This window comes from Eikenella sp. NML070372, assembly GCF_001648415.1.
Lineage (GTDB): Bacteria > Pseudomonadota > Gammaproteobacteria > Burkholderiales > Neisseriaceae > Eikenella > Eikenella exigua.
The window spans coordinates 1-55,230 of record NZ_LXSN01000003.1 but is presented as its reverse complement, the minus strand read 5'-3'; the positions used below and the strand labels follow the sequence as shown (position 1 = coordinate 55,230).

At 57.9% G+C, this 55,230-nt stretch carries 56 protein-coding genes, 1 tRNA gene and 2 pseudogenes (1 of these 59 only partly in view); 41 read left to right on the top strand and 18 right to left on the bottom strand.

Features of this window, described 5'->3' with window-relative positions:
- A protein-coding gene (gene rpoC / locus A7P97_RS00495) for a DNA-directed RNA polymerase subunit beta' (protein ID WP_067529886.1) crosses the window boundary here: on the top strand, positions 1 to 3,818 show its 3' portion. 358 nt of this gene lie to the left of the window's left edge; only the last 3,818 of its 4,176 coding nucleotides appear in the window; its start codon lies beyond the left edge, outside the window; it ends in the stop codon at positions 3,816 to 3,818.
- Between the two features lie 279 nt (positions 3,819 to 4,097).
- Here the strand turns inward: rpoC and A7P97_RS00490 are convergent, their stop codons facing one another.
- Positions 4,098 to 4,892 (bottom strand): DUF5339 domain-containing protein, encoded by a 795-nt coding sequence (locus A7P97_RS00490; protein WP_067529885.1) that lies wholly within the window; start codon positions 4,890 to 4,892, stop codon positions 4,098 to 4,100.
- Between the two features lie 188 nt (positions 4,893 to 5,080).
- Here A7P97_RS00490 and A7P97_RS00485 point away from each other — a divergent pair.
- Positions 5,081 to 5,800 (top strand): annotated as a pseudogene (locus A7P97_RS00485) (DUF4198 domain-containing protein).
- A 225-nt stretch (positions 5,801 to 6,025) separates the two neighbouring features.
- Here A7P97_RS00485 and A7P97_RS10515 read toward each other — a convergent pair.
- Positions 6,026 to 6,226 (bottom strand): annotated as a pseudogene (locus tag A7P97_RS10515) (NnrS family protein); the annotation flags it as partial.
- Between the two features lie 248 nt (positions 6,227 to 6,474).
- A complete protein-coding gene (locus tag A7P97_RS00475; protein ID WP_067529883.1) occupies positions 6,475 to 7,083 on the bottom strand; it encodes a nucleoside triphosphate pyrophosphatase in 609 nt (202 codons plus the stop codon).
- Between the two features lie 224 nt (positions 7,084 to 7,307).
- Here A7P97_RS00475 and dnaJ point away from each other — a divergent pair, with 224 nt between their 5' ends.
- On the top strand, positions 7,308 to 8,432 hold the full coding sequence (dnaJ, locus tag A7P97_RS00470) for a molecular chaperone DnaJ (RefSeq protein ID WP_067529882.1): 1,125 nt from the start codon (positions 7,308 to 7,310) through the stop codon (positions 8,430 to 8,432).
- On the opposite strand, the gene A7P97_RS09915 is transcribed toward dnaJ, so the two are convergent.
- Positions 8,429 to 8,575 carry a hypothetical protein gene (locus tag A7P97_RS09915; RefSeq protein WP_156497457.1) on the bottom strand — a complete coding sequence of 49 codons (147 nt, stop codon included), beginning with the start codon at positions 8,573 to 8,575 and terminating at the stop codon, positions 8,429 to 8,431. The genes dnaJ and A7P97_RS09915 overlap by 4 nt on opposite strands.
- A 185-nt stretch (positions 8,576 to 8,760) precedes the next feature.
- Here A7P97_RS09915 and A7P97_RS00465 point away from each other — a divergent pair, with 185 nt between their 5' ends.
- Positions 8,761 to 9,561 carry a class I SAM-dependent methyltransferase gene (locus tag A7P97_RS00465; RefSeq protein ID WP_067529881.1) on the top strand — a complete coding sequence of 267 codons (801 nt, stop codon included), beginning with the start codon at positions 8,761 to 8,763 and terminating at the stop codon, positions 9,559 to 9,561.
- Between the two features lie 165 nt (positions 9,562 to 9,726).
- Here the strand turns inward: A7P97_RS00465 and A7P97_RS00460 are convergent, their stop codons facing one another.
- Positions 9,727 to 10,530, bottom strand: a complete 804-nt coding sequence (locus A7P97_RS00460; RefSeq protein WP_067529880.1) for a factor H binding protein domain-containing protein — start codon at positions 10,528 to 10,530, stop codon at positions 9,727 to 9,729.
- Between the two features lie 385 nt (positions 10,531 to 10,915).
- On the opposite strand from A7P97_RS00460, the gene A7P97_RS00455 reads away from it, so the two are divergent.
- Positions 10,916 to 12,355, top strand: coding sequence for a porin family protein (locus tag A7P97_RS00455; protein ID WP_067529879.1), 1,440 nt, complete (start codon positions 10,916 to 10,918; stop codon positions 12,353 to 12,355).
- 278 nt (positions 12,356 to 12,633) lie between these two features.
- Here the strand turns inward: A7P97_RS00455 and A7P97_RS00450 are convergent, their stop codons facing one another.
- The 3 genes from A7P97_RS00450 to A7P97_RS00440 are packed head-to-tail and all read right to left on the bottom strand — an operon-like array spanning position 12,634 to position 15,652.
- On the bottom strand, positions 12,634 to 13,425 hold the full coding sequence (locus tag A7P97_RS00450) for an SPOR domain-containing protein (RefSeq protein WP_067529878.1): 792 nt from the start codon (positions 13,423 to 13,425) through the stop codon (positions 12,634 to 12,636).
- Entirely contained in the window at positions 13,422 to 15,152 is a 1,731-nt protein-coding gene (locus A7P97_RS00445; RefSeq protein WP_067529877.1) for a biotin--[acetyl-CoA-carboxylase] ligase, read from the bottom strand. Before A7P97_RS00445 ends, A7P97_RS00450 begins: the two co-directional genes overlap by 4 nt.
- Positions 15,149 to 15,652: an adenylyltransferase/cytidyltransferase family protein gene (locus A7P97_RS00440; protein WP_067529876.1), complete on the bottom strand. Its 504-nt coding sequence runs from the start codon at positions 15,650 to 15,652 to the stop codon at positions 15,149 to 15,151. Before A7P97_RS00440 ends, A7P97_RS00445 begins: the two co-directional genes overlap by 4 nt.
- A 182-nt stretch (positions 15,653 to 15,834) precedes the next feature.
- Between A7P97_RS00440 and A7P97_RS00435 the strand changes: the two genes are divergently transcribed.
- The 3 genes from A7P97_RS00435 (at position 15,835) to A7P97_RS00425 (ending at position 19,649) form a co-directional block, all read left to right on the top strand.
- Complete coding sequence (locus tag A7P97_RS00435; RefSeq protein ID WP_067529875.1) at positions 15,835 to 16,488, top strand: cell division ATP-binding protein FtsE; 654 nt, start codon at positions 15,835 to 15,837, stop codon at positions 16,486 to 16,488.
- Positions 16,485 to 17,402, top strand: coding sequence for a permease-like cell division protein FtsX (gene ftsX / locus A7P97_RS00430; protein ID WP_067529874.1), 918 nt, complete (start codon positions 16,485 to 16,487; stop codon positions 17,400 to 17,402). The genes A7P97_RS00435 and ftsX overlap by 4 nt, the downstream gene beginning before the upstream one ends.
- Positions 17,403 to 17,621: 219 nt before the next feature.
- Positions 17,622 to 19,649: a site-specific recombinase gene (locus A7P97_RS00425; RefSeq protein WP_067529873.1), complete on the top strand. Its 2,028-nt coding sequence runs from the start codon at positions 17,622 to 17,624 to the stop codon at positions 19,647 to 19,649.
- Positions 19,650 to 19,858: 209 nt separating this feature from the next.
- Here A7P97_RS00425 and A7P97_RS00420 read toward each other — a convergent pair whose 3' ends face one another.
- Complete coding sequence (locus A7P97_RS00420) at positions 19,859 to 20,257, bottom strand: VOC family protein (RefSeq protein WP_067529872.1); 399 nt, start codon at positions 20,255 to 20,257, stop codon at positions 19,859 to 19,861.
- Positions 20,258 to 20,495: 238 nt separating this feature from the next.
- Between A7P97_RS00420 and A7P97_RS00415 the strand changes: the two genes are divergently transcribed.
- From A7P97_RS00415 to glnE, 3 genes are all read left to right on the top strand, one after another.
- Entirely contained in the window at positions 20,496 to 20,921 is a 426-nt protein-coding gene (locus A7P97_RS00415) for a hypothetical protein (RefSeq protein ID WP_067596287.1), read from the top strand.
- Between the two features lie 64 nt (positions 20,922 to 20,985).
- Entirely contained in the window at positions 20,986 to 21,435 is a 450-nt protein-coding gene (locus A7P97_RS00410) for an EVE domain-containing protein (protein ID WP_067529870.1), read from the top strand.
- Between the two features lie 121 nt (positions 21,436 to 21,556).
- Positions 21,557 to 24,241: a bifunctional [glutamate--ammonia ligase]-adenylyl-L-tyrosine phosphorylase/[glutamate--ammonia-ligase] adenylyltransferase gene (glnE, locus tag A7P97_RS00405; protein WP_067529869.1), complete on the top strand. Its 2,685-nt coding sequence runs from the start codon at positions 21,557 to 21,559 to the stop codon at positions 24,239 to 24,241.
- A gap of 50 nt (positions 24,242 to 24,291) precedes the next feature.
- Here the strand turns inward: glnE and A7P97_RS00400 are convergent, their stop codons facing one another.
- The 3 genes from A7P97_RS00400 to A7P97_RS00390 all read right to left on the bottom strand — a co-directional run bounded on the left by A7P97_RS00400 (position 24,292) and on the right by A7P97_RS00390 (position 27,341).
- A complete protein-coding gene (locus A7P97_RS00400; RefSeq protein WP_023887636.1) occupies positions 24,292 to 24,585 on the bottom strand; it encodes a chaperone modulator CbpM in 294 nt (97 codons plus the stop codon).
- A 3-nt stretch (positions 24,586 to 24,588) separates the two neighbouring features.
- Entirely contained in the window at positions 24,589 to 25,554 is a 966-nt protein-coding gene (locus tag A7P97_RS00395) for a DnaJ C-terminal domain-containing protein (protein WP_067529868.1), read from the bottom strand.
- Between the two features lie 257 nt (positions 25,555 to 25,811).
- Entirely contained in the window at positions 25,812 to 27,341 is a 1,530-nt protein-coding gene (locus tag A7P97_RS00390) for a polyamine aminopropyltransferase (protein ID WP_067529867.1), read from the bottom strand.
- Between the two features lie 218 nt (positions 27,342 to 27,559).
- On the opposite strand from A7P97_RS00390, the gene A7P97_RS00385 reads away from it, so the two are divergent.
- From A7P97_RS00385 to speD, 5 genes are all read left to right on the top strand, one after another.
- A complete protein-coding gene (locus A7P97_RS00385; protein WP_067529866.1) occupies positions 27,560 to 27,958 on the top strand; it encodes a DUF350 domain-containing protein in 399 nt (132 codons plus the stop codon).
- A gap of 141 nt (positions 27,959 to 28,099) precedes the next feature.
- A complete protein-coding gene (locus A7P97_RS00380) occupies positions 28,100 to 29,134 on the top strand; it encodes an SPFH domain-containing protein (protein ID WP_067530071.1) in 1,035 nt (344 codons plus the stop codon).
- Between the two features lie 114 nt (positions 29,135 to 29,248).
- The gene (locus tag A7P97_RS00375) at positions 29,249 to 29,527 is read left to right on the top strand and encodes a hypothetical protein (protein WP_067529865.1); all 279 of its coding nucleotides are present in this window, start codon (positions 29,249 to 29,251) and stop codon (positions 29,525 to 29,527) included.
- A 9-nt stretch (positions 29,528 to 29,536) separates the two neighbouring features.
- On the top strand, positions 29,537 to 31,096 hold the full coding sequence (locus A7P97_RS00370; protein WP_082887548.1) for a DUF4178 domain-containing protein: 1,560 nt from the start codon (positions 29,537 to 29,539) through the stop codon (positions 31,094 to 31,096).
- A gap of 143 nt (positions 31,097 to 31,239) precedes the next feature.
- Positions 31,240 to 31,593 (top strand): adenosylmethionine decarboxylase, encoded by a 354-nt coding sequence (speD, locus tag A7P97_RS00365; protein ID WP_067529863.1) that lies wholly within the window; start codon positions 31,240 to 31,242, stop codon positions 31,591 to 31,593.
- Positions 31,594 to 31,667: 74 nt separating this feature from the next.
- On the opposite strand, the gene sstT is transcribed toward speD, so the two are convergent.
- Positions 31,668 to 32,909 carry a serine/threonine transporter SstT gene (gene sstT / locus A7P97_RS00360; protein WP_067529862.1) on the bottom strand — a complete coding sequence of 414 codons (1,242 nt, stop codon included), beginning with the start codon at positions 32,907 to 32,909 and terminating at the stop codon, positions 31,668 to 31,670.
- Between the two features lie 404 nt (positions 32,910 to 33,313).
- Between sstT and A7P97_RS00355 the strand changes: the two genes are divergently transcribed.
- Together A7P97_RS00355 and A7P97_RS00350 are read left to right on the top strand one after the other, a co-directional pair.
- Positions 33,314 to 35,155 (top strand): autotransporter assembly complex family protein, encoded by a 1,842-nt coding sequence (locus tag A7P97_RS00355; RefSeq protein ID WP_067529861.1) that lies wholly within the window; start codon positions 33,314 to 33,316, stop codon positions 35,153 to 35,155.
- Complete coding sequence (locus tag A7P97_RS00350) at positions 35,156 to 39,052, top strand: translocation/assembly module TamB domain-containing protein (protein ID WP_067596286.1); 3,897 nt, start codon at positions 35,156 to 35,158, stop codon at positions 39,050 to 39,052.
- 144 nt (positions 39,053 to 39,196) lie between these two features.
- Here A7P97_RS00350 and waaA read toward each other — a convergent pair whose 3' ends face one another.
- Positions 39,197 to 40,465, bottom strand: coding sequence for a lipid IV(A) 3-deoxy-D-manno-octulosonic acid transferase (gene waaA / locus A7P97_RS00345; RefSeq protein ID WP_067529859.1), 1,269 nt, complete (start codon positions 40,463 to 40,465; stop codon positions 39,197 to 39,199).
- On the opposite strand from waaA, the gene A7P97_RS10845 reads away from it, so the two are divergent.
- The 18 genes from A7P97_RS10845 to A7P97_RS00260 all read left to right on the top strand — a co-directional run bounded on the left by A7P97_RS10845 (position 40,464) and on the right by A7P97_RS00260 (position 51,287).
- A complete protein-coding gene (locus tag A7P97_RS10845; RefSeq protein ID WP_255361288.1) occupies positions 40,464 to 40,598 on the top strand; it encodes a hypothetical protein in 135 nt (44 codons plus the stop codon). The two genes, waaA and A7P97_RS10845, sit on opposite strands and share 2 nt — an antisense overlap.
- 139 nt (positions 40,599 to 40,737) lie before the next feature.
- Positions 40,738 to 41,007: a hypothetical protein gene (locus A7P97_RS00340; protein WP_067442397.1), complete on the top strand. Its 270-nt coding sequence runs from the start codon at positions 40,738 to 40,740 to the stop codon at positions 41,005 to 41,007.
- A gap of 178 nt (positions 41,008 to 41,185) precedes the next feature.
- Complete coding sequence (locus tag A7P97_RS00335) at positions 41,186 to 41,542, top strand: RidA family protein (protein WP_067529858.1); 357 nt, start codon at positions 41,186 to 41,188, stop codon at positions 41,540 to 41,542.
- Positions 41,543 to 41,685: 143 nt separating this feature from the next.
- On the top strand, positions 41,686 to 42,798 hold the full coding sequence (lptF, locus tag A7P97_RS00330) for an LPS export ABC transporter permease LptF (RefSeq protein ID WP_067529857.1): 1,113 nt from the start codon (positions 41,686 to 41,688) through the stop codon (positions 42,796 to 42,798).
- Positions 42,795 to 43,865 (top strand): LPS export ABC transporter permease LptG, encoded by a 1,071-nt coding sequence (gene lptG / locus A7P97_RS00325; protein WP_067529856.1) that lies wholly within the window; start codon positions 42,795 to 42,797, stop codon positions 43,863 to 43,865. The genes lptF and lptG overlap by 4 nt, the downstream gene beginning before the upstream one ends.
- 158 nt (positions 43,866 to 44,023) lie before the next feature.
- A complete protein-coding gene (locus A7P97_RS00320; protein WP_067529855.1) occupies positions 44,024 to 44,644 on the top strand; it encodes a riboflavin synthase in 621 nt (206 codons plus the stop codon).
- On the top strand, positions 44,641 to 45,249 hold the full coding sequence (locus tag A7P97_RS00315) for a 1-acyl-sn-glycerol-3-phosphate acyltransferase (protein ID WP_067529854.1): 609 nt from the start codon (positions 44,641 to 44,643) through the stop codon (positions 45,247 to 45,249). The genes A7P97_RS00320 and A7P97_RS00315 overlap by 4 nt, the downstream gene beginning before the upstream one ends.
- Before the next feature lie 87 nt (positions 45,250 to 45,336).
- Positions 45,337 to 46,143, top strand: coding sequence for an RNA methyltransferase (locus tag A7P97_RS00310; protein WP_067529853.1), 807 nt, complete (start codon positions 45,337 to 45,339; stop codon positions 46,141 to 46,143).
- A 304-nt stretch (positions 46,144 to 46,447) separates the two neighbouring features.
- A complete protein-coding gene (sodA, locus tag A7P97_RS00305) occupies positions 46,448 to 47,071 on the top strand; it encodes a superoxide dismutase [Mn] (RefSeq protein ID WP_067529852.1) in 624 nt (207 codons plus the stop codon).
- A gap of 97 nt (positions 47,072 to 47,168) precedes the next feature.
- Positions 47,169 to 47,453: a ribosome assembly RNA-binding protein YhbY gene (gene yhbY, locus A7P97_RS00300; protein WP_067448410.1), complete on the top strand. Its 285-nt coding sequence runs from the start codon at positions 47,169 to 47,171 to the stop codon at positions 47,451 to 47,453.
- A gap of 135 nt (positions 47,454 to 47,588) precedes the next feature.
- A tRNA-Leu gene (locus tag A7P97_RS00295) sits at positions 47,589 to 47,673 on the top strand.
- A gap of 223 nt (positions 47,674 to 47,896) precedes the next feature.
- Positions 47,897 to 48,352, top strand: coding sequence for an Arm DNA-binding domain-containing protein (locus tag A7P97_RS10965; protein ID WP_067529851.1), 456 nt, complete (start codon positions 47,897 to 47,899; stop codon positions 48,350 to 48,352).
- 388 nt (positions 48,353 to 48,740) lie between these two features.
- The gene (locus A7P97_RS10960; protein WP_067529850.1) at positions 48,741 to 49,133 is read left to right on the top strand and encodes a site-specific integrase; all 393 of its coding nucleotides are present in this window, start codon (positions 48,741 to 48,743) and stop codon (positions 49,131 to 49,133) included.
- An 80-nt stretch (positions 49,134 to 49,213) separates the two neighbouring features.
- Complete coding sequence (locus A7P97_RS00280) at positions 49,214 to 49,420, top strand: hypothetical protein (RefSeq protein ID WP_067529849.1); 207 nt, start codon at positions 49,214 to 49,216, stop codon at positions 49,418 to 49,420.
- A 198-nt stretch (positions 49,421 to 49,618) separates the two neighbouring features.
- Complete coding sequence (locus A7P97_RS00275; protein ID WP_067529848.1) at positions 49,619 to 49,960, top strand: type II toxin-antitoxin system RelE/ParE family toxin; 342 nt, start codon at positions 49,619 to 49,621, stop codon at positions 49,958 to 49,960.
- Positions 49,957 to 50,274, top strand: a complete 318-nt coding sequence (locus A7P97_RS00270; protein WP_067529847.1) for a helix-turn-helix domain-containing protein — start codon at positions 49,957 to 49,959, stop codon at positions 50,272 to 50,274. The genes A7P97_RS00275 and A7P97_RS00270 overlap by 4 nt, the downstream gene beginning before the upstream one ends.
- A gap of 415 nt (positions 50,275 to 50,689) precedes the next feature.
- Positions 50,690 to 50,947, top strand: a complete 258-nt coding sequence (locus A7P97_RS00265) for a type II toxin-antitoxin system HicA family toxin (protein WP_067529846.1) — start codon at positions 50,690 to 50,692, stop codon at positions 50,945 to 50,947.
- Entirely contained in the window at positions 50,937 to 51,287 is a 351-nt protein-coding gene (locus tag A7P97_RS00260) for a type II toxin-antitoxin system HicB family antitoxin (protein WP_197474149.1), read from the top strand. The genes A7P97_RS00265 and A7P97_RS00260 overlap by 11 nt, the downstream gene beginning before the upstream one ends.
- Before the next feature lie 82 nt (positions 51,288 to 51,369).
- Here A7P97_RS00260 and A7P97_RS00255 read toward each other — a convergent pair whose 3' ends face one another.
- From A7P97_RS00255 to A7P97_RS00245, 3 genes are all read right to left on the bottom strand, one after another.
- Positions 51,370 to 52,143, bottom strand: coding sequence for a DUF1828 domain-containing protein (locus A7P97_RS00255; protein WP_067529845.1), 774 nt, complete (start codon positions 52,141 to 52,143; stop codon positions 51,370 to 51,372).
- Positions 52,144 to 52,146: 3 nt separating this feature from the next.
- On the bottom strand, positions 52,147 to 52,575 hold the full coding sequence (locus tag A7P97_RS00250; protein ID WP_156497456.1) for a hypothetical protein: 429 nt from the start codon (positions 52,573 to 52,575) through the stop codon (positions 52,147 to 52,149).
- A gap of 106 nt (positions 52,576 to 52,681) precedes the next feature.
- Positions 52,682 to 53,305 (bottom strand): LexA family transcriptional regulator, encoded by a 624-nt coding sequence (locus A7P97_RS00245; RefSeq protein WP_067529843.1) that lies wholly within the window; start codon positions 53,303 to 53,305, stop codon positions 52,682 to 52,684.
- A gap of 107 nt (positions 53,306 to 53,412) precedes the next feature.
- Between A7P97_RS00245 and A7P97_RS00240 the strand changes: the two genes are divergently transcribed.
- From A7P97_RS00240 to A7P97_RS00230, 3 genes are read left to right on the top strand one after another with little or no spacing between them, the layout of a single operon-like run.
- On the top strand, positions 53,413 to 53,601 hold the full coding sequence (locus tag A7P97_RS00240) for a helix-turn-helix transcriptional regulator (RefSeq protein WP_067438194.1): 189 nt from the start codon (positions 53,413 to 53,415) through the stop codon (positions 53,599 to 53,601).
- Positions 53,598 to 53,792: a ribbon-helix-helix protein, CopG family gene (locus A7P97_RS00235; RefSeq protein ID WP_067529842.1), complete on the top strand. Its 195-nt coding sequence runs from the start codon at positions 53,598 to 53,600 to the stop codon at positions 53,790 to 53,792. Before A7P97_RS00240 ends, A7P97_RS00235 begins: the two co-directional genes overlap by 4 nt.
- A 32-nt stretch (positions 53,793 to 53,824) precedes the next feature.
- Positions 53,825 to 54,130, top strand: a complete 306-nt coding sequence (locus A7P97_RS00230) for a hypothetical protein (protein ID WP_067529841.1) — start codon at positions 53,825 to 53,827, stop codon at positions 54,128 to 54,130.
- 330 nt (positions 54,131 to 54,460) lie between these two features.
- Here the strand turns inward: A7P97_RS00230 and A7P97_RS09515 are convergent, their stop codons facing one another.
- Entirely contained in the window at positions 54,461 to 54,634 is a 174-nt protein-coding gene (locus A7P97_RS09515; protein WP_082887547.1) for a DUF1508 domain-containing protein, read from the bottom strand.
- Between the two features lie 12 nt (positions 54,635 to 54,646).
- On the opposite strand from A7P97_RS09515, the gene A7P97_RS00225 reads away from it, so the two are divergent.
- Positions 54,647 to 54,853 carry a hypothetical protein gene (locus A7P97_RS00225; RefSeq protein ID WP_067529840.1) on the top strand — a complete coding sequence of 69 codons (207 nt, stop codon included), beginning with the start codon at positions 54,647 to 54,649 and terminating at the stop codon, positions 54,851 to 54,853.
- A gap of 36 nt (positions 54,854 to 54,889) precedes the next feature.
- Positions 54,890 to 55,230 (top strand): helix-turn-helix domain-containing protein (locus A7P97_RS09910; RefSeq protein WP_231865613.1); only part of this gene is annotated, 341 nt, incomplete at its 3' end.

The following is a 55,230-nucleotide window of genomic DNA, read 5'->3' as shown; positions in this document are numbered from 1 at the left end:
AATCACTGCCTTCCCGCCTCGGCATGGTATTGGACATGACCCTGCGCGATATTGAGCGTGTGCTGTATTTCGAAGCCTTTGTGGTAACCGACCCCGGCATGACCTCGCTGCAACGCCGCCAGCTGCTGACTGAAGAAGACTACTACGTCAAGCTGGATGAATACGGCGAAGACTTCGATGCCAAAATGGGTGCCGAAGGCATTCGTGAACTGTTGCGCTCATTGGATGTGCCGGCCGAAATCGAAATCCTGCGGCAGGAATTGGAAAGCACCAGCTCCGAAACTAAAATCAAGAAGCTGGCTAAACGACTGAAAGTGCTGGAAGTCTTTCAGCGCAATGGTATGAAGCTGGAGTGGATGATTATGGACGTGTTGCCCGTGCTGCCGCCTGATTTGCGTCCGTTGGTGCCATTGGATGGCGGGCGTTTTGCCACTTCCGATTTGAATGACCTCTATCGCCGCGTCATCAACCGCAACAACCGCCTCAAACGCCTGCTGGAGCTGCATGCGCCCGACATCATCGTGCGCAACGAAAAACGCATGCTGCAGGAAGCGGTGGACAGCCTGTTGGATAATGGCCGTCGCGGCAAGGCCATGACCGGCGCCAACAAACGCCCGCTCAAATCGCTGGCTGACATGATTAAAGGCAAAGGCGGCCGCTTCCGCCAAAACCTGTTGGGCAAACGCGTAGACTACTCCGGCCGTTCTGTGATTACCGTCGGCCCCTACCTGCGCCTGCACCAGTGCGGCCTGCCCAAACGCATGGCCTTGGAGCTATTCAAACCGTTCATCTTCCACAAACTGGAAGTGCGCGGCGAGGCGGCTACCGTGAAAGCTGCCAAAAAACTGGTGGAGCAGGAAGTGCCGGTGGTGTGGGATATTTTGGACGAAGTCATCCGTGAGCACCCGATTATGCTCAACCGTGCCCCGACTCTGCACCGCTTGGGAATTCAGGCTTTTGAGCCAATTTTGATTGAAGGCAAGGCTATCCAGCTGCATCCCTTGGTGTGCGCCGCGTTCAACGCTGACTTCGATGGCGACCAAATGGCCGTACACGTTCCCTTGAGCCTGGAAGCACAAATGGAAGCCCGCACTCTGATGCTGGCCTCCAACAACGTGCTCTCGCCCGCTAATGGTGAGCCGATTATCGTGCCGTCTCAAGATATTGTGTTGGGTCTATACTACATGACTCGCGACAAAATCAATGGTAAAGGCGAAGGTAGCCTGTTTTCCGACGTGAAAGAAGTGCACCGCGCTTACTACACCAAGCAGGTGGAATTGGGCACCAAAATCACCGTGCGCCTGCAGGAATGGGTGAAAGACGACCAAGACGAGTTCGAGCCGATTACCAAGCGCTATGAAACCACAGTCGGCCGTGCCCTGCTTTCCGAAATTCTGCCCAAAGGCCTGCCGTTTGAATACATCAACAAGGCGTTGAAGAAAAAAGAAATCTCGCGCCTGATTAATGCCTCGTTCCGCCTGTGTGGCCTACGCGATACGGTGATTTTTGCCGACCACCTGATGTATACCGGTTTCAGCTTTGCAGCCAAAGGTGGCATCTCCATCTGCGTGGATGATATGGAGGTACCGAAAGAGAAAGTCAAACTCTTGGCCGAAGCCAACGCCGAAGTGAAGGAAATCGAAGATCAATACCGCCAAGGTTTGGTTACCAATGGCGAGCGCTACAACAAAGTGGTGGATATTTGGGGCCGTGCCGGCGATAAAATTGCCAAGGCGATGATGGATAATCTTTCCAAACAGAAAGTGATCGACCGCAAAGGCAAAGAAGTGGACCAGGAGTCGTTCAACTCCATCTACATGATGGCCGACTCTGGTGCACGTGGTTCTGCCGCCCAGATTAAACAGCTTTCCGGTATGCGTGGTCTGATGGCCAAGCCTGACGGTTCGATTATCGAAACCCCGATTACCTCAAACTTCCGCGAAGGCCTCACCGTATTGCAATACTTTATTGCTACTCACGGTGCACGCAAAGGTTTGGCCGATACTGCGCTGAAAACCGCCAACTCAGGTTACCTAACCCGCCGCTTGGTGGACGTGACCCAAGACTTGGTGGTAGTGGAAGACGATTGTGGTACCAACGACGGCTTCGTGATGAAAGCTGTGGTACAGGGCGGCGATGTGATTGAAGCCCTGCGCGACCGCATTTTGGGCCGCGTAACTGCACAAGACGTGGTGGATCCCTCCAGTAGCGCCACCTTGGTGGAGGCCGGAACCCTACTCAACGAGCAGCTGGTAGATTTAATCGACCGTTCCGGCGTGGACGAAGTGAAAGTCCGCACCCCGATTACTTGTAAGACCCGCTATGGTTTGTGTGCCAAGTGCTACGGCCGAGACTTGGCGCGCGGCAAGCTGGTGAACACCGGCGAAGCCGTGGGCGTGATTGCCGCCCAATCCATCGGTGAGCCCGGCACACAGTTGACTATGCGTACCTTCCACATTGGTGGTGCCGCCTCCCGTGCTGCCGCCGCCAGCCAGGTGGAAGCTAAATCCAACGGCACTGCCCGCTTCAGCAGCCAGATGCGCTATGTAGCCAACAACAAAGGCGAGTTGGTGGTCATCGGCCGCTCGTGTGAGTTAGTGATTCACGACGAAGTAGGTCGCGAGCGCGAACGCCACAAAGTGCCCTACGGCGCCACTTTGCTGGTGCAGGACGGCTCTGCGGTTAAAGCCGGCCAAACCCTAGCCACTTGGGATCCGCACACTCGCCCGATGATTACCGAATACGCCGGCCGTGTACGCTTTGAAAACGTGGAAGAAGGCGTAACCGTTACCCGTCAAACTGACGAAATCACCGGCCTCTCCACTTTGGTGGTGATCGATGGTAAACGCCGCACCAGCACCAGCAAGCTGCTGCGCCCCACCGTGAAACTGTTGGATGGGAACGGCGAAGAGGTAACTATGCCCGGCACTGAAACTCCTGTTTCCATGGCCTTTCCCGTGGGTGCGGTGATTACCGTGCGCGAAGATCAGGAAGTGGGCAAGGGCGACGTACTGGCGCGTATCCCGCAGGCCTCTTCCAAAACCCGCGACATTACTGGTGGCCTGCCACGTGTGGCCGAGCTGTTTGAAGCCCGCGTGCCCAAAGATGCCGGCATGCTGGCCGAAGTAACCGGCACGGTGTCTTTCGGTAAAGAAACCAAAGGCAAACAGCGCCTGGTGATTACTGATTTGGAGGGTGCGGCACACGAAACTCTGATTTCCAAAGAGAAACAGATTCTGGTGCACGACGGCCAAGTGGTGAATCGCGGCGAGATTATCGTGGACGGCTCGGTTGACCCGCACGACATTCTGCGCCTGCAAGGCATCGAAGCGCTGGCACGCTACATCGTGCAGGAAGTGCAAGAAGTATACCGCCTGCAAGGTGTGCGCATTTCCGATAAGCACATCGAAGTGATCATCCGCCAGATGCTGCGCCGCGTGAACATTGCCGACGCCGGCGAAACCGGTTTCATCACCGGCGAGCAGGTGGAGCGCGGCGATGTGATGCAGGCCAACGAACGCGCCGTTGCCGAAGGCAAAGAACCGGCACGCTTCGACAATATCCTGCTGGGTATCACCAAGGCTTCGCTCTCTACCGACAGCTTCATTTCCGCGGCTTCCTTCCAGGAAACCACCCGCGTGCTCACCGAAGCCGCCATCATGGGCAAAAAAGACGACCTGCGCGGTCTGAAGGAAAACGTTATTGTCGGCCGCCTGATTCCGGCCGGTACCGGCCTCACTTACCACCGCAGCCGCCGTGCGCAGTGGCAGGCGCATCACGAGGCGCAAGTGAACGAGCAGGTGGATGAAGCCGAATAAGGCTACCTGAAAAGCAAAAGGCTGAAACCGTAATAAGCGGTTTCAGCCTTTTTCGTGGTCGGATGGCTTGGCTGGCTGATGGGGGTTAGGTTTTCAGGTAGCCTGTTATAGCTGGGGCAATTATTGATTCATACCAGGCAGCGAGCCGCAGACAGCGCAGCCAGTACGGTAAAGTGAGCCAGCGCAGTATGCAGTGAATTACCCTAGCTATACGAACTGTGTAAAAGGCTACCTGAAAAGCCAATCAAGCATTTCAGGTAGCCTTTTGAGCATTTTGCTTCAACGCTTATGCGTTGCCGAAGCGGCTTGAGGTTTGGTTTCGGCGGGCTTGGCTGGCGGCGGGTTGGTATTAGCCGGTTTGCTGTCTGCGGCTTTTTGTTCGCAATCCATCTGCTGCACCATTTCTTCAAACTGCCGGCTCACCACTTCACAGCCTTCGGCATCTAATTGCGAGAGGTCGCCGCGTGTGGCTTCTAGCGATTGCAACAGTACATCGGCCTGGCCGTCGGGGGCTTGGCGGAAGCAGGCGCGGGCGCGTTGGAAATAGGTTTCGCACACGGGGTTCATGTGGTCGGCAGTGGTGGGCGGCAGGGCGTGCTCCGGTTCGGGGTTGGCTTCAGCAGCAGTGAGCGGGTCGTCTTCGGTATTGCCGTCCGACACTTCGGGAGTAACCAGCTCAACCGACACAGTAGCTGTTTCGATGCCGGATGCACTGCCTGCGGCCGATGCCGAGGCCTGTGAAGCCGCAGTCTCAGCGGCGGGTGTGGGATGTTTGCGGCTGCCGCCTGCCAAGAGCCCGAAGGCGAGCAGCAGGCAGCCGGCCACTACGGCGGCTACGGCCAACAGCTGCGGTTTTTCACGCACTTGCTGCGGCAGGGTACGCAGTTTTCCCCGCAGTTTCTGCCACTGAGCGCGCAAGTTTCCCCGCCATTTGGATGGCCGGGCGTTCGGCTTAGCTTGCTGTTTTTGCCGCAGGGCTTGCAGTTTTTCCTGCAGCTGCTGCCGGTATCGTTTCCAGTCTGGTTTGCCTTGCATGGTAATGAATGTCGATATGGTAAGGAGGCTGTTGCGCATCTTACACGTAAGCTGTGCTGCTCGGGAAGGGCGGCGACAGGGCTGGGCGATTTTTCCCGAATAGGCGAGCTAATGCCATAGGAAGAGATAAGTGCTTTGGTTATATATATTTTCTAGATGAAATAGTTATGATATAACATCCAATTTGTGCAAACAATCTACAAAGGAGTTTTTATTTTCGCCGTTTATTGTCTACCGTGCTGTTGGCCGGCTTATCAGTGGCCGCGCACGGTCATGAGGTGTGGGTGAATGCTGCGCACACGCATGGCGGCGGGGTGTTGAAGGCCGAACTGAGCTATGGGCACTATCCCGAGTTGGGGCCGATTACTGCCGACCGTTTGTTGCTGTTTCCCAAGCCACTGCAATTGCTCACGCCACAGGGCAAAATCGATTTGATGCGGCGCGGGCAGTATAATTATCAGTTTGAAATGCCGCGTGCGGTGGCAGAACCTGACGCAGATGAAAGATGCCACTTATTGCGAGCAAACCAGTATGTTTGGCAAAGCGGTGGTGAACATGGGGCACGAGAGCGCGAGTAAGGAGCTGATCAGCCGGCTGGTGGGTGATTTGCTGGAGATTGTGCCGCTGCAAAACCCGGCCAACGTGCGCGTGGATAAAGTGTTGCCGGTGCGGGTGTTGTTCCGTGGCGAGCCGCTACCGGATGCTACGGTGGTGGCCACGTTTGATGGCTTCTCCCACCGCGATCCGGTCGATAAATCACACCGCCTCGAACCACAGGCGTTCTCCGCCACCACCCGCGCCGACGGCACGGTGGGCACATCCCGCTGTGCCAAGGCAGCTGGAAAGTGCGTGTGGTGCACAAAACCGATTTCTCCGACCGAACTGTGTGCGATCAGCTGACTGCCTATGCCACGCTAACCTTCGAGATCGGCAGCAGCCATCATTGAGTTGGCGGTTTCAGGTAGCCTGCAACTTAACTTTTTTGCCGTCTACCATCGGTGCGGTCAGCCAATGCAGGAGTACTAAGTGTAGGGCAGCAGCGAGGAGGTAAAAGAGCTACAAGCCGGGCTGGTGGGCTTGCCGGGTGCAGATACATCAGCATCGCCGTGGTGGCCCGCGGCAATGCGGCTGCTGCCATCAGCCAAAACGCCAGCAGCATGGAGGCGTACCCAGGTGCGTGGCTGTTTCGTCCAAGTGGCCACTGCTGTGAGCAGGAAGGCCACCATGATGGCGCTGGTATAGCCCCAAATCATTTCGTGGACGTGCCAGAAATAATTAGGCAGCGCGGCCGTGCTCTGATAGCCGAAGCTTCACAGCAGGATGGAAAGTGTGCCGTAGAGGGCGCCCAGTGGGCAGAAGGGGCGGAAGTCCATGTCCCAACGGGATAGTTTTTGGAAAGCAGATTTATGATCTGTCGATTTTGATTTTGAGGGTAAGGGGCAAACAGGGAAGGCTACTTGAAAAACAGCGGCAGGCTTTCAGGTACAGCTAAAACACTTATTTCTTCCTACTGCGTTGGCTCATCTTGCCGTATTACTCATACTGTCTGCGGCTTACCGCCGCCTTGTATGAAAAAATAATTGTTTCAGCTAATGCTTTAATTATGCTTGTAATGGTTTTTTCAGCTAGCCTCGGCAAACGGCGGCACGGGCTCGCCCAATTGGCGCAGCAGCTGCACGGTTTCAAACACGGGCAGCCCCATCACGCCGCTGAAGCTGCCGGAAAGGTGCGCCACAAACACGCCGCCAATGCCTTGGATGCCGTATGCACCCGCTTTATCCAGCGGTTCGCCGCCGGCAATATAGGCCGCGATTTCCTGCGCGCTCAGTTCTTTAAACCTCACATCGCTGCGTTGTGCCGTTTCCAGCGTTTGGCCGCCGAGCGATACGCATACCGCCGTCCACACTTGGTGTTCGCGCCCGGAAAGGCTTCCCAGCAGCTCGCGGGCGTGCGCCGCATCGCGCGGTTTGCCCAAAATGGCATTGTCCAGCGCCACCACCGTGTCGGCGCTTAACAGCGGTTGCGCCAGGGCAAGGCCGCGTTGCGCCGCCAGCCGGCGTGCTGCTGCGTTTTTCTGCCGAGCCATCCGCGCCACATAATCCGCCACCGCTTCGCCCGGCTGCGCCGTTTCGTCGATTTCCGCCGTCAGCAGCACGGGCCGGAAACCTAATGAAACCAAAATTTCGCGGCGGCGGGGGCTGGCCGAGGCCAGATAGATAGTGTTGGACATGGCGTTTCTTTTCTTTACATAGCTGCGGAAGCCGCTAAGGCTACCTGAAAATTCCGTTTCCCGCGATAGCTAAAACGGGTGAATTTGTGCGGGCGGGGTGGTGCAGCGGATTCACACGCTGCAACGCCGGCGGGTGGAAGCAAAGTTAATCTGCCATAGAGCTTGTTTTTCCCGCTCCTGCCCTAATCTTGCGCGGCAAACCGTTTATTTACCCATTAGCAACCATGAGCGATCAAGACTATTATCAAACCCTCGGCGTCTCCCGCGATGCCTCTGACGACGAAATCAAAAAGGCCTACCGCAAGCTGGCGATGAAATACCATCCCGACCGCAACCCCGATAATAAGGAAGCGGAAGAGAAATTCAAAATCATCCAAAAAGCCTACGAAATCCTTTCCGACCGCGAAAAACGCAGCCGCTACGACCAATTCGGCCAGGCCGGCGTAGACGGCAATGCCGGCGGCTTCGGTGGTTTCGGCGGTGCGGCCGGCTTCGATTTCGGCGATATTTTCAGCCAGATGTTCGGCAGCGGGGGCGGTGCGCGCCAGCAGAACTTCCAAGGCAAAGACCTGCGTTACGATATTGAAATCACGCTGGAAGAAGCCGCAGCCGGCAGCAAAAAACGCATCACCATCCCCTCGCACGAAGAGTGCGACATCTGCCACGGCTCCGGCGCCAAACCCGGCACCTCCGCCACCACCTGTTCCACCTGCCACGGCTCCGGCGTGGTGCACGTGCGCCAGGCCATTTTCCAGTTGCAGCAAACCTGCCCAACCTGCGGCGGCTCCGGCCGCGAAATCAAAGAGCCGTGCGTTAAATGCCATGGTGCAGGCCGCGTGAAGAGCCGCAAAACGCTGGATGTGAACATTCCTGCCGGCATCGAAAACGAGCAGCCCATCCGCCTCGCCGGCGAGGGCGAGCCCGGCTCGCACGGTGCGCCGGCCGGCGATTTGTATGTGGTGGTGCATATCCGCCGCCACGAAATCTTCGAGCGCAACGGCTTGGATCTGCACTGCGAATTGCCCGTGAGCTTCACCATCGCCGCGCTGGGAGGCGAAGTGGAAGTACCCACGCTCAACGGCCGCGTGAAGCTGAATATCCCGAAAGAAACACAAACCGGCCGGCGCATGCGCGTGAAAGGCAAAGGCATGAAGTCGCTGCGCTCTTCCTCTATTGGCGATCTGTATTGCCACATCGTGGTGGAAACTCCGGTCAACCTCACCGAGCGCCAGCGCGAATTGCTGGAAGAGTTTGAAAAAATCTCCACCGGCCTCGACCGCGCCCAAACCCCGCGCCAGAAATCGTTTATGGACAAACTGCGCGATTTGAAAAACGATTTGTTCGACTAAGGCGGCAGCCCGCCGCACAAAAGGCTACCTGAAACCCGATAGGGCGTTTCAGGTAGCCTTTCTTTATTCAGGTAGCCAGCCGCTTGCCGCGAGCACGTTTTTGCAGTATAACCACCCCGCGCCACATAAAACAACACCATCATTCATCGGCGCTTCAAGCCACTTTTCCGTTTTCCCAAACTGCCGCCAGCCGCACCGCATCAGCGCGTGTGGCTGAAACCGCCGCCTGTTTTTCAGGTAGCCTTTCGGAAATCATTTGCGTGGTCATGACACACGCAAGCCCTTTGGCGCGGCAGCCCCGCTCACCGCATCCGCATAGGAGAATCTTATGAAGAAAGACCAAACCGGCCACCATTTCCTTGCCCGCCTCGGCAAAACCCGCCTGCGCCCCGGCGGCCGTTTCGCCACCGAATGGCTGATCAACCAAACCCGCTTCGCCCCCGATACGCAGGTGCTCGAAGTGGCCTGCAATATGGGTACCACTGCTGTGGGGTTGGCGCAGCGCTTCGGCTGCCACATTACCGGCGTGGATTTGGATGAAAACGCATTGAATAAAGCCCGGCAAAATATCCGCGCCGCCGGGCTGGAACACCTGGTGCAGGTGCAGCATGCCAACGCCACCGAGCTGCCCTTCCCCGACAACAGCTTCGATGTCGTCATCAACGAAGCCATGCTCACCATGCTGCCGCTGGCCAACAAAGAAATGGCCGTGGCCGAATACTTCCGCGTGCTCAAGCCCGGCGGCGTGTTGCTCACGCACGATGTGGTGGTGAGCGAGCACAACACCGAAGAGGCCGTGGAACGCCTGCGCGACACTATCCAAGTGAAAGTTACCCCGCTCACCGAAAGCGCCTGGACCGATCTTTTCCGCCGCAGCGGTTTCAGCAGCATCACCACCATCAGCGGCGGCATGACCCTGCTTTCGCCCAAAGGACTGATTTACGACGAAGGCTGGCGGCGCGCCTTCCAAATCGTGAAAAACGCACTCAAGGCCGAAAACCGCGAAACTTTCAAACGCATGTACCGCACCTTCAACGATCCGGCCAAACCCATGGGCTATATTGCTGTGCACAGCTGCAAAGCTGTCGATGCCGTCAGTCCGGGTGCTGTAGGAGTGCAAAACGGTTGAATGCCTTGTGCTATGTCAGATGTAGGAAAGGCTACCGGAAAGTTTTCAGGTAGCCTTTTGCAATTTGCGATGGCTATGTTTTGCCGTTATGGGTTGGCGCGTTTCAGTTGGGAATTTGAGCAAAAAAGCATGAGCAAAACTTGCCAGCTATCGCTTTAAGCAGGGTTAATTCACACGGCTGCCGGAGAAGCCGACTTCCCGATTAACACTGCCGGGAGGGGTGGTAAAGTTATGTGCTTTACCAGCGATTTCGTCGGCATTCGGGCCGAAGATATTGAGATGGTAATTGCCGTTTCCTCGGCGTTGGGATTCGGCAACGCCGGCAATGTTGGAATTATGGCGGTCTAAATTACCGGTGCGCAGGGTGATGTCGCCGAAATCCGGCAGGCCGGTAATTCGGCCGGAGCCCGTACGACCGCCGTAATTGATGCTGTAATCCAACCTGCCGTTGCGTTCATCCGAGCCGGCGAAAGCATGGCCTTGATAACGAACGGTACCGGTGGTTGGCAGTTGGTTTTCTTGAGTAAGCGTGCCTTGGATGCTTCTGATCTGGAATTCGTTTGCTCCTGTCGCCGTGCCATCTGGAGCATAGCGGTTTCTAACGTGCGCACCAACGATAGCGCTATAAGAACGTTTGTACATCTCTAATTGGCCGTCTTCCAAACTACGACCGTTATCTTTCAGTACATAGTGAAAACCGGTTAGCCTGTTTTGCCAGTTATGGCCGATATCCAACGTGCTGTTATTCCTATAATCCCGACCGTCAATATTGATTGTGTCTGCCACCATATTATTACCAGTTCGCAACAATCCGTTACCGTTCTGGTCGTTAATCGCAAGAGAAGTTTTACCATGCGGCTTTGGTGTAAACGGGTCGGTAATCGCATTGGCCAGCGAGTTGCCGGCGCTGCCGCAGCCTCCCAAAGCGAGGGCTGTAATCATGATGTAAAGAGTGTGATGTTTTTTCATGGCGAAATCCTTTCATTTTTCAGGGAACACTGCTTAAAGCAGAGACAGTATAGCACGCCTCTTGGTAGGAAATATGGGTGAATATTAAAATATTTGGAATTTATAGCATGATAGCGACAAGCTTGTTGGTTAATTTTGGCAATTAAGAGTTATGTTCTTTTTTTGGATATAAAGTGCATTAAAGAGGACGTGAATGGTTGAGATAAAGCAGCTAACCTGCTTGAAAACAGAATGGAAATTCGCCATTTTTTCTACAAAACCTACTGTGGAAGAGTGTAATCGTTATAGTTTTCTGTGCTTTACGAATGTTGGTTTAGGTTTGGCGGGCATACTGAATCCGCTATAATCCGCCCGTTTTATGGATTTGCCTCAAGGAAAGCGTTTAATGAGCATACAGAGAAAGCCTTGGCTGGTGGTTGCCTGCCTGCTGCTGTTGCCTTTTCAGGTGGCCTTGGCCGCGCCGCCGGAAGATAGGCTGGCAACCGAGCCAGATACCGGTTTCGACATCACACCTGCTGCCGCGCCGCAGGCAGAAACCCCGCCCACACCCGCCGCGCCGCCCGACAGGCGCCTGCAAATGAGCCGCGAAGAGCTGCTGCAACGCCCCGAGATGCTGCAACAGGCGCTCAGCTATGCCGTGCTCACCCACAATGCCGAAGGCGCGGCGCTGTTGCTGCCGATTTATCTTGAACTGCCCGGGCCGCACGATGCGCTGCTGGTGGCTTTGGCACAGGCGCTGATTGCCCGCGCTGAGGGCGACTACCAACACGCCATCGGCCTCTACCGCGCCGTATTAGCAGCCGACCCCGACATCCCACCCGTGCGCCTTTCGCTGGCGAAGAGCCTGTTTGAAAACCGTGCCGACAAAGATGCGCGGCAAGAGTTCGAACATTTCCGCCAAACCCCCAATCTCGCGCCCGAGCTGCAACAGATTGCCGGGCAATACCTCGAAGCCCTGCGCAAACGCGACCGCTGGAGCTTCGGCGGCAGCGTAAACTTCATCAGCGACAGCAATGTGAACAACGCCAGCCGCGAGCGCGAAATCCGCACCCCGCGCGGTGTGTGGACACTGCCCGAGCCTGAATCCGCTCAAGGCGTCGCCTACCGCCTCAACGCCGATCGCGACTGGAACGTACACGGCAACCTCTACTGGCGGCTCAGTCTCGATGACTACGGCAAATTCTATTGGAACAACCACAAATACGACGACCAAATCGCCCGCTTCAGCAGCGGCCCCGCCTATAAAACCGCCCGTGCCGAAGCCGCCGTTACCCCCTATTACGAACGCCGCTGGTATGGCACACACAAATACTCGCGCGAAGTCGGCGTACGCGCCGAATGGCAATATTGGCTCACCCCGCGCCATAAAATATTGAGCGCGCTTGAAATAGGCGAGCAGCGCCACGACCGCCGCCGCTGGCTCGACGGTGACAGCTACACCGCTTCCGGCACCTGGCTTTTCGTGCGAAGCCCCACCCAATATTTCAGCTTCGGCCTCGACTGGCTGCGCAAAACCGCCGCCGACAACAGTGAATCCTACACCCGCAAAGGCCTGCGCCTGGGCTGGACTCAGCAATGGGGCTGGGGGCTCACCACCTCCGCCCAAATCAGCGCCGGCCACCGCAGCTACGACGCCCCCGACCTATTCCGCATCACCCGCCGTGACCACGAGCTCACCGCCAGCCTAGCGCTCTCTCACCGCAAGCTCCAATTTGCCAGCATTACCCCGCAGCTGGTGGCCACCTGGCAGCGCGTAAACAGCAGCCACTTCTTCTACCCCTACCGCAAAGGCAACGTGTTTATCCAGTTTGGACGTTCGTTTTAGCAGGGCAGGGCGGTGATGGGAAAGGCTACCTGAAAAATTTCAGGTAGCCTCAAAACGGCGGCGCGGGGCAATGTTGCTTTACCGCGCAGCTATTGCAGCTCAGCATTGTTAGGCCAATATTTTAAGTTTCTCGCCTTTTGAATTTAGCTTCGCAGCAACTCGCATTGTTCGTTTGAGCTTTATGGGTCTGATTTGCGTATCTATGCCGCCCTGGTTGCCAATATGCTTAAAGGCTACCTGAAATTTCAGGTAGCCTTTTGCTTATTCGCTCAAATCGTTTATCTACGACAAGGGGCACGGCGTAAGTGGGAGTAGCGGCTGATAACGCTGCTGATACCGGCGGCGGCGTTATCGTCTACGTTCATAAACGTTATCTGCATTTTGGATTCGCCCAATTCGGCAGATTGTTCGCCGCCGCTTGAACCGGTACGGATGATTTGCGGATTGAGGCCGGCTTGGCGGGCTCTGGCAGCGGTTTGCTCGGCCTGCTGTTCGCTGCTAAACGAGCCGAGGCTCATGCGGCCGCCGGCGACGCTGGCGTTGCGGAACCCCTGCGAACGCACTTTGGCGGTGAATTCCTGCACGTCGCCTTCAATGGTTACGCTCACTTGGTAGCGTTCGCTGCCGCGCTGGGGTCGGCCGGAATCGCGGCGGCGCTCCACCACGCGGGTGGCAGCGTGCGGCCAGCGGGCGAGCAGACCTTTGATGCGGTGGTAGTCGTCTTCCGGCAACACGGCCACGGCGGTACAGGCGGTGTTGGGCGCGCGGATACCGCTTTCGGGGGTGGGCTTGGGCTGGGCTTCGCCGGCGGGTTTGGCCGGGGTGTTGGGGCGTCCGGGGGCAGCAGGTGCAGTACGGGGGCGGCCTGCGTCCACCGGCAGCACGGGTGTGGCCGTCTGCGGCGGTGCAGCGTGCTGGGCGGGCGCGGCGTGCACCACTACGGTGGTGGGCTGCGGCTGTTGTGGCTGCACAACGGGCGCGGGCTGCTGTTGTTGCGCCATGCGCGTTACCAGCATCCCGCCGAAGACGATGATGTTTAATGCCACCAAAACAGCAAACAGCCACTTCATGTTTGTGCAGCCCAGTTGAGTAATCCGTGAAGCACAAGATTATCCACAATTTGAATGGGGTTGTCCAAAGCAAATTGTTCAGGTAGCCCTTGTTTTACTTTGGCAGCGCCGCCGCCGGTGATGATCACGGCCACGGTTTGGCCGGGATGTTTCTGCTGCAGGCGGGTGTGCATCAGCAAAACCGCGCCACAAATGGCATCGAGCATGCCGCCGGCCATGGCGTTGGCGGTGGTGGTGCCGAAGGGGTAGGCGCGGCCGGCGGGGCGGTTGAGGTTGGCGGTGTGTTGCGCCATCGCCTCTTTCATCAGGTTGAAGCCGGGCATGATGCTGCCGCCCAAGTAATGATTGTCGGCGGTGAGGGCGTCGATGGTTACGGCGGTGCCGCAGCTCACCACCACGCAGGCGTGTTCGGTGAAGAGGCGGCTGCCGAGGATGTTGAACCAGCGGTCGGCACCGTGCTCGCTCACTCGGCGGTAGTGGTTGCGGATACCCAAAGCCTGCGGCATGGAGCTGAGCCATTCCGGCTCGCGGCCAAGTTGTTCGGCCACGGCTTGCTGTTTGGCTTCACCGCACACTGCCGAGCCGATGATGCGCACGTGTTCGCCGCCGTGCTGCTGCCAGCTGTGGGCAAGCGGCTCGAGATTCCAATAGGCAGCTTTGTCTGCCGCCGTGATGCGTCCGTTTTCCGCCCATGCCCATTTGAGCTTGCTGTTGCCGGCATCGAGCAGCAGCATTTTGCCCTGTTTATCATCGGACGCTGCGGCGTTTTGGTTGTGCAGCGGGCGCAGGCTGATTTCGCCGCTCACCACATGGTGCTCCGTGCCTTCGGAGTCGAGAATCCGCAGCGCACCGCCCTCATCCACGCCCAAGGCCGTGCCTTGCAGCAGGTTTTGCCCATCGCGCAGCAGGCGCACGGGCTGGTTTTGGTCGCGGTGGCAGGCATGGTAACCCGAGAGGAAGGGGGTGAGGCCTTCGCGGTCGAACTGCTCGAAAGTGCTCGCCAGCTCGGGCAGCAGGCGTTCGGTGAGACGGCTCACGGCGATGTGGGGCGCGCTGCCCTGCACGGCTTCTGCATCGGCCACGGCTTTGGGCTGCACGAAATTGATGCCGATGCCGATCACGACAGCGGTTTGGCCGTTGCAGCGCACGGTTTCGGTGAGGATACCGCCGAGCTTTTCGCCACCGATTACCAAATCGTTCGGCCATTTAATCTGCGCGGGCACACCCAAATCGCGCAGCACGCGGCAGCAGGCCAGCACAGCGGCGAGCGTGAGGCCGCCCAATTCGGCGGGCGGGCGGGAAAAGCACCAGCCGGCGCTGAACATCAGGCATTCGCCGATGCGGCTCTGCCAACTGCGCCCCTGGCGGCCGCGGCCTTGGGTTTGATCGTGCACAAACGCGATGCGGCGGTGGATCGGGCTGCCTGCTTTGGCTTGAGCGATGAGGTAGCTGTTGCTGGAGGGGTGTTCGTGCAACAGTTCGGCCTGCCAGCCGGCGGTTGCGGCCTGCTGTTGCAAAAAGGCATTGTCCAAAATCGCCAGGGGGCGCACCAACCGCCAGCGGCCGTCTTGCTGGCGCAGTAAGCCGCGGATGTGCGGCGGCACTTGCTGCCAGAGCGCGTTGAGCTGCGGCGGCTTGCGGCCGATGAGGTGCGCCAGTTCGGTAACGTGGTGCGGCAGGCCGTCTGCCAAGGCGGCCAGCAGCTGCCAGTGCACGGCCTGCATCATGAGCCTTGCTCCGCGGCACGGATTTTGGCCAGGGTTTGGGTGGTGGAAGTTTGGTGCAGGAAGGGGATGGAATACACTTGGCCGCCGCGCGCCAGGGTTTCGGCGGCGCCAACGATGTTTTCAGGTAGCCAGTCGCCGCCTTTCACCAAGATATCGGGGCGTACCAATTCGATGAGTTCGGCCGGGGTGTCGCTGTCGAACCAGGTAACCAAATCCACGCTCGCCAGCGAGGCGGCCACGGCGGCACGGTTGGCCAGCGGGTTGATGGGGCGGTCGCTGCCTTTGCCCAGCCGGCGCACGGAAGCGTCGGTATTGAGTGCGAGCACCATCGCTGCGCCAAGCGCTCGGGCTTGGGCGAGGTAGGTAACGTGGCCGCGATGCAGGATGTCGAAGCAGCCGTTGGTGAACACCAATGGGCGCGGCAGCTCGGCCAATTTCCCGGCCAGCGCCTCGGGCGGGCAGATTTTGCGTTCGAAATCGGGGGTGGACCAGGCAGTCATGGCAGCTCTTCCAAAGTAATAAAGCGCGGATGATACCATTTCTGCGCCGCCGCTTGGTGTTGGGCGGGCGGGAATTGCCGTATAATCCGCAGACTGTTTTCAGGTAGCCTCCCGTTTCAGGTAACCTCAAACGGCGTTTCCTAAAAGGCTACCTGAAACCCATTCACTCCAAACCTCACATCATGATCCGTTTCGAACAAGTTTCCAAAACCTATCCCGGCGGCTTTCACGCCCTGCAAAATGTCAGCTTCAAAATCAGCAAGGGCGAGATGATTTTCGTGGCCGGGCATTCCGGCGCGGGCAAATCCACCGTACTCAAGCTGATTGCCGGCATCACTAAGCCCACCTCCGGCAAAGTGTGGATGAACAACCAAGACCTCGGCACGCTCAACGACAGCCGCCTGGGCTATCTGCGCCAGCACATCGGCCTGGTGTTTCAAGACCACAAAATCCTATTCGACCGCAACGTGCTGCAAAACGTATTGATGCCGCTGCGCATCATCGGCTACGACCGCGCAACCGCCGAAAAACGCGCCCGCATCGCCATTGAAAAAGTAGGCTTGGGCGGGCGCGAAACGGCCGATCCGATTACCCTGTCCGGCGGCGAGCAGCAGCGCCTGTGCATTGCCCGCGCCGTGGTGCACCAGCCCGGCCTCCTGATTGCCGACGAGCCCTCCGCCAACCTCGACCGCGCCTACGCGCTCGACATCATGGAACTCTTCAAAACCTTCCACGAAGCCGGCACCACCATCATCGTGGCCGCCCACGACGAAACCCTGATGGCCGACTACGGCCACCGCATTTTGCGTTTGCAGGAAGGCAGGTTTGCCGCATGAAACACTATCTCTCACTGCATCTGGAAGCCGCGGGGCAGGCCTTTGCCCGCCTCGTGCGCCAGCCCTTGGGCACATTGATGGTGCTGCTGATGCTGGCCGCCGCCATGACCTTGCCGCTGATGCTCTATTTGGGCGTGCAAAGCAGCACCGAAGTGCTCGGCCGGCTCAACCAAGCCCCGCAGATGACGATCTACCTCACGCCCGAAGCCGCCGAGGCCGACATCGCCGCCATCCGCGCCAAGCTGGCGGAAGACAGCCGCATCGAAAAAGCCGAATACGTGAGCAAACAACAGGGCATGGCCGAGCTGCAGCAGGCGTTTCAGGGGCAGGATTTGGTGTCGATGCTCGATGCCAACCCGCTGCCCGATGCCTTCGTGATCACGCCCAAAGACGGCGCCACCCCCGAAGAGCAAACCGCCCTGCGGGCCGATTTGGCCGCATTGCCCAAGGCCGAGAGCGTGCAGATGGATGCCGAATGGATGCAAACCCTGTTCCAAATCAACGAATTCGTGCATCAGGTGTTCCGCTTCTTGGTGATCACGCTGGGCGCGGCGCTGGTGTTGGTGGCGTATAACACCAGCCGCCTGCAAATCCTCAGCCGGCGCGAAGAAATCGAAATCACCAAGCTGTTGGGCGCGCCCGCTTCCTTCATCCGCCGACCCTTTCTCTATCAGGCGTTGTGGCAGGGCGTATTGTCTTCCGCCTTGAGCCTGGTACTGTGCGGCTGGCTGATGCGCAGCACCCGCCCGCTGGTGGACCGCATTTTCAGCCCCTACGGCCTGAACTTGGACTGGCGCTTCTTCCACGGCTGGGAAATGGCTGTGATTATCGCCGTGGTGTGCGGCCTGGGCATGGCTGGTGCCTGGCTGGCCGGCAGCCGGCATTTGCAGGAATTCAAAGCCAAGAGCCATTAATAGCCACAGGCTACCTGAAAGCGCTAAAACCATTTTCAGGTAGCCTGATGCCATACCGATAAAGGCTACCTGAAAAACCAAAGGCTCCGGCAAACCGCAACCCCTTTGGCATAAAGTTTCAGGTAGCCTTTAATCACGCCATGAGGCTATCTGAAAAGGTGGCCGCAGTTTTTCGCACATCCGCTGCCGGCTCTGGCCGGAGCAACAAAAAGGAAACCCATGTTCACACGCAAACCCCGACACACGCTACCTGAAACCATCAGCCGATCCGCCGCCGAAGGCAATGCGCTGGGCGTGTTGCAGGCAGTGGCGACTTGGCTGCGGCAGGGCGGCGCGGCAGGCGCGCCGGTGCGCTTCGGCATCTTGTGCCGCCACTTGCGGCAAGAGGGCGGCGAAGGCAAAACCATCGCCACCCTGTTGTGCCGCTGGCTCTCCAGCGTGCGCGTGTATCCCACCCTGATCACCATCGGCATCTTCTCCCGCTCCGGCTTCGGCCACGAATTCCGCCACCGCCTCTACGAGCGCCTCAACCCCGCCTACAAAGACTGCAACGACCTGCGCGATGTGCTCTCGCTACTGTTTTGCAGCAGCAACGACGGCGCATGGCTCGCCGCCATCCCTCTTTCCGCCTGGCTGCGTCTCCTGAGCACCATCCAGCGGCAAACCGAGCCCGCCGTGCGCGAAATGTGCGGCCGCCACCTGCGCAATGAGAGCCTGTATGCAGTGGAAATGCTCTCCATCTGGGTGGCCGCCGAAGACCTCGATCACGACCTCATCCGCCTCGAGCCCAAACTGCTGGACGTGGATTCGCCATTCGTCGGGCTCATGCGCGAAGTGTCCGACTGGCTCGACTTCCAACGCAGCCGCCAGCCCGGCTCCCGCACCACCTACGATGCCGGCCATTTAGACGTGATGCTGGCGCAATGCCGCACCCTCATCGAACGCCTGCAACGCAAAGGCACCGGCGCCGGTGCCGGCTCTTCCATGGCCGTGGCGCACCTGTTGCAACGCCTCCAGCAAACCCTCACCCGCATGGAGCGGCTCATGGCGCTGTTTGCCGCGCGCACCCGCACCCAAAGCCTGCTTCGCACCCTGCTGTTGGCCAACGAAATCGCCGTGGCCGTGGTGGCGCAGCGGCGCATCCTGCCCCTGTGGCGCAGCAACGTGAAAATGCTCGCCCGCAGCATCAGCCAAAACTCCAGCCGCCACGGCGAACACTACATCACCCGCAACCGCAGCGAATACTGGGGTATGCTGCGCTCCGCAGCCGGCGGCGGCGTGCTCATCGCCCTGATGGCGCTGCTCAAAATCCACATCGGCAGCCTGCCCGGCGGCCACCTCTACCACGCCGTGCTCGCCAGCCTCAACTACGGCATCGGCTTCGTGCTCATCCACATGCTGCACTTCACCGTGGCCACCAAACAGCCCGCCATGACCGCCGCCCGCTTCGCCCAAGCCGTGGAACGCAGCAGCAGCGGCCGCGCCGTAAACCAAAAGCTCGCCCAGCTATTGATTGACGTAATCCGCTCGCAGGGCGTGGCCGTATTCGGCAACGTAGTCATCGCCGTACTGCTCGCCACCTTCATCAGCCACGCCTTCGCCCACCATTTCGGCAGCCCCCTGCTGGATACGGCCACCACCGCCTACCAGCTCAAATCCCTCGCCGTATTCAGCACCCCCGCGCTCTTGTTTGCCGCCATCGCCGGCGTGTGGCTGTTTTGCTCCGGCATCATCGCCGGCTTCTTCGACAACCGTGCCGACTACCTCAACCTCAAACTGCGCCTGCGCGAGCATCCCCTGCTCAAACGCATCCTGCCCGCCGCCTGGCGGCAGCGTTTGGCCGACTACATCCACCACCACTACGGCGCCATCATGGGCAACTTCTGCTTCGGCTGGCTCCTCGGCATGACCGGCTACCTCGGCCACCTCACCGGCCTGCCGCTCGACATCCGCCACGTTGCCTTCTCCTCCGCCAACCTGGGCTACGCCGCCGTGAGCGGCGACATCGGCTTCTTCTCCTTCGCCGCCAATTTATTGATGGTGCTGCTCATCGGCGCAGTGAACCTGCTGGTGAGCTTCTCCATCACCCTATGGGTGGCCCTGCGCTCCCGCGACGCCGTGCTGGACAACCCGCTGCAAATCATCGGCAGTACCATCTCGCTGGTGAAACAAAAACCCAAAAGCCTGTTCTTCCCGCCAATCGACACGCCCGAAGCCGAGAAAAAACCCGCCACGCCGAGCAAATAGCGGCATAGCGGGTAGGGAAGGCTACCTGAAAAAGGTTTGGACCAAGCAGCCGCAGCTCGGATTCTTGAATCCGACATTTCAGGCATGGCGGCAACGAGTAATAATGGCAGCGTTGCAGGTTTGTCGGATACCAGTATCCGACCTATGCTTCCTGCCGAGGGAAAAAAGGCTACCTGAAAACTTCAGGTAGCCTCTCTTCTCAGCCGAATCTATTCGTTCCAAGCCATTGCTTCGATTTTGTGCCCGTCCAAATCGCGCACGAAGCAGCCATAGTAGGCGTCGCCGTAGTGCGGGCGTTTGCCGGGCGCGCCGTCGGGCTTCGCGCCATGTGCGAGGGCGGCGGCGTAGAAGGCATCCACTTGTGCGTTGTTTTCTGCCAAAAAGGCGATGTGCACGCCGTTGGCGGTTTGCGCGGGCTGCCCGTCGTGCGGCGCCTGAATCCAGAGTTCAGGGAAGGCGCGACCATAGGCGATGGCACGATGTTCGCTCAAATCCAGCACGCGGCGGATGCCCAACGGGGCGAGCACGGCATCATAAAAGGCGACGGCCTGCTCAAATTGATTCGTGCCGAGGGAAACATGCGATAGGGCGCTTTGCAGTTGGGTCATGGTAAACTCCTTTTGCGATGAGGAAGCTATTCAATAATTTTAATTGATTAGGAAGGGTGGATTCAAGAATCCGGCCTGCGCCCAAGTAAGGGCTGCCACCTGAAAAATGCACGACGCTTATTGGCTGCACCCAAACATCATTTCAGCAAGCGTAGCCCGCATAGATAGGGTGTATGCGGAATGCACGCGGTTTTAACCGCATTAAAACTGTGCTTTCAGGTAGCCTGCCGAGGAAATCATGTTAGAAGAGCCCAAACAAGATCATCTCAATAATTCCGCCTCCAAACCGCCATATTCGTGGCGGGTGCTGATTGTTTGCAGCCTGTTTGGCCCGCCCTTGGGCGCGGTGTTATTGCTGATCGGCTTCGGCTTGTCCGACCCCAATCCGGAACAGGCTTTCCGGCTAATTCCTATTGCCATTCTGTTCAGCTACCTGGTAGGCAGCCTTCCCGCCTTCCTCACCGGCTTCTTGGCAGTGTTGCTGCGCCTGAAACGCAACCTGCCCGGCATCGCCGCTATGACGGCGGCGGGAGCTCTGCTGTCGGTCATTTGGTGGCTGGTGATAGAGCTGGTGATAGATATATTCAGCGGATTAGCCTTTACTGCCTGCGGCGCGGCGGCGGCTTTGATATTGTCGGTATGCCTGCCCGAGCCGTCAAAATAAAATTTCAGGTAGCCTTCTGCCAGCCACATGAGGCTACCTGAAACCCATCTGAAAAAGGATACCCATGAAATACTGGATAGGCAAGGTTTCCAAAGAGCACGTCCTACGCGGCGTGGCAGGCGGCTTTTGCCAAGTGTGGCACGGCAAAGCCGCGCCGCTCAACCGTATGCAACGCGGCGATTGGCTGCTCTACTACAGCCCGAAAATCCACTTAGACGGCCACGACAAACTGCAAGCCTTCACCGCACTCGGGCAGATTACCGACAACCAAGCCTACCCGTTTCAGATGAGCGCAAGCTTTATCCCCTTCCGCCGCAACGTGGCCTATGCTGGAATCCGGCGCGAATGCCCGATTGCCGTTATCCGCACGCATCCGGAATGGAAAAAATATGCCGCCCGGCTGCGCTACGGCCATTTTGAAATCGGCGAAGACTTCTTCAACTTCGTGCGCGCCTATATGCTGGCAGAATCCGAAACACCCGCACCCGGCGTCTGCCAGGAAAGTTTGTTTTAGCGGGCAGCATGCCGAATCCGCCCCTCCGTTTTTAATGCGCCAAATCTAAGGCTACCTGAAATTTTCAGGTAGCCTATAATCTGCCCGTTTGATTTACCCTCCGCACACAAGGAACCCTCCCATGCCTGCCGATATGATTGCCCACGCCCGCCGTTTTTCCCTTTGGCTGTCGCGCCAGCTGGATGGCGGGCAAATCGATGTTGCACGTTTGCAGCCCATGCTCGCACAGCCCTTGCAGCCGCAGGATTTGGCCGCCTTCGCGCCGTGGGCAGACATCGCGGCAGCGGCGGATGAGGCCGGGCTGGCGCGGCAGTTGCGGCTGTTGCGCCGTTATGTACTCTCGCAGATTATGGTGCGCGATTTGTGCGGCACGGCCGAACTGGCGGAAGTAACGGCTTCCATCACGCATCTGGCCGATTTTGCGGTGAACACCGCGCTTGCTTTTGCCGAAGCGCACTACACCGCGCTCTACGGCACGCCCATCGGCCGCTACAGCGGCGCGGCGCAGCATTTGAGCGTGGTGGCCATGGGCAAGGCGGGCGGGTTTGAATTAAATGTGTCGTCTGATTTGGATTTGATTTTCGTCTATCCCGAATCGGGCGAAACCGACGGGCGGCGCAGCCGCAGCAATCAGGAATTTTTCACCAAGGTGGGACAGAAGCTGATTGCGCTGTTGAACGACATCACCGCCGACGGCCAAGTGTTCCGTATCGATATGCGCCTGCGCCCCGACGGCGACAGCGGCGCGCTGGTGTTGAGCGAAACCGCGCTGGAGCAATATTTGGTGGCGCAGGGGCGCGAATGGGAGCGTTATGCCTGGTGCAAAGGCCGCGTGGTTACGCCGTATGCCAACGGCATCCGCAGCGTGGTGCAGCCTTTCGTGTTCCGCAAATATCTGGACTACGGCGCCTACGAAGCCCTGCGCGGGCTGCACCACCAAATCCGCAGCGAAGTGAGCAAAAAAGGCATGGCCGGCAACATCAAGCTCGGCGCGGGCGGCATCCGCGAAGTGGAGTTTATCGCGCAGGTATTCCAGATGATTCGCGGCGGGCAAAACCGCAGCCTCCAGCTCAAAGGCACGCAGGAAACGCTGGCCGCGCTGGCCGAAGAGGGCATTCTCGCGCCCGAACCTGCCGCCCGGCTGCTCGAAGCCTACCGCTTCCTGCGCCGCCTCGAACACCGCCTGCAATACTGGGACGACCAGCAAACCCAAACGCTACCTGAAAACCCCGAACAGCAGCAGCTGTTGGCCGAAAGCATGGGCTTTGCCAACTACGAAGAATTTTCAGGTAGCCTCAACGCACAGCGTGCCCAGATAAGCGCCCAGTTCAACCAAACCTTGAGCAGCCCAGAAGAGAACGAAAGCGAGGCCGAACAGCCGCTGGCCGGCCTGTGGCAATACGATGCCGAGGCCGCCGAATGGGCGGCGCAGCTGGCCGGTTTGGGCTTTGCCAACGCGCCCGAAGCCGCCGAGCGGCTGGCGCACATCCGCAGCAGCAGCCGCTACCGGCATTTGTCTGCCCGCGCCCAGCAGCGTTTCGACGCCGTGCTGCCGCGCGTGGTGGCCGCCGCCGCCGAAAGCAGCCGCCCCGAAGCCGCCCTGCCGCGCCTGCTCGACTTTCTCGACAGCATCAGCCGCCGCTCCGCCTACCTCTCCTTTTTGCAGGAATACCCCGCCGCACTCGCCCAAGTGGCCGAACTCATGGCGCAAAGCCCCTGGCTGGCCGAATATTTGCAGCAACACCCCGTGCTGCTGGACGAATTATTGTCGGCACAATTAATGGAACACCCCAACTGGCCGCAATTCATCGGCGCACTTTCAGGTAGCCTCCAAGCCGCCGGCGACCCCGAAGCCAAAATGGACGTGCTGCGCCGCTTCAAACACGCCCAAACCTTCCGCCTGGCCGTGCAGGATTTGGCCGGCCGCTGGCCGCTCGAAGCCCTGAGCGACCAGCTCTCCTACCTGGCCGACATCCTGCTCGAACACACCATGTGGCAGGTGTGGCAGGCCATGCCCAAAACCCACCGCCCCATCCCCCGCTTCGCCATCATCGGCTACGGCAAGCTCGGCGGCAAAGAGCTGGCCTACGGCTCCGATTTGGATTTGGTGTATCTGTATGACGACGGCGCGCCCGAAGCCGCCGACATCTACAGCAAATACGCCCGCCGCCTCACCACCTGGCTCTCCGGCAGCACCGGCGCGGGCAGCCTCTACCAAACCGACCTGCGCCTGCGCCCCAACGGCGACAGCGGCTTCCAAGCCCACAGCCTCGAAGCCTTCGCCAAATACCAGCACGAAAACGCTTGGATTTGGGAGCACCAAGCCCTCAGCCGCGCCCGGTTCGTGGCCGGCAGCCCCGAAGTGGGGCGCAAGTTTGAAACCGTCCGCCGCCAAATCCTCAGCCTGCCGCGCGAAGAAAACCCGCTGCGGCAGGAAATCGCCCAGATGCGCAGCAAAATGCTGCCCACTCACCCCGCCCGCGAAGACAACGTGAAATACGCCCGCGGCGGCGTGGTGGACGTGGAATTTATCGTGCAATTCTTCGTGCTGCTCCATGCCCGGCAGTATCCCGAGCTCCTGGAAAACTACGGCAACATCGCCCTGCTCAATATGGCCGCCCGCCGCGGCCTGCTCAGCCAAGATGCCGCCGCGCGCACCGCCGCCGCCTACCGCCACTACCGCCAAGTGCAACACCGCCAGCAGCTGCACGGCGCCGGCGCGGTACAAGTGGACGACACCCTGCGCGAACACTACGAACAAGTGGCCGCACTGTGGCGCGAAGTGTTCGGCGAAGAAATCCGCTAAAACGAAAAAGGCTACCTGAAACTTTCAGGTAGCCTTTTTACTTAGCGACATTACAGCGGCAAAGCTCGGTTTGAATCCTCCAAACGGCCTTTGCGCAGGGTTTCCAACTCATCCAGCAGTTGCAGGATTAGCGCAGTGGCGGGCACGCTGGCTTCGAAATCGCGGCTGATGCGGCGGGCGCGGCGGATGCGGGCGAGCTGCCAGCCGCTGAAACCGGCCTCGCGCGGGCTGCCCTGCACAGAAATGATTTCTTCCTCGATTACATTAACCACCCAATCGGCATCGCCGTCGCAGGCGCGCACGATTTCGTTGAAGGTGAGCTGAATATCTTGTTCGCGGTTCATGGTTTATCCTTTCACGCCGTAATGCTCGGCCAGCTGCTGCCAGGCTGCGCGGTCGGCTTCGCTCATGGTTTCGGGCAGGGTGATGTTGATGATGAGGTAGAGGTAGCCGGCTTCTTTGGCGGGAATGCCTTTGCCTTTCAGGCGCAGGTTTTGGCCGCTGCGGCTGTTGGCGGGAATGTTGATGTTGAGTTTGCCGGCGGGTGTGTCGATGGCGGTTTTGCCGCCGAGCGCGGCCACCCAGGGCATCACATCGATGCGCTGGTACACGTCTTTGCGGTTTTTCACATACAGCGTGTCGCTTTCGCGGAAGCGGATTTTTAAATAGAGGTCGCCGTTTGCGCCGCCGTTGAAGCCGGGCAGTCCTTGGCCGCGCAGGCGGATTTGCTGGCCTTCGCTGATACCTTTGGGGATTTTCACCTGCAGGGTTTTGCGCTCGTAGGCCATTTGGCCGCCCGCGCCGAGGGTGGGCATATCGAGGCTGAGCGAACGTTCGCCGCCGGTGTAGGCCGCAGCGAGGTCGATAGTCAGCTCGGCGTGCTGGTCTTCGCCGGGGATGGGGCCGGTTTGGCGCTGGCGGCCAGCGCCGGCGTGACCGAAGGCGGAGAAAATGTCGTCGAAGCGGAAATCGCCGCTACCGAAGGGCTGGCCTTCACCGAAGCGGCTGCTGTCGAAGTGGTAGTATTGCCCGAAGTCTTGGCCGGGGTCGAAACCGCCCGCGCCACCGTGGGCGCTGCCGGCGCGGCCGAAGGGGTTGGCCAGCATTTCATCGTATTCGGCGCGTTTGGCCTCGTCTTTCAGGGTGTTGTAGGCGAGGTTGATTTCGCTGGTTTTTTGGTCGGCATCGGAGTCTTTGCTGATGTCGGGATGGTATTGGCGCACCAGCTTGCGGTAGGCCTTTTTGATGTCGGCCAGGCTGGCATCTTTGGCTACGCCGAGGATGTCGTAGTAGGTTTTCTGGTTGGTACTCATATGTTGGATATTCTGTGGAATGGATAAAAATTAGGAGGCACCTCTTGCTTGGGATGAACGCGGGGCTTGGGCTTGCTGAAAGCCGTAGGGCGGAGGTGCGCGGCTGCAAATACAAGTGGGAGATGGGGCTGGACATGGGGAAATCAATACGCGGTTTGCGGGGGTAAACCCTTTGTCCGCGCGAAAAGGCATACTTATCAGGCCGTTTTGTTTGAGCGGTTGGGAAAGGCTACCTGAAAGTTTCAGGTAGCCTTTTCTCAGCGCATCACATTGCGCCAATCCTGCTCGAAATAATGCACCAGAATCTGTGTGTTCAGATAGTTTGGCTGCACATCCCGGCGTGCCATGTCGGGCGGGAAGCGGAACATTTCGGCGGCGGCGGTGGCGTTTAAAAAGCGGGTAGGCACGTTGAATTGAGTGGGCACGGGGAAATCGGGCTCGTGGGCGGCCAGTACGAAGCCCCATTCGCCGAAGGAAGGCACATACACATGATAGGGCGCGGTGGCGAGCCTGGCGGCCTCCAGCGTGGCCACCACCGACCAATAGGCGTTCGGGGCGAAATAGGGCGAGGTGGATTGCACCACGATTTTGCCGCCGGGCGCGAGATGCCTCGCCACCAGCCGATACATGGGCACGGAATAGAGTTTGCCCAGCGAGAAGTTGGAGGGGTCGGGTAGGTCGATGATGATGACGTTGAACTTTTCCTGCGCCTGTTCCAGCCATTTGGCGGCGTCGTCGTTCACCACGCGCACTTTGGGGTTGGCGAGCGAGCCGGCGTTGAGGCGGCTTAATTCGGCGGAGGTGCGGAAGGTGCTGGTCATTTGCGGGTCGAGGTCGACCAGGGTGATGCCCTTCACCTGCGGGTATTTCAGCACTTCGCGTGCGGCCAGGCCGTCGCCGCCGCCCAGAATCAGCACGTTTTGCGCCTGCCCGCCCACCATCTGCATGGCGGGCAGCACGAGGGCTTCGTGGTAGCGGGCTTCGTCGCGCGAGGAAAATTGCAGGTTGCCGTTGATGTAGAGGCGCAGGTCGTCGTGCCATTTGGTGATTACCAGGCGCTGGTAGGGCGAATGGCTTTCGTACACCACTGGGTCGCCGAAATAGCTTTGCTCGGCCAGAAAGGTGATGCGGTTGGCGGCGGCGAAGGCGGCCAGCAGGCAGGCCAGCACGATGCCGCCGCGCAGCTGGATGGCGCGGTAGCGCGGCAGCTCTGCTTTGAAGGCGCGGGCGGTGAGCACGGCCACGGCGGCGTTGAGCAGGCCGAACAGCAGGGCGGAACGCGCCATGCCCAGCCGGGGCGCGAGCACCAGCGGGAACAGCAGCGACACGGCCAGCGCGCCCAAGTAGTCGAAAGTGAGCACTTTGGCCACCAGGTCTTTAAAATCGGCCTGCCGCCGGTTCAGCACGCGCATCACCAGCGGGATTTCCATGCCCACCACGATGCCCACCACCAGCACCAGCGCATACAGCAGCGTGCGGAACGGCGCGGCAGCCAGCCCGAAAACCACAAACAATACCAAGGCCGACACCCCGCCGATGATGCCCACCAGCAATTCGATTTCGATAAAGCGCGAAAGTGCGTCTTCATCGCGGATGTATTTGGTGAGATGTGCGCCAATACCCATAGCGAAGAGGTAGAGGCCGATGATGGAGGAAAACTGCAAAATGCTGTCGCCCAGCAAATAGCTGGCCAGCGCGGCAATGATGAGCTCGTAGGCCAGCCCGCAGCTGGCCACGATGAAGATAGAGATGATTAGGATGCGGTCGGGTTTAATTTTTAACTTCATTGAAGCTGACGCTTTCAGGTAGCTTTATTATGTGCCGAATTATATAGCAGGCAGTAGATGCTGGATGAACAACGGGCTTTTGTGTGGCATAATCAGTCGCATCATATATATAGCTGAAACACTTAATTTCTTCTTACTGCGCCGGCCTGCCTGGTAAAAAATAATTGTTTCAGCTACCGCCGCGGCTTCTCTTTCCACCCTGATTACAAAGGTAACCCATGAGTATTTCCCTGCAACAATATCTGTCGTACCTTCAATACCTGGCCGTGGGCTTGGGCATGACCGCACTGTTCGCCGCCGTGTATCTGCGCATCACTCCGGTCGACGAATTGAAGCTGATTAAAAACGGCAACTTGGCCTGCGCCCTTTCCTTCGGCGGCGCGCTCATCGGCTTCTGCCTGCCTTTGGCCTCCAGCATCGCCCACAGCGTCGGGCTTTTGGATTTCGTGCTTTGGGGTTGGGCTGCTGCGGCGATTCAGATTGTGGTGTATTTCGCCGCCACCCGCCTCGTGCCTGATTCCGCTGCCGAGCTGGCCGGCAATAACGTGGCCGTGGGCACGCTCTGTGCCGTGATTTCCGTGGCGGTGGGGCTGCTCAACGCCGCCTGTTTGGCGTAATAACGCATGCACAACAGGCTACCTGAAATTTCGTTTCACAGAAATTTGTCCCATTTTAGCTTCGCAGAAACTTAGCTTCCTGCGGAAACCTCGTTTTCAGGTAGCCTTCCCCTTATCCTAATCAAGAAAGGAATCCCCATGCTGGGCAATTTCATCAAGAAGCAGTTTATCGACGTTATCGAATGGCCGAATCCCGAAGAAGGGCTGCTGATGTGGCGCTTCCCCGTGGCCGACCAGGAAATCCAAAACGGCGCCAGCCTCACCGTGCGCGAAGCGCAGGCCGCCCTGTTTGTGGACGAAGGCAAAGCCGCCGACGTGTTCCAGCCCGGCCGCTACACGCTCACCACCCAAACCCTGCCCGTCCTCACCAACCTGAAAAACTGGGATAAATTATTCCAGTCGCCCTTCAAATCCGACGTTTACTTCTTCAACACCCGCCAGCAACTCGCCCGCCGCTGGGGCACTTCCCAGCCGGTTACCGTGCGCGATGCCGATTTCGGCGTGATCCAGCTGCGCTCCTTCGGCATGTATGCCTACCGCATCAGCGATCCCGCCGCCTTCTTCCGCGAAGTTACAGGCGTGGGCGCCTCCTACAGCGGCGAGCAGCTCGAACAGCAGCTGCGCAACCTCGCCATGACCCAGCTGGCTGCTGCATTCGGCACTTCCGGCATCCCCTTCCTCGATATGGCCGCCAACCAAGTGCTGCTGTCTCAGAAAATGAACGAGCTGCTGCTGCCCGAGTTTGCCAAACTCGGCCTCACGCTGGAAAACTTCACCGTGGAAAGCGTGAGCCTGCCCGAAAACGTGCAAAAAGCACTGGACAGCAAAATGTCGATGGGCATCATCGGTGATATGGGCAAATTCACCCAATACCAAACCGCTACCGCCATTCCGATGGCCGCGCAAAACGAAGGCGGCATCGCCGGTATCGGTGCCGGCCTCGGCGTGGGTGCCGGTATTGGTCAGGCCATGGCCGGTGCCATGAGCGGCATGACGCAAGCCCAACAGCCTGCTCAAGCCGCTCCAGCCACCCAGTCTGCCGCTCCGGCTGCGCCCGCCGCCGAAGACCCGCAAGCCAAACTGGCCAAACTCAAAACCCTGCTCGACGGCAACCTGATTTCCGCCGAAGACTACGAAAAAGCTAAAGCCGAAGTGCTCAAGCAGCTGATTGGTTGATCACCTGAAGGCTACCTGAAAGCCAAATCCTACTATCATGCCAACCATAAACCCCGTCAAGTCATCGCCGAACATCTGCAAAGCCGACCCACCATTCTCGATTTTGCAGAGGAATTGCAAACCATTGCCGACTTGCAGGCTGGGGCGCCGGAGCAGGCTGCCGCCGATTGGGATGCGTTCAGCGCTGTGGTGAAGCGCCTCCGCGATTCGCACCAAATCAACGGCATTTTCTGCCTTACGCCGCAAAACCAGTCTGTCTTTATGGAGTTTGCAGGCTACCTGAAAGCCGTTGCCCAATTAGCCAGCCGTGATTATGCCCGTTTGTGCGACGGCTTCGATTTAACAGCCGCCGAGATTGCCGCTAAATTTGCCGCCAAACCGCCCGCCCTTTAGGAACCCATCATGAGCGAACCCTTCTTCAAAGCCGACTGCCCCAGCTGCGGCGCGCCCGTGCACGCGCATTCGGCCACAGCGGTTACGCTGGTGTGCGGCTTCTGCCACAGCCTCTTGGTGTGCCAGGGCGAAGACATTATCAACAGCGGCCGCGATTCTGCCCTTTTGGAAGACTTTAGCCCGCTGCAAATCGGCACGACCGGCACATTCGCCAACCGCCCGTTTTCCATCATCGGCCGCCTGCAGGCCAAATACGATGCCGGCATGTGGAATGAGTGGTATGTGCAGTTTGACGACGGCAGCAACGGTTGGCTCTCCGAATCGGATGACCAATACGTATTCACCCTGCCCGCTGCCGAGCCCTTGCAGGAAATCCCCGATTTTTCCAGCTTAGTGGCCGGCCGCAGCAACTTGGTGTACCGCAACAAACGCTTCTGGGCTGCCGACGTGCGTGATATTGTGCTGGAGCAGGCTGCCGCACAGGGCGAGCTGCCTTTTGCCGTGCCGCCGCAGATGAAGAACCAAGTGGCCGACTGGCGCTGCGAGCAAGCCTTCCTCACACTGGATTATGCCGAATCGCCGCCCGAAATCTTTATCGGGCAGGGAGTGAGGCTGGCCGACTTACAACTCTCCAACGTCCGTAGCAGCGAGCAGGTGGCCGATAGCGCCGGCCGGCTAAAAGGCACACGCCAGGCCGAAAGTTGCCCGAACTGCGGCTCGCCCGTCCAATGGATTACCGGCCTCACGCCTTCCATCCTCTGCCCCAGCTGTGGCAGTGGTCTGGATGCGGCAGAAGGCAAGCTGGAATTGCTGGAAGCCAATAATAGGCGCGATGCGCAAACCTATGCGTTCACCCTGAAAATCGGCTCGGAAGCCCGCATTAACAACCGCACCTACACCCTCATCGGCGCGGTGCGTAAAGACGAACTGGAGCCGGAAGATGCGTTCAACCTGATGTTCGGCCAAAAGCCGCTCGGCATCGTGCCCGTCGGGCGTTGGACGGAATACCTGCTCTTCGAGCCGCAGGCCGGCTTTATGTGGCTGGTGGAAAGCGGTGACGGTGAATGGAGCGTGTCGGAAACGCTCAATGTGTGGCCACGCCTGTATGGCGATTTGTTCCAGCCGCAAGGCCTCCCCAAACTCTACGATTACGGCGGCCGCGTGGTTTTCGCCGCCGGCGCGTTTTACTGGCACATCCGCCAAGGTGATGTGGATTTCTACAGCGACTACCGCCTCAACAGCAACGGCAAACTCTGCGCCGAATGCAACCGGCACGAAGCCGCCTGGAGCCAAAGCACCACCGTTCCCTACCGTACCGTGTTTAGCTGGTTCTGGATCGAGAACGATACTCCGCAATACAGCGCCAATATGCATGCGGACCGTCCGTCGAACGGGCTGATGCTGCTGCTTATAATAGTGTTTGTCATCATCAACGTGCCGGCGTGGTTGAATATGCTGGCTTCAGAAGAAGATGTATCCCTTGCCGCCATGCTGTCGGTGATGGTGCTGTATTTCCTGGGGAAACGCGGCAATGTGTTCAGTGGCGATGACGACGATGAAGATGAGTGAAACAAAATGTCGAAAAATACTTATTTGATTTTCAGCATCATAGCTATGCTGGTCAGCACCTTTTACAACTACAGCTTCATGGGCAGCAGCCGTTCCTACAACGGCTCGCGCGTGGGTGGTGGCTATTCTTCTGGATGGCATAAATGAGCCATAGCCCCGGCAGCCATGGCCTGCTTGATTTATACGGTTGCCCGCCCGAATTGCTGCGCAACGAAGGCTACCTGAAAACTGCATTGGAGCATACTGCCCGCCACATCGGCGCCACCGTGCTCGAGAGCCGTTTCCACACCTTCGGCGGCGAAGGCGGTGTAACCGGCGTACTGCTCTTGGCCGAATCCCACCTCAGCATCCACACCTGGCCCGAACACGGCTTCGCCGCCATCGACATTTTCCTCTGCGGCCGCCTACGGCCTGAAGCAGCAAAAGAAACACTGCAACACGCCCTGGAAGCTGAACACAGCGTTTGGCAAACCCATCCGCGCGGTAGTGAGTTATAGGTTTGCGGTAGATAGATGGGGAAGGCTACCTGAAAACTTCAGGTAGCCTTTCTTTTAGCTCTTAATCCAAACAATCAGCGTTTGTTTGACTGATCCACGGCAGCGGTAAAAAGCACGTCGGTGGAGGAATTAAGGGCGGTTTCGGCAGAGTCTTGAATCACGCCGATGATGAAGCCCACCCCCACCACCTGCATGGCGATGTCGTTGGGGATGTTGAACAGGCTGCAGGCCATGGGAATCAGCAGCAGCGAGCCGCCGGCCACGCCAGATGCACCGCAGGCGCCGATGGCGGCAATCGCGCTTAAGAGCAGAGCCGTCAAGAAATCCACGGCGATGCCCAAGGTGTGCACCGCGGCCAAGGTGAGCACAGTAATAGTGATGGCGGCACCAGCCATGTTGATGGAAGCACCCAGCGGGATGGATACGGAATAGGTGTCCTCATGCAAACCGAGTTTTTTCGCCAAAGCCATATTCACGGGAATGTTGGCAGCGGAAGAACGGGTAAAGAAGGCGGTTACGCCGCTTTCGCGCAGGCAGGTAAACACCAGTGGGAAAGGGTTGCGGCGGGTTTGGGCGAACACGATGATGGGGTTCACCACCAGTGCCACAAACAGCATCGTGCCCAGCAATACGGCCAACAGGTGCAGGTAGAAGCCCAGTTTGTCGAAACCTTCTTTCACGATGGTGACCAACACCAGCCCGAAAATGCCCAAGGGGGCAAAGCGGATGATGCCGCGCACCACTTTGGAAATGGCTTCGGCCACGTCGTTGATCAGTGTGCGGGTTTGCTCGCTGGCTTGGCGGAAAGCCGTGCCGAGCACCAACGCCCAGGCGAGGATGCCGATGTAGTTGGCATTGGCCAGTGCCTGAATCGGATTGGAAACCAGGTTCATCAGCAGGTAGCGCATCACTTCGCCAATGCTGGTGGGCGCTTCATTGCTGGCCGCTTCCACGCCGCTGAGCAGCAGCTGCGAGGGGAACAGGAAGCTCGCACCCACGGCCACTACCGAGGCAGCAAACGTGCTCACCAGATACAGCACCAAAATCGGGCGGATATTGGTGGGGTTGCCGCTACGGTGCTGCGAGATGGCGGAAGTGACCAAGGCAAACACCAAAATCGGTGCCACAGCTTTGAGCGCGCCCACAAACAGGCTGCCCAAAATCACGCCTACTTCCACCACCGCCCCGGCGGCAGTGGTGTTGCGCGCCAGTATGCCCACCAAAATGCCGAGCACGAGGCCGATGGCAATCTGCGTTACCAGCCCCAGGCTGCTGAAAAGGCCGAACGGGCTTTCCCTTTGAGTGTTGTTTTGCATACGAATCCCTAGATTGTGTGATTGTTATAGCTAAAGCCCATTGTTTTCTAGCGTATCGGCTTGCTTCAGCTATCTTCAGCTATGGTTCTGGGTGAAAAAAAGGAGTCCAGTTTAACAGAAACGAACGTATCAGCACAAATATTTACCAACAGCAACTGCCTGCACAAGCTGCCTGTGGCGGGGAGAGTGAGTTTTTCAGGTAGCCTTTGAGCAGATAGAGGCTACCTGAAACACACAATAACAGACCGTTTGGATAATTAAACTCAACCATCCCTTTCAGGTAGCCTTAGCCGGCTGGCTTTCTTTTGCCTGCCTTTACTATAAAACGTAAGGCAAAAATGCTAATATGCGGCAGTTTGCCGCCCACACACACCGGCTTGATGTTTACCGATTGCAGATTGCCCATGAAAACCCCTCTGTTTCCCTTTGCCGTAATTGCCGCCTTGCTGCTGAGCCTGCCCGCCCGTGCCGACGGCAAGGCAGGAGAGGCGGCTGCTAATTCGGTGCAAAAAAATAAAGAAAAAGAATCAATCGAGCAGCCCACCACGGTTAATCCAAACAAACTGCCTTTCCCCATTTCCATCAATGCGCCTGCCGATTTGGCCGCACTTTTGCGCGAGCATCTTTCTATTATCAACCGCCAAACCGAGCCGGACGCGGATATTGATTATGAACAAATGCAGTTTCTGGCCGAGGAAGCTCCAGACGAAATCAAACAGATTGTGCGTTCGCAAGGCTATTTCCGCGCCGATATTCAGGTAGCCCCGCATGGCCGCGGTTGGCGCATCACGATAAAACCCGGGCCGCGCACGCGGGTGAGTAATGTGGAAGTGTCGATTGTGGGTAAAGTGTTGGAAGACGCCGAGCTGGCCAACTACTACAAACGCGCCATAGCCAACTGGGCCTTGCCGGTGGGCCAGCCGTTTGTGAACAGCGAATGGAGCAGCAGCAAAGATGCGGTTCTCTCCGCCGTGCGCCGCTATAAATACCCGCTGGCCTCGCTCACTGAAAGCCGCGCCACCATCAATCCGCAAACCAGCCAAGCCGTGCTCGCCGTGAGCGTGGACAGCAAACAGCCGGTGTATTTCGGCGATATTCAAGTGAGCGGCAACGAACGTTACCCCGCCTCGGTGATTACCGGCATGGCACAGTTCAAGCCCGGCGAACCCTACGATTTCGACAAAATCCTGGATTACCAGCAGGCGCTGGAACAAGACAGCCACTACAGCCGCGCGCAGGTGGAGGCTGATTTTTCCAAAATGGTGAACGACCGCGTACCGCTGTTGGTGTCGGTGAGCGAAGTGCCGCGCCAGAAGTTCGACATCGGCCTGCGCTACGATTCCAAAGACGGCCCCGGCATCCGCCTGGGCTACGAACACTACAATATGTTCAACCGAGGCTATGTGTTTGCCGGCGCCACCGACGTAAACCGCTACGAAAAAAGCGCCAGCGTCGGCCTGAGCCAGCCGCGCAACAGCAACGGCTGGTATTGGACAGGCAACATCGCTTACGACAGCTCCACCACGCAGAAACTGGATAAAAACACCCTCCAATCCGGCATCTGGCGCGTGCGCGACCGCGACGGCATCGAAGCACGTTTCGGGCTGGAATACATCACCGAATCACGCCGCGTTGTGGGCGGCCCCGACTTCGGCCGCAGCAATGTGCTGATGCTCACTGCCGCCTGGCGCCGCCAAAACATCGAAACCCTGCTGCGCCCGGCCAACGGCTATTATTTGGAAGGCAAGGTAGGCGCCACCCTCGGCTCGCTCGGTTCTTCCACCGCCGTGCAGCGTGTGCACGGCCGCGCAGGCTACTATTTCACCCCCGAAGAACACAAAAACATCGGCACGTTTATCGTGCGCGGCGAGTTGGGCTACACCCATTCCAACCAAGATTCGGAAGTGCCCTCCGTATTGCTGTTCCGCAGCGGCGGCGCCAACAGCGTGCGCGGCTACGAGCAAGACAGCATCGGCCGCAAAGGCCCGAACAACTCCGTGCTGCCCGACCGCGCCCTGGCCGTGGCCAGCTTCGAATATCAAAAACCGATCGGCAAGAACTTCGCGCTGGCGCTGTTTCACGACATGGGCTCGGTGAGCCGCAACTTCACCAATATGAATTGGCATCACGGCAGCGGCGTCGGCCTGCGCTGGTTTAGCCCGATTGCCCCCTTCTCCTTCGATTTGGCCTATGGCCACCAAGACCGCAAACTGCGCTGGCACATCAGCCTGGGAACCCGATTCTAAATGACCGACACCGCCCTCCCCGTTGATTCCGACACCCTGCCGCCCGAAGCCGAAAATGAAGCCGCTGCCGGCAACACCCCGCCGAAAAAGCCTCGCCGCCGCTGGCTGCGCCGCCTGCTTTCCGCCTTTTTGCTGCTGCTCACGCTTTTGGTGGCCGCCGTGGTGTGGCTGGTGGGCACCGAATCCGGCCTGCGCTTCGGTATCACCAAAATCCCCGCCTGGTTCGGCGTGAACATCAGTGTGAAGGAATTGAACGGCAGCCTGTGGCGCGGCTTTCAAGGCAGCGGCATTCAGGTAGCCACCGAGGGCACCGATTTAGACATCAGCAGCGTGGCGCTGCAATGGCAGCCTAATGAATTGTGGCAGCGTCAGCTGCACGTCAAGCGCTTGGCCGCCGGCGACATCCGCATCATCAGCAAACCCACCCCGCCCAAAGAAGACCGCCCGCCGATGAGGCTACCTGAAAGCGTGGATTTGCCCTTGGGCGTACAGATCGAGAAAATCGAAGTCGGCCGCATCCTGCTGGGCAAAAGCAACAACCCGGTGGTGGAATCCGGCGCGGTCAGCTACCAGTTCGACCACCAAAACCACAAGCTCAACATCGTTTCCCTGCGCCTGCCCTGGCATAATTTCAGCGGTAGTACCACACTCAACACCGCCACCCCCTTCAAGCTCGACGGCCAAATCGTGGGCAGCGGCGAGCTGGACGGCAAACAGGCCGACAGCGCCGTGGCCATGAACGGCAGCCTGCAAAACCCCGAGTTGCTCGTCCAGCTGGACAACGGTGATTCCCATTTTGCCGTAAACGGTAAACTGCGTCCCTTCGAGCCGCTGCTCAACCGCAAAATCGTCAACCTCAACATCGACGGCCGTCAAATCAACCCCGCATGGTTCGATCCCTCCCTGCCCACCGCCGATTTGGTGTTCAACCTCGCGCTCAATCCCGCCGAAGAAGCCGATACCCTCGCCGGCCTGCTCGAAGTGCGCAACCAAGCCCCCGCGCCCATCAACGGCAACGGCATCCCCGTAGCCGGCATCAACGGCAAACTCAAAGTAGACACCAGCGGTAAACTGCATCTGGACAATGTCGATACCGAGCTGGCCGCCGGCGGCCGCATCACATTCAACGGCAACATCGACAGTGCCAACCAGAACATGGCCGTGGATGCCGCCGTGCAGCAATTCAAACTGCAAGACATCCTCAAACAAAAGCTCGACCTCAGCCTAGACGGCGACATCAAGCTTTCAGGTAGCCTCGGCAGCCCGCAGGCCGATTGGCAGCTTAAAGCCGGCCAAACCGCCACCAGCGGTACCTTCCAGCTGCTCACCGACAAAACCAACCGCCAGCGCAGCATCAGTCTGCAACAAGTAAAAATCACCCCCGCCAACGGCGGCGAAATGCACGGCGAAGCCCTGCTCGAGCTCTTCCAAGGCCGCAAAATCACCGCCCGCGTCGACAGCACCCGCTTCAATCCCGCCGCCGTGCTGGCCGATTTGCCGCAAGGCAGCGTGAACGGCAGCGTGAAGCTCGACGGCAGCCTGGCCGACCAGCCCAACCTGCACCTCCTGCTCGATTGGCAAAACAGCCAGCTCTCCGGCGCCCCCCTCGCCGGCAAGGCCGACCTGCGCTATCAAAACGACCACCTGCCCAAAGCCGACCTCCACCTCCTGCTCGGGAACAACCGCATCCACGCCGACGGCAGCTTCGGCAAGGCAGGCGACCGCCTCAACCTCGATATCGACGCGCCCAACCTCAACCTCTTCGGCTTCGGCCTCACCGGCTACCTGAAAGCCCAAGGCTTCCTCTCCGGCGACCCCGCCAAGCTCACCGCCGACCTGCACGGCCACGCCGACAGCCTCGCCGTGCAAAACGCCGTGCGCATAGCCCGCCTCGATTTCGGCCTCAAAGGCTCGCCCGACCTCAACCAGCCGCTCAACATCAAGCTCGACGGCCGGCAAATCCACATCGGCAGCACCCAAATCGACAACATCAGCCTCAACGCCAACGGCAGCGGCAAAAGCCACAGCATCACTGGCAGCAGCAGCCTCAGCCTCAGCGGCAAGCCCTTCCGCCTCAATCTGGCCGCCAACGGCGGGCTGAACAACGAACAGCAATGGAACGGCCGCATCGGCCAGCTCGACATCGGCGGCGCCTTCAACCTCAAGCTGATCAACCCCATCCAAATCGAAGCCGGCGCCAAACGCGTGCGCCTCGACAACGCCCGCTGGGCCGCCATGGGCGGCAGCCTCAACCTGCACAATTTCGTGTGGGAAAAACAAAGCGGCATCAGCAGCAAAGGCAACGCCGCCAACCTGCACCTGCAAGAGCTGGACAACCTGATCGGCCTGGGCAAAGACGACAAATCCGTCAAGCTGCAGCTCGTGGTGGCCGGCGATTGGGACTTGCGCTACAGCCGCGACGCCACAGGCTACCTGAAACTCACCCAGCAATCCGGCGACGTGGTTATCCCCTACCGCCAGCAGGCATTGGGCTTGGGCAACCTCGTGCTCGACACCCGCTTCCACAGCGGCCGCATCGACAACCGCCTCACCGGCAAAACCCGCTACGGCACGCTCGACGCCGCCGTAGCCGTGAGCCAGCAGTTCGGCAACGCCATCCGCCAAGCCCCGCTTTCAGGCTACCTGAAACTCGACATCCCCGAGCTCGACGCCATCCGCAACCTCCTGCCCGGCGGCATGAGCGCCAAAGGCGCGCTCGCCATCGACACCACCGTGTCCGGCAGCGTGGGCGAGCCCCGCCTCAACGGCACCGCCACCGGCAAAAACCTCTACTACCGCGACCGCAACACCGGCGTGATTCTGGATAACGGCAGCCTCAGCTCCCGCTTCCAAGGCCGCGACTGGGTAATCGACTCGCTCAAATTCACCCGCAAAGACGGCAGCGTCGAACTCAAAGGCCGCGTCAACCTCACCGGCACCACCCCCGACGTAGACGTAAACGCCCAATTCGCCCGCTACCCCATCCTCGACAACCCCAACCGCAAGCTCACCCTCAGCGGCAACAGCCGCCTGCTCTACAACCCCGGGCGCGGCATGGCGCTCAACGGCGAGCTCAAAGTGGATAGCGGCCACTTCGGCTTCCAGAAATCCAGCATGCCCGGGCTGGGTGACGACGTGGTGGTGCTCGGCGAAGAAAAACCCGCCGACACCAGCACCGCCACCCCCATCGAGATGAACCTCACCCTCGACTTAAACGACAACTTCCGCTTCAGCGGCCAAGGGCTGGATGTGTTGCTCGGCGGCAAGCTCACCCTCAGCGCCAAACCCAAAGAGAACGTGCGCGCAGTGGGCACCGTAAACATCGTGCGCGGCCAATACAAAGCCTACGGCCAAGACCTCGTCATCAATAAAGGCCACATCTCCTTCGTCGGCCCCATCGCCTCGCCCAACCTCAACCTGCGCGCCACCCGCAAATACTCCCCCGTGGGTGCCGGCGTGGAAGTGCTCGGCAGCCTCGACAACCCGCGCGTGAGCCTCGTATCCAACGAGCCGATGAGCGACAAAGATAAGCTCTCCTGGCTCATCCTCGGCCGCGCCAGCAGCGGAAACGAAAGCGACGAAGCCACCGTGGCCGCCGCCGCCGGCGCCTTCCTGGCCGGCAACATCAACGACAAAATCGGCCTCCTCGACGACTTCGGCATGACCACCCGCCGCACCCGCAACACCCAAACCGGCGAGCTCAACCCCGCCGAGCAAGTCATCGCCTTCGGCAAGCGCATCACCAACGAGCTCTATCTGGGCTACGAATACAGCGTAACCAGCGCCAACCAGGCCGTGAAGCTGATCTGGCAGATCAACAGCACCCTGCAGGCCATCAGCCGCGTCGGCACCGACTCCGTAAGCGGCGAGGTGCGCTACACCATCCGCTTCGATTAGCGCGCCATTCGACCAAGCTGCCGCTACAAAGTTTTGGCTTGGCTGGATGTTTGGTTGTGCAGAAATTTGCGTTGCCCGTTTGAACGGCGTTGAAGCTCACATTTTAGCTTTGCAGAAACCCGGCTTCTTTCGGAAACCTCGTTTTCAGGTAGCCTCATCCAAAGCCGCGCACACGGCTTCGGCAATCCGCTCGCTCGCGCCTTGGTGGGCTTGGATAAAGCCGGCGGCTTGGGCGGAGAAGCGTTCGCGTTCGGCGGGGTTTGCCAGCCAGCGTTGTACGGCGGCATACCATTCGGCGGGGGTGGCTACCTGAAGCGCGGCGCCTGCGGCCAATGCGCCTGCGCAGGCGGCGGCGAAGTTGTAAGTGGAATAGCCAAACAGGGCGGGTTTGCCGCAGGCGATGGGTTCGATGATGTTTTGGCAGCCGGTGTCCACCAGGCTGCCGCCCACAAAGGCCATATCGGCGGCCAGATAGTAGGCGAACAGCTCGCCCATGCTGTCGCCCAGCCACACTTGCGTGTCGGGGCGCACGGGGGCTTCGTCGCTGCGCCGCTGTACGCGCAGGCCGAGCGCCGCCGCGCCTTTGGCCACGGCATCGAAGCGCTCGGGATGGCGCGGCACGATCACCAAGAGCGCATCGCCGCGATACTGCCGCCACTCTTGCAACAGCAGCAGCGCTTCGTCTTGGTTTTGATGAAACCGCGTGCTGGCGCACACCACAACGGGGCGGCCGCCGATGCGTTGCTTAAACGCCGCAGCCAGCTCGTGCATGGCTGCGGGTGGGGCGATGTCGTATTTGGTGTTGCCGCACACCAGCACGTTTTCCGCGCCGATGCCGCGCAGGCGCTCGGCATCGGATTCGGTTTGGGCGAGCACGCGGCGGAAGGATTGCAGGGCGGGGGCAAACAGGGACGGCCAACGGCGGTAGCCCTGCGCGGATTGCTCGGAGAGGCGGGCGTTGGCCAGGAACACGGGCAGATCGGCCGCGCGGCAGGCGGCCAGTAGGTTCGGCCAGATTTCAGTTTCCATGATGATGCCGAAACGCGGCTTATGCTGGGCGAGGAAGGCGGCTGTCCAAGCCGGGTGGTCGTAGGGCAGATAGCGGCATTGGGCATCGGGAAACAGGTTCTCGGCGGTAACGCGGCCGGTGGGCGTCATTTGCGTGAGCAGCAGCGGGGCATCGGGAAAACGGCGGCGCAAAGCCTGCACCAGCGGCACGGCGGCGCGGGTTTCGCCCACAGACACGGCGTGCACCCAAATAGCGTGCTGCACGGGCTGCGCCAGCAGCTCGCCGAAACGCTCACCTTGGTGCAGCAGATAGGTACTCGAGCGGCGGCTGCGTTTGCCTAGCAGATAATGGGCAAGTGGGCGGCCGAGAAGGCGTGTGAGCAGGCGGTAGAGGATGGGGAGCATGGGATGGTTTGTTTTTGCAGAGATTCAGCCTTGGCTGCGGCAAGACATTATTTTAGCTGCGCCGAAGCTTACGCTTTCAGGTAGCTTGGGGGTAGTCTGGAGGCTACCTGAAAAAATGAATTTGGTGAAGTGAAATATGACGCTACGGCCGGTGTTTTCAGGTAGCCCTTGTTATTGCGTAGATGAGGTTACCTGAAACGAGGTTTCCAAAGGCAGCTGAGTTTCTGCGGAGCTAACATTTCAGGTAGCCTCACAGTGATACAGAAAGGTCAATGGAAATGGAACAAAACAAACCGCAAGAAGCAGTTTCCGCCAAACCGCCTTACCCATGGCGGGTGCCGATTGTTCGCGCACTATTAGGTGGCCCGCTGGAGGTGTGGTTGATGGCTTTTTACCTATGGTTTCAAAACGGCTGGATTTCCCGAGTCGATTTTGTTGAAGTAATTGGTGCAGCAGTTTTGTTTTTATGGGTTGCGTTGATAAACTGGGATGTCAGCACGTTGTATAGCCGCCAGCAAATGTTTATAAAATGCTGGTTATGATGAGCTGCAGTGCAAAGATCTATGATTTTGTCGGCATTTCTGCTCAAACCGCAGCCGCAATAAGTCGGGCACTCATACCCAGCCTACTGGCTACCTGAAAGCATGAGTTTCAACGAAATTAAAAATTTCAGGTATCCTTCCCCCCGTTTCTCCCACTCCTCCAAAGAAAGGATTTGCCATGACTATCTGCCACCATCTCCCCGCTGCACGCTATTCTGAAGCTGTGATAGCCAACGGTTTCGTTTTCCTCTCTGGCCAAGTACCTGCCAACCCCGAAGCCGATATCGAAGCGCAAGCCGCTGATGTGTTTGCGCAAATCGACCGGATTCTGGCCGACTGCGGCTCAGACAAGGCACATATCTGCGAAGCGGTAATCTATTTGCCCGATATGGCCGACTACGCGGGCATGAACCGTGTTTGGGATGCCTGGGTAGCCCCTGGCAAAGCCCCCGCCCGCGCCTGCGTACAAGCCGCATTAGCAGATGCAGGCTGGAAAGTGGAAATCAAGATTACGGCTTTGCAGCGCACGGCATGACAGGCAGTGGCCTTCTGCCGTACAATCCGCGCCGTTTCTTTATTATATAGCTAAAGCACTTAATTTCTTTTTACAACAGTGGTTCGCCTTGTATGAAAGAATGTGCTTCAGACCACCTGAAATCGGCACAACTACGGAACGATATGGTTTATCAAAGAAAATTTATTAAAGAAGTGTCGCAAACGGCGGTGGGCGTATTCGTACTGCTCTTGGCTACGCTGGTGGTGGTGCAGGCGGTGAAACTGTTGGGCGGTGCAGCCGGCGGCAAGGTGGCGGCGGATGCAGTGGCCACGCTGGTGGCGTTTTGGACGGTGGCGCTGATGCCCATCGTGCTCATCCTCACGGCCTACATCAGCGCGCTCACGGTATTTTCCCGCTATTGGCGCGACAGCGAAATGACGGTTTGGCTTTCTTCCGGCCTCTCCCTCTACGGCTGGATTAAGCCGCTGATGGCTTTTGCCGTACCTTTTGCCCTGCTCACGGCGCTGGTGTCGATGCTAGTAATGCCGTGGGCGGATGCGCGTAGCCACGAGTTTGCCGAGGTGCTAAAGCAGCGGCAGGATATTTCCATGGTGCGCCCAGGGGTGTTTCAGGAATTCGGCAGCAACACACCGCGCGTGTATTTTGTGGAAAAATTCGATGCGGGCAGTGGTGATGCGGCCAATCTGTTTATTCGCGAGCAAAATGCGCAGGGGCGCGATACGCTGATTACCGCCGAGCGCGGCCGTTTTGTCGAAGCAGGCAATAAGCGTACGCTGGAATTGTTTAACGGCCGCCGCTACAGTGGCATACCCGGCATGGCGGATTACGACGAAGTATCGTTTGAGCGGCTGCATTTGGTGGTGGGCACCGCGCCCAAGCTGGTGCAGCGCGATATTCACCGCCGCACCGTGCCCACCGCCAAACTGTGGGGCAATACCAACCCAGAGTTGCGCGGCGAATTAATGTGGCGTATCACCATGCCGGTGAGCGTGCTGATTTTGGCGCTGTTGGCGCTACCACTCTCATATATGGATAACCGCAGCGGCCGCAGCTACAGCCTCTTAATCGCCATCGGCATGTTTCTGCTCTATCAGAACGGCCTCACGCTGGTGCGCGACGGCATCAGCAGCGGCAAAATTCCGCTGTGGCTGGGCTTGATTGTGCCGCATCTATTGATGCTGATGCTGGCCGTGCTGCTGTTGCGCGTGCGCAGCCAGCCCTCGCGGCCGTTTTGGCAGGCCTTGCGCCTGGCCTTGGGAGGCAAACCGGCATGAAACTGCTCACCCGTTATCTAATCCGCCGCTTGGGCACGGCCACGCTCTACGCGCTTATGGCCTTAGTGGCGCTGTTCTCGTTTTTTGAAGTGATTAATGCCGTGGACGACGTGGGCAACGGCAACTACACCGTGCTCACCCTGATTCTGTATGTGGGCATGCGCCTGTTCGGGCACATGTATACCCTGCTGCCGCTGGCCGTGCTCATCGGCTGCCTGGCCGCCTTGAGCCAGCTCGCCTCCGCCAGCGAATGGACGGTTATCCGCACCAGCGGCGCCTCGCTCAAGCGCATCATCGCCACCGTGGCCTCGGTGGGCTTGCTGGCCGGGCTGATCGGCGTGGCTTTAGGCGAATGGGTTGCCCCCTATATGGAACAACGCGCCGAGCGGCTGCGCCTGCATGCCGTGCAGCAAACCGTGAGCCTGGGCGGCAGCGGCCTGTGGTTTCGGCAGGGCAGCGACAACATCAACGTGCGCGAAATGCTGCCCGACGGCCGCCTGCTCGGCATCCGCATCTACCGCTACAACCAACACGCCACGCTGGAATCCGCTTGGCAGGCCGCCGAAGGCCGTGTAAACAGCAACGGCACTTGGACGCTCAAACAGGTGGCGCGCACCCATATTGCCGCCGAGCGCACCCAAACCGAACGGCTGGCCAGCGCCGAATGGCCAAGCGATGTGGGCGTGGAGCTGCTCGGCGTACTTTTGGTGGATACCGACCAAATGTCGGCCCGCAGCCTGAAAATGTATATCGACCACCTGCAAAGCAACGGCCAGCAAACCGCCGCCTATGCCACCGCCTGGTGGCGCAAGCTGCTCTACCCGCTGATTTGCACGGTAATGGCCTTGGTGGCTCTTGCTTTCACCCCGCAAAGCTCGCGCCACGGCAACATCGGCGTGCGCCTGTTTCTCGGCATCTGCCTGGGCCTCGCCTTCCACTTCGCCGGCCTGCTATCCGGCTACGTTGCCCAACTCTCCAGCATGCCGCCCTTCGGTGCCGCCATCCTGCCTGGCACAGTATTTGCCATCGCCGCTGCTTGGTTAATTAGGCGGCAGGAAGTGCGCTGAGAAAGGCTGCCTGAAAACGAGGCTTTGGCGCAGCCAAGGTGGAGTTTCTGCGAAGCTAAATTTTCAGGTAGCCCTACAACAGCAAAAGGCTACCTGAAAATAGGATGGGAGAGCTTTTAGGTAGCCCTATCCAACCATAAAGCAATCAAGGAGAAACCATGTTTACAGGAATCGTACAGGGCTTGGGCGAAGTGCTGGCCGTGGATCAACGCGCGCCTGATTTCCGCAGCCACACCGTGCGCCTACCCGAGGGCGCGGATGCCGATTTGCGCGTGGGCGCATCGGTGGCGCACAACGGCTGCTGCCTCACCATCACCCGCATACACGAAAACGGCGCGGCGGATTTCGACCTGATGGGCGAAACGCTGGCCAAAACCAATCTGGGCGCATTGCAGCCGGGCGATAAGGTAAACATCGAGCGTGCCGCCCGCTTCGGCGATGAAATCGGCGGCCACAGCATGAGCGGCCACATCACGGCCACCGCCGAAATCAGCCGCATCGAAGCGAATGGGCTGAACCGCACTGTGTGGTTCAGGCTACCTGAAAACCTGAAAGGCTATGTTTTCCCTAAGGGATTTATCGGCTTAGACGGCTGCAGCCTCACCATCGGCACGGTAACCGACAGCGAATTCAATGTACACCTAATTCCCGAAACCCTGAGCCGTACTCTGTTTGGCAGCTGCCGTGCCGGCGAGTGGGTAAATGTGGAAATCGATCCGCAAACGCAGGTGATTGTGGATACCGTGGCGCGGATTTTGGCGGAAAAGGACAACGCATGATGCCGCTATCGCCGCAAGTGCCGCGCCGGGGCGGCGGAATCAGCCGCCGAGTGGCGGCCGCTTTGCTCCGGCTGCTGGGCTGGCGCGTCGCAGGCAGCGTGCCGGATGTGGCCAAATGCGTGGTGGTGGCCGTGCCGCACACGTCGAATTTCGACGGGCTGTATGTGCTGCCCGCCATGCTGGCTTTGGATTTGAAAATGAGCATCTTCGGTAAGAAAAGCCTATTTGCCGTGCCCGGCTTGGCGGCGTTTTTGTGCTGGGCGGGCGTGATGCCGCTGGATAGGGAACGCGCCGGCGGCGTGGTGGACGAAGCCGTGGCCGCCTTCCACCGCAGCGAGCAGCTGTTTCTCGGCATCTCGCCGGAAGGCACGCGCCACGCCGCACCCAAATGGAAAAGCGGCTACTGGCGGATTGCCCGCGGCGCCAGCGTGCCGGTATTGCCGGTGGCAATCGACTATGGGCGGCGCGAAGTGCGCTTCCTGCCGCTGTTTACCCCCACCGCCGACATGGCCGCCGACCACGCCGCGCTGGCCGCGCTGTTTCGCGATATCGAGCCGAAGCATAAACATCGTTTGTCTCTACCTCTGCGTGAAAACCAAACTTAGCCGAGGTAATTATTTTCTCATACAAGGCAGTAAGCTAACACAGTAGTGAAGAAATAATTGCTTTAGCTATAGCCGAAACCAAGTGATATGACAGACACCCCCACCGTTCCCGATGATCTGCGCTACATTCATGTGGTGCTCACCCGCACCAGTCATCCTGGCAACATCGGCGCCGCCGCACGCGCCATGAAAACCATGGGCTTGAGCCGCCTCACCCTGGTGGCGCCCAACCTGATGGCCACCCCGATGACCCCCGAGCCGCCCGCTTTCGATGCCGCCCAGGCCGCCGCGTTCCAGCTGCCGGAAGAAAGCTTCATCCTCGCTTCCGGCGCGCGTGATGTGCTGGAGCAGGCGCAAATTGTGGCCACCCTGGATGAAGCGCTGGCCGACACCGTATTGAGCTGCGCCCTCACCAGCCGCCGCCGCGAACTCTCCGCCCCACTACACACCCCGCGCGAACTCGTGCCAGAGCTATTACAGGCCGCGCAGCAAGGTTTTCAGGTAGCCCTCGTATTCGGCAACGAAACCTTCGGCCTGAACATCGACGAAGTGCAGCGCTGCAACCGCCTGCTCACCATCAGCGGCAATCCCGCCTATTTCTCGCTCAACCTCGCCCAGGCCGTGCAAGTGGTGTGCTACGAAATTTTCAGCCAAACCGGCATCGGCATGAGCCAGCTGCAACAGGCACACACGCCCGCTACACAAAGCCAAACACGCGGCATGGTGGACCACTTGGAGCAAATCATTGAGCAAACCGGCTTTGCCAACCGCCGCAACCAAGAACGCATGATGCGCCGCCTGCACAGCCTCTTCGACCGCGCCTCCCCCAGCCGCGAAGACATCGACCTGCTGCGCGGCCTGTGGAACAGGATTTTGCAGCAGCTGAGGGATTAAGGGCAGGGAAGGGGAAGTTTACCTGAAAGTTTCAGGTAAACTTCCATCTTGTGTAGTCGTTCCCAATAGGGGTGAGACAAGGTGGCGAGCTGTAGATGGTATAAATAGTACGGCAAGGCGAGCCAAAGCCGTATCATCCCTATTATGGAAGGCTGTAAAAAACCTTGAATTACCAGGGGATAACACTTATCATTGCCACCCTTGTAGCCGAAGCAATTATTTCTTCCTAACAAGGCGAGTCAACGTAGCAGGAAGAAATAATTGCTTCAGCTATGCAAAACACATCTGAAAAAGGAAACAAATTATGGCATACCAACTGCCCGAACTGCCCTATGCTTATGACGCGCTGGAGCCGCATTTTGATACGCAAACCATGGAAATCCACCACAGCAAGCACCACCAGGCCTATGTAAATAATGCCAATGCCGTGTTGGCCAAACTGCCCGAGTGGGAAAAACTGTCCGCCGAAGAGCTGATTGCCCGCCTTGCCGAGCTGCCCGAAAACGTGCGTACTCCTCTGCGTAACAATGCCGGTGGTCACGCCAACCACAGCCTGTTTTGGCAAATCCTGAAAACCAGTACCACTCTGCAAGGCAAGCTCAAAGCCGCCATCGAGCGTGATTTCGGCAGCGTGGAAGCTTTCCAGGCCGAGTTTGAAAAAGCTGCTGCTACCCGTTTTGGCTCTGGTTGGGCTTGGCTGGTATATGAAAACGGCAAGCTCAAAGCCGTTTCCACTGCCAACCAAGACTCCCCGCTGATGGGACAGGCCGTATCCGGTGTGTCTGGCTACCCGATTATCGGCTTGGATGTGTGGGAACACGCCTACTACCTGAAATTCCAAAACCGTCGCCCCGACTACATCAAAGCCTTCTGGCAAGTAGTAAACTGGGACGAAGCCGCCCGCCGTTTTGAAAGCGTGGCTGCTTAAGTGTCTATCTTTCTGAAACAGGCTACCTGAAAGCCCGTTCGGCATTTTCAGGTAGCCTTTTCCAATTCCAATCACTTAGCAAATACTAATCAATAAAATGGCAACACTCAGCAACGAAGACATCCACTGCTTCAAACAACAAGCCCACCAACTGCGCCCCACCGTGCTCATCGGCAAACAAGGGCTCACTGAAGCTGTTATCAAAGAAACCGATACCCGCCTCACCGCTCGCGAGCTGATTAAAGTGCAAGTGGCCGGCGACGACAGGCAGGAGCGCATCGCCATTGCCGAAGCCCTCTGTGCCGCCACCGGCGCCGAACTGGTGCAGCACATCGGCAAACAGCTGGTGCTGTGGCGGCCGAAACCCGAAGAAAAAGAGTAGGGCGGCTGCGCATTTTTTCATGCAGGGCAGGCCAAAGCCGTATCAGTGTCGGTTGATTCGTTATTCCGCAATATAATCCGATTTCAAACAGCATCTTGCCAAACCGGCATATTGCAGTATAATGCCGCCTTTCCCGCGGACGTGGCGAAATTGGTAGACGCACCAGATTTAGGTTCTGGCGCCGAGAGGTGTGAGAGTTCGAGTCTCTCCGTCCGCACCACACTCACGAAACAGCCCAAATTTTCGGGCTGTTTTTTTACGTCTAATGCCATCCAATGCAATCAGCCAAATTCAATACAGGCAAGGCTTTCAGGCTGATTTAAGTTATCCTTTCTCTTTCCTTGCTAAGCTAATCCCGTCTAATGCCGTCTAATTGAATTGCCCCTTTTGTGGGGGTATGATTGGGGGCATCCAGAAAATACCCTCAAAAACATACCCCCGGAATGCCCCTGAACGACCGCCAAATCAAGAACGCAAAACCTACCGGCACAGGAAAGAAAGCCAAGCTGTTTGGCGGCGGCGGCCTGTATCTGGAAGTTACCCCGGCAGGCGGCAAAATCTTCCGCCTGAAATACCGTATCGACGGCAAGGAAAAAACGCTGACTATCGGCAAGTATCCTGCCGTTTCCCTATCCGAAGCCCGGCAAGCTGCCGAAAACACCCGCCGCCTGCTTTCAGGCGGGCAAGACCCCGCTGCCACCAAGCAACAGGCCAAGCAGGAAAGGCAGGCCGCTTTACTGAATACTTTTGCCGCCACTACCCGCCGCTGGCACACCGACAATCTACACCGCTGGAAGCCAAACCATGCAGAGCGCATCATGCGCTATTTTGAAACCGATGTTTTTCCGCTGATTGGAGAAATACCGATAGACAGCATCACGGTAGGGCAAATCAAATAAGTTTTAGACCGTATCACAGCGCGGGGCGTGAGCAACACAGCCGAAAAAGTAAGGGAATGGATAGGCGCAGTTTTCGATTATGCGGTCATGCTGGAAGTAACCGACCGCAACCCCGCCCGTACATTGCACAAATACATTGCCAAGTAGCTGGCCAAAAACCGCGCAGCCCTACCACGTAAAGAACTGACAGAGTTTTATCGCCGCCTGATACTGGCCGAGATTGAACCGGCAAATAAAATCGCCTTACTGCTGCTGATGCTGGTGTTTGTGCGCAATACCGAACTGCGCGGCGGGCAATGGGCGGAAGTGGATTTTGCAGCGGTGCAATGGGTAATCCCCGCCGAACGAATGAAGCACGAGAAGACCGCCCCCCAAGCCGCCGCATACCGTGCCGCTTTCCGATTGGGCGATAGAGCTGTTGCAGGAGCTGCAAGACTTAACCGGCAATACTCCCTATCTATTCCCCAGCCGTACCAAACAAAACGGCCATATCAGCGAAAACACCCTAGGCAAAATTATGAACGGCATGGGCTACAAGGGCATTGCCACACCTCACGGCTTCCGCAGCTTGGCAAGCAGCATATTGAACGAGCAGGGCTACAACCCCGATGCCATAGAACGCCAGTTAGCGCATGAAGAAATCAACCGGATTAGAGCCGCCTACAACCGGGCGGAGTATCTGGCCGAGCGGCGGGAGATGATGCAATGGTATTCAGACTATTATCTGCGGGAGCGATACCGCCAAGCCCGAGCCTTGATTGTAACAGGCGGGGCTACCTGAAAAACAAAACACCGGCGGGCTGGCTGGTGTTTTATTTTGCTTCGCATTATCCTTAATCCTGCCTAATGTCGTAACTGACTATGCGCCGCGCATTGAAGGAGCTGGAAGATGCGGAATTTTTGATAGTGAGTAGGCAGGGCGGCAAGAACCAATGCAGCCTGTATGCCCTAACCTGCTTCCGCATCGACGACTGCGGCCACGACCTGCCGCCCACCAGCCGCGCCCCCGACGACTGGAAACGCAGGCACTACGAGCTAAGCTCCGCCCCGGCGCTAAAGCCGCATTGAGAGAGAGCAAGCCGCCCGCATGGGCGGTTTTGCCTCTGGTTTGAACTATTTCCGTTTTGGAACTAGTTCGATTTTCCCAGCTGCCGGAAACCTGTATTAGCCACTCTTAGACGCATGATGGCTAATTGGCTATTTGTAGATAAGGCTACCTGAAACCGAGAATTGACCAATATGGCATAACTGTATAAAATTTGATACATGAGCATAAGAGAAAAGCCCATCGAGTGGCGGGATACTTCGCTGGAAGATTTAAAAACCTTCCCTATTGAAGCCATCAAGCACTTTGGCTACGAGCTTGGGCTGATTCAAAACGGGCTTGAGCCAAGCGACTTCAAACCCATGCCCAATCTTGGCGGCGGCGTGATGGAATTGAGGAAGCACCCGGCGGACGGCACATACCGCGTTGTGTATGTTGCCAAATTTGAAAGAGCCGTTTTCGTGTTGCACAGCTTTCAGAAAAAGACCCAAAAGACCGCCCCGAAAGACACGGCAACCATTAAGGCGCGTTACGCCGCCTTGGTAAAGGAGCTACAGCAATGAAATCAAACACCACCCACACCACACCCGCAGGCGGCAATGTTTTTGCCGATTTGGGTTTCAGCCCAGAGGAGGCCGCCAAACTCAAAGCACATAGCGATATGGTTATCCAAACCAAGCTGAAGCTGGCAAAGAGCGTGAGCGATTGGATAACCGAGCAGGATTTGAAGCAGGAGCAGGCCGCCGCCATCTTCAACACCAGCCGCCCCCGTGTTTCCGATTTGGTAAACGGCAAAATCGGCAAGTTCACGATTGATGCGCTGCTATCCATGCTGGCCGCTACAGGCCAGACCGCCGAGCTGAATATCAGGCGGTAACCCCTGCTGCAAGGCTACCTGAAAACCCGACACCAGCCGCCGCGCTGGTGTTTTGCATTCCCCGGTAGTTCGGATTGAAATCCGAGATTCGGATTTATTTCCGGGCTTCGATGTTAGGTTTTATTAGGTTTGCCCTCTTGTATCCTGCTAGGGCTTGGCTCGTGTGGTCTGTTTCGTGTTTCGTTGGGTGCATATTGCCTACAGGTAAGATAATAATCAATACCCAAAGGTAAAATATTTTGGTGATTAGATATATTTATGATTTTAAATTGAATTTATTTTCCCTTTAGGTAGCTTTCAGGCAACAAAAAAAGCCGCACTTGGCGGCAGGAGTCGGCTACGAGTTTACGGTTGGGATTGCTTAAATCTTATTGCAACTGTAAAATAGTCGCATATAGCAAACAAAGGCAAAATAATGGGCAAGGCGGAAAAACTGCTGGCACGGCTGCTGAGCCTGCCGCGTGATTTCACTTGGGACGAGCTGACTGCCGTGATGAGCAAACACGGGTTTGTGCTGCACAAGGGCAGCGGCTCGGGTAGGAAGTTTCTGCATCGGGAAACGGGGATTGCGGTTACGCTGCACGAACCGCACCCGGGCAAGATTTTGAAGCGTTACCAACTGCAAGACGTGATTGAGGGCTTGCGTAAAATTGGAGTGGTGGATGATGAATGATTTATTGAGCTATAAAGGCTACGAAGGCACGGTGCAATACAGCAAAGAAGACGACTGCCTGCACGGGCGAGTGCTGCATATCCGCAGCGTGCTGGGCTATGGCGGGGAGACCTTGGCCGAAGTGAAGGCGATGTTCGAGCAGGCGGTGGACGAATACTTGGTGATGTGTGCCGAAGAAGGGATATCGCCGGAGAAGCCTTATAAGGGCAGCCTGAACGTGCGGCTGGGGGCGGAACTGCACCGGCAGGCGGCCGCGATGGCGGCACGACAACATACCTCGCTGAATGATTTGATTGTGCAGGCGGTGGAAAGGCAGGTGCGGGAAACACTGCCTGCCTGAGCTGCTTGGCAAACCAACCGCCTACGGGCGGTTTTTTGCTGGGCAAAAGAAAAGCCCGCTGGGCGGGCTGGTGGCGTAGTGTTTATTGTCGCGTTGATGTTGGCACTTGCTTAAGGATATTGCTGAACGGCACAGCTTTTACTAAGGCGGAAATAATGCGGATTTCCTCTTCCGCTTTTTGGTGGAACAGGTCTTCGCCCCGGTCGTCCACAATTACCATCAGCTCGCGGCTATCCAAATCGCTGCCCATTTTCACATCGCCTGTTTTGCGCATGACTGCGCCAACAGATGCGGGATTAGGATTGATGGCAAGGATGAGCTTATCGTCCATCTGGAAATCGAATGTGTAGTCATGACCGGAAATGCCACGCACTTTCACGTTCTTTTGAAGCTTGGCTTTCGGCTTCCATGCCTTCAGGTATAACTCTACCTCTTCGGCAAAGTCTGCCACTTCGCGCGGAACTCCTAGGATTTCCCGCTCGTAGTGCATGACGGCACACATAGCAGAGAGATAGTCGGCAATCATACGCGCGGCTTTCTGCTGATTGCCCATGCACATGATTTCCCCATCTTCCTCTACGCTGATTGGCGTATCGGTGCAGGCCACCATTTCACGCAAGGCATGGATGCTTCGCGCCGTTTCTAGTAAGCCTTGGGTGTGGAAGTGAAACAGGGTATCGCAGTCATCAGTAAGGATAATGGTGTCGCCACTTGGGATGATATAGAACGTGAGAGGCGTACCGTCTGCCCAAGTATGGGCGGTTTGAACGCGCAGGGCTTGGCTGCCATCCACCGTTTGCACGGTGCGGCATTCATAGCCTAAATTCTGATGTAGCCAGCTGCACGTTATCTTCATGATTTATACCGAATATTCAGGAAGTTTCCCTGTGAAGTCTAAATTTACTTTACCACAAAATACAGGAAACCAGCTAGACAGCTCGGCGATTGGATAGAGTGGCTGAACTTTATACACCGCTTGTCCTATATGCTCGTGGCAACCATAGATGTTGCCATCCGGGCTTCTGCTGCTGATGCGGCTTTCGTCTGCTGCTTCCAACTGATAGGCGCGGCGTTTGATGCCTTTATCCAACTGGTGCAACGTCATGAGCAGCTTCTCTGAATCTTTGATGCGTTTTGGGCACTTGTATTCGATTTGCACCACCACGCCGGCTAATGTGCCGCCAAAATCATCACGGGCATCTATCGGCACAAAGTCAGTGGTAAGAAAGTTTTTATTGTTGCTGCGCCGCCACGACAGGCTACCTGAAAATGATTTGGGGATGTCCATCAGTGCCTGTGCTTCATACTCTTGCAGGCAATCTTGGTGCGAAGTTTTCGCCATTTTTTCTCCTAGTTCAATCCAACACGCCCCACCAAAACACGCGGCCTATTGGCTAATAGCGTTTGATTTTTTCTTTAACCACGCCGCAGAAGACGGCGTCTTCGCGCATCTCCATGACGGGGTAGCGGGGGTTAAGCGGCTTGAGCAGCCAGCGGCTGCCGTCTTTGATGAGCTGCTTGAAGGTGGCCTCGCCGCCGTTTTGGCGGATGATGACGAATTTGCCGGGGACGGGCTCTTCATCCGGCTCTACGATGATGATGTCGCCGTCGGTAAATTCCGGTTCCATGCTGTCGCCATCCACGATTAGGGCGTAGGTGTGGCGGCGGACTTTGATACTGGTGGAGATGCGCTCGCCTTCGCCGGGCTGGAGCAAATCGATGGCTTCCTCCCAATACCCGGCTTTGACCCATGAGATGAGGGGGACGGTATTAAGGGGAATGTCTAACTCACGGACGTTGGCACTGTTGATGAATGGTGTACCCCTACCTGTTTCCAGCCAAACTGCATCTACGCCCAATGCCATAGCTAGTGAAGCAATATTGGTGGTCTCTTTATTCCGGCCTGCTTCGATGGCGGCAATGGAGGACTGGGATTTACCGATGGCTTTAGCTAGGCTGGCTTGACTTAATCCCTTCTTGGCTCGAGCAAACTTCAAACGGTCTTGTAGTGTTTTCATCTTAATTTCCTTTTGTACTATTGTACTTAATGGGATAAGTATCTTGGTGCTTGCTTTTTGAGTACATTAGTACTTATAATGCAGCTATTGATGAGTAGGATAAGACTATGAAACCGAGAACTCTTGTAGCGAATATTAAGAAAAAAGGCCTGAGTAATGAGGCTATTGCTAAGAATATTGGCTGCTCAACCGCCTATGTGTCTAAGCTGAATAACGGCACCCGAACAACCCCTTCATACATCGTTATGGACAAACTGCGTGCTTTGTATGCGGAAGTATTTAGGGTTAAGCCATGAAACGCGAAAAATGCACTGAAGAGGTCAAGCTGCACCTGCCGGAGAAGCTCAAGGCCGACTTGAAAACGCTGGCCGCCATACGTGGCTACGATTCGCTCAGCCCGCTGATTCGCCAACTGCTGCGCGAGAAACTGTACGGAGAGGTTACGCCTAATCAGGATTTGCTCACAGAGGCGATTAGGGACGAGTAGGGTCGCAAATATTTTTGAGGGAAGGAAAGAAGATGAGGGAAAGACAAGAGATTGAGCAAGTACTGTCTTTGGAAGACCGCAACGAGATTATCAATGCGTTGCTGCGGACGGCGGAGGCGCATCCGATGATTGACTTGCGGGCAACGGCTTACGGAATGTGCCGTGCGGTTGCCGCCGTGCGGCGCTATGACGACCGTCTGACGGCAACGGATGGGCTGCCTATAGAAGCCGGGCCTTGCAGCCAAGGTTCGGATGACTGCGAAATTAGCGAAAAAGATTTTGCAAACGCAATTGCATCAATGGCTCTAGGTTATGCCAGCCGATATTGGAAAGCTTAACAATGACAATGCTGTCGTTGAAATCGGTTACTACTTTCAGCCTGGTTATGACTTCTTTGTATGCTGAGTGTGGTGGAAACCAACCAAGCGGATTCCAGTAAATGAATGGTGCTGATTCCTCCAATGACTTTAATGACGTTGGCTAGTCCGGAGTAGTCTCTCCCCGGTTTCTTCAGATCGTAGCTGATTAGTAGGTAGCGGCCCATGATTTTACCTTTCGTGGTGGGTTGTTGTGAGAGGCAGCCATTCTGCCACGGCGGACAAAGCGGAAAGACGCTTGGCAGCCCGGACAGACGGGCAAAAGAAAGCCCGCTAAGGCGGGCTGGGAAATCACACTTCTTTAACCTGGGTGTTAGCAGTAGTGGATTTAACTAAGTCTATCGAATGGGAACAACTTTGTTTGGATGCGTAGCCTTCGGAGCTGACGGCAATGATTTCATGATTACCGGCTTTTAACCGCCAGCGCCATTCATTACGGGTATCTCTATACATTTCAAAATACATAAAGGAACTCCTATGGATTATGCGAAAAACGAATACACGTTCTCCTACCGTTTCAAAGGCAGGACGTGGTCATTGGGCATTTGGGCGGACAGCCCGGAAGAGGCCGGGGAAAAACCGGGGGCTGCGGCCAATGCGCATTATGACGGGCAAATCATGCAACGGATTTATGTGCCGGTCAAGGCTGCCCGGTTTCGGCGGCCCTGGGAATGGCGGGGATGAAAAAAAGCCCGCCAGAGCGTGGCGGGCAAAAGTCGTATGAAGAAATTCCCTTTTCAAGGGGATTTGATTATGACAAACAAGATGACACAAAGCAAGCAGATTTTGAACTATATGCGACAAGGCAACAGCATCACGCCGCTGGAGGCGTTGGAACTATTCGGCTGTATGCGGCTGGGTGTGCGGATTTATGACTTGTTGGCGGGTAGTAGACAGATGAAAAAAAGCCCGCCGGAGCATGGCGGGCAGGGTGTTAGGGAGAGCTACAAATCGGAGCAGATTATGAATCAGATTATCCAAATTGGCAAGCAGCAACAACCTTTGATGAGCAGCCGTGAAATCGCCCAGTTGTGCGAGAAACGACAGGACAACGTTTTGCG

Excerpts from the sequence above, each read along its gene's own strand:
- A7P97_RS00490 (WP_067529885.1), bottom strand. The coding sequence starts at position 4,892 with ATGCGCAACAGCCTCCTTACCATATCGACATTCATTACCATGCAAGGC.
- A7P97_RS00475 (WP_067529883.1), bottom strand. The coding sequence starts at position 7,083 with ATGTCCAACACTATCTATCTGGCCTCGGCCAGCCCCCGCCGCCGCGAA.
- dnaJ (WP_067529882.1), top strand. The coding sequence starts at position 7,308 with ATGAGCGATCAAGACTATTATCAAACCCTCGGCGTCTCCCGCGATGCC.
- A7P97_RS09915 (WP_156497457.1), bottom strand. The coding sequence starts at position 8,575 with ATGATGGTGTTGTTTTATGTGGCGCGGGGTGGTTATACTGCAAAAACG.
- A7P97_RS00465 (WP_067529881.1), top strand. The coding sequence starts at position 8,761 with ATGAAGAAAGACCAAACCGGCCACCATTTCCTTGCCCGCCTCGGCAAA.
- A7P97_RS00460 (WP_067529880.1), bottom strand. The coding sequence starts at position 10,530 with ATGAAAAAACATCACACTCTTTACATCATGATTACAGCCCTCGCTTTG.
- A7P97_RS00455 (WP_067529879.1), top strand. The coding sequence starts at position 10,916 with ATGAGCATACAGAGAAAGCCTTGGCTGGTGGTTGCCTGCCTGCTGCTG.
- A7P97_RS00450 (WP_067529878.1), bottom strand. The coding sequence starts at position 13,425 with ATGAAGTGGCTGTTTGCTGTTTTGGTGGCATTAAACATCATCGTCTTC.
- A7P97_RS00445 (WP_067529877.1), bottom strand. The coding sequence starts at position 15,152 with ATGATGCAGGCCGTGCACTGGCAGCTGCTGGCCGCCTTGGCAGACGGC.
- A7P97_RS00440 (WP_067529876.1), bottom strand. The coding sequence starts at position 15,652 with ATGACTGCCTGGTCCACCCCCGATTTCGAACGCAAAATCTGCCCGCCC.
- A7P97_RS00435 (WP_067529875.1), top strand. The coding sequence starts at position 15,835 with ATGATCCGTTTCGAACAAGTTTCCAAAACCTATCCCGGCGGCTTTCAC.
- ftsX (WP_067529874.1), top strand. The coding sequence starts at position 16,485 with ATGAAACACTATCTCTCACTGCATCTGGAAGCCGCGGGGCAGGCCTTT.
- A7P97_RS00425 (WP_067529873.1), top strand. The coding sequence starts at position 17,622 with ATGTTCACACGCAAACCCCGACACACGCTACCTGAAACCATCAGCCGA.
- A7P97_RS00420 (WP_067529872.1), bottom strand. The coding sequence starts at position 20,257 with ATGACCCAACTGCAAAGCGCCCTATCGCATGTTTCCCTCGGCACGAAT.
- A7P97_RS00415 (WP_067596287.1), top strand. The coding sequence starts at position 20,496 with ATGTTAGAAGAGCCCAAACAAGATCATCTCAATAATTCCGCCTCCAAA.
- A7P97_RS00410 (WP_067529870.1), top strand. The coding sequence starts at position 20,986 with ATGAAATACTGGATAGGCAAGGTTTCCAAAGAGCACGTCCTACGCGGC.
- glnE (WP_067529869.1), top strand. The coding sequence starts at position 21,557 with ATGCCTGCCGATATGATTGCCCACGCCCGCCGTTTTTCCCTTTGGCTG.
- A7P97_RS00400 (WP_023887636.1), bottom strand. The coding sequence starts at position 24,585 with ATGAACCGCGAACAAGATATTCAGCTCACCTTCAACGAAATCGTGCGC.
- A7P97_RS00395 (WP_067529868.1), bottom strand. The coding sequence starts at position 25,554 with ATGAGTACCAACCAGAAAACCTACTACGACATCCTCGGCGTAGCCAAA.
- A7P97_RS00390 (WP_067529867.1), bottom strand. The coding sequence starts at position 27,341 with ATGAAGTTAAAAATTAAACCCGACCGCATCCTAATCATCTCTATCTTC.
- A7P97_RS00385 (WP_067529866.1), top strand. The coding sequence starts at position 27,560 with ATGAGTATTTCCCTGCAACAATATCTGTCGTACCTTCAATACCTGGCC.
- A7P97_RS00370 (WP_082887548.1), top strand. The coding sequence starts at position 29,537 with ATGAGCGAACCCTTCTTCAAAGCCGACTGCCCCAGCTGCGGCGCGCCC.
- speD (WP_067529863.1), top strand. The coding sequence starts at position 31,240 with ATGAGCCATAGCCCCGGCAGCCATGGCCTGCTTGATTTATACGGTTGC.
- sstT (WP_067529862.1), bottom strand. The coding sequence starts at position 32,909 with ATGCAAAACAACACTCAAAGGGAAAGCCCGTTCGGCCTTTTCAGCAGC.
- A7P97_RS00355 (WP_067529861.1), top strand. The coding sequence starts at position 33,314 with ATGAAAACCCCTCTGTTTCCCTTTGCCGTAATTGCCGCCTTGCTGCTG.
- A7P97_RS00350 (WP_067596286.1), top strand. The coding sequence starts at position 35,156 with ATGACCGACACCGCCCTCCCCGTTGATTCCGACACCCTGCCGCCCGAA.
- A7P97_RS10845 (WP_255361288.1), top strand. The coding sequence starts at position 40,464 with ATGGGATGGTTTGTTTTTGCAGAGATTCAGCCTTGGCTGCGGCAAGAC.
- waaA (WP_067529859.1), bottom strand. The coding sequence starts at position 40,465 with ATGCTCCCCATCCTCTACCGCCTGCTCACACGCCTTCTCGGCCGCCCA.
- A7P97_RS00340 (WP_067442397.1), top strand. The coding sequence starts at position 40,738 with ATGGAAATGGAACAAAACAAACCGCAAGAAGCAGTTTCCGCCAAACCG.
- A7P97_RS00335 (WP_067529858.1), top strand. The coding sequence starts at position 41,186 with ATGACTATCTGCCACCATCTCCCCGCTGCACGCTATTCTGAAGCTGTG.
- lptF (WP_067529857.1), top strand. The coding sequence starts at position 41,686 with ATGGTTTATCAAAGAAAATTTATTAAAGAAGTGTCGCAAACGGCGGTG.
- lptG (WP_067529856.1), top strand. The coding sequence starts at position 42,795 with ATGAAACTGCTCACCCGTTATCTAATCCGCCGCTTGGGCACGGCCACG.
- A7P97_RS00320 (WP_067529855.1), top strand. The coding sequence starts at position 44,024 with ATGTTTACAGGAATCGTACAGGGCTTGGGCGAAGTGCTGGCCGTGGAT.
- A7P97_RS00315 (WP_067529854.1), top strand. The coding sequence starts at position 44,641 with ATGATGCCGCTATCGCCGCAAGTGCCGCGCCGGGGCGGCGGAATCAGC.
- A7P97_RS00310 (WP_067529853.1), top strand. The coding sequence starts at position 45,337 with ATGACAGACACCCCCACCGTTCCCGATGATCTGCGCTACATTCATGTG.
- sodA (WP_067529852.1), top strand. The coding sequence starts at position 46,448 with ATGGCATACCAACTGCCCGAACTGCCCTATGCTTATGACGCGCTGGAG.
- yhbY (WP_067448410.1), top strand. The coding sequence starts at position 47,169 with ATGGCAACACTCAGCAACGAAGACATCCACTGCTTCAAACAACAAGCC.
- A7P97_RS10965 (WP_067529851.1), top strand. The coding sequence starts at position 47,897 with ATGCCCCTGAACGACCGCCAAATCAAGAACGCAAAACCTACCGGCACA.
- A7P97_RS00280 (WP_067529849.1), top strand. The coding sequence starts at position 49,214 with ATGCGCCGCGCATTGAAGGAGCTGGAAGATGCGGAATTTTTGATAGTG.
- A7P97_RS00275 (WP_067529848.1), top strand. The coding sequence starts at position 49,619 with ATGAGCATAAGAGAAAAGCCCATCGAGTGGCGGGATACTTCGCTGGAA.
- A7P97_RS00270 (WP_067529847.1), top strand. The coding sequence starts at position 49,957 with ATGAAATCAAACACCACCCACACCACACCCGCAGGCGGCAATGTTTTT.
- A7P97_RS00265 (WP_067529846.1), top strand. The coding sequence starts at position 50,690 with ATGGGCAAGGCGGAAAAACTGCTGGCACGGCTGCTGAGCCTGCCGCGT.
- A7P97_RS00260 (WP_197474149.1), top strand. The coding sequence starts at position 50,937 with ATGATGAATGATTTATTGAGCTATAAAGGCTACGAAGGCACGGTGCAA.
- A7P97_RS00255 (WP_067529845.1), bottom strand. The coding sequence starts at position 52,143 with ATGAAGATAACGTGCAGCTGGCTACATCAGAATTTAGGCTATGAATGC.
- A7P97_RS00250 (WP_156497456.1), bottom strand. The coding sequence starts at position 52,575 with ATGGACATCCCCAAATCATTTTCAGGTAGCCTGTCGTGGCGGCGCAGC.
- A7P97_RS00245 (WP_067529843.1), bottom strand. The coding sequence starts at position 53,305 with ATGAAAACACTACAAGACCGTTTGAAGTTTGCTCGAGCCAAGAAGGGA.
- A7P97_RS00240 (WP_067438194.1), top strand. The coding sequence starts at position 53,413 with ATGAAACCGAGAACTCTTGTAGCGAATATTAAGAAAAAAGGCCTGAGT.
- A7P97_RS00235 (WP_067529842.1), top strand. The coding sequence starts at position 53,598 with ATGAAACGCGAAAAATGCACTGAAGAGGTCAAGCTGCACCTGCCGGAG.
- A7P97_RS00230 (WP_067529841.1), top strand. The coding sequence starts at position 53,825 with ATGAGGGAAAGACAAGAGATTGAGCAAGTACTGTCTTTGGAAGACCGC.
- A7P97_RS09515 (WP_082887547.1), bottom strand. The coding sequence starts at position 54,634 with ATGTATTTTGAAATGTATAGAGATACCCGTAATGAATGGCGCTGGCGG.
- A7P97_RS00225 (WP_067529840.1), top strand. The coding sequence starts at position 54,647 with ATGGATTATGCGAAAAACGAATACACGTTCTCCTACCGTTTCAAAGGC.